We start from the raw sequence: 55,529 nt of genomic DNA, 5'->3' as shown, positions 1-55,529 counted from the left end.
TGAGTTCGACGGGAACCCGACCGATCCCCACAACAACGCTCCTGACGCCGCGTCGGCTCCATAGCGCGCGGCGGCGCCTGAGCCGACCGGTTCGCGCCGGTCTCCCCACGCAGGCATCACGCCGTCGCCGTCGTACGACCGCGAGGAGCGGGGCTGCGCCGGACCGCTCGGGCGCACGGAGCCCGGCGTGCTCGACCCGCTGGGACGCGGGCACGGACCGGCTCCGACGGGAGGCACCGGAGGGCGGATGCCGCGCGCCGCGTCGCCCGTAGCCGTCCGGTAGCGGAGTGTCAGTGCGTGGGCCTAGGCTGTCCGCATGTCCCCCGATTTGGTCACCCCTGGTTCCGTGCGGTCCGCCGACGACGTCAACGAACAGATCCGTGCGCTGTGGCTGCGCGCGGGCGGTTCGCTGTCGGCCACCGAGCGTGCGGAGTACGAGCTGCTCGTGGTGGAGTGGGCTGCCGCGATCCGCGGAGAGATCGTCGAGGCGGCCTGAGGCCCCGCGCCCCGCGCCCCGCGCCCCGCGCCCCGCGCCCCGCGCCCCGCGCCCCGCGCCCCGCGCCCCGCGCCCACAGCGTCCGCCACGAGAGGCGTGCGGGAGGCCCGTGGTCCCCGCCTCCGGGTCGTGACCCGGGCCTCCTCAACTCCCCTGCCGGAGCGCCGACTTCATCGGTCAGCGTCCGCCGGCCACCCGCAGCACCGTCCCCGTCGTGTACGAGGCGTCCGGTGACATCAGCCAGGCCACGGCCGCGGCGATCTCCTCGGCCCGTCCGGCGCGCCGCATCGGGATCGCGGCGGCGGCCTGCCGGGCCCGGTCCGGTGCCCCCATCGCGGCGTGCATCTCCGTGTCGATCACTCCCGGCGCCACCGCGTTGACCCGGATCCCGTCCGGGCCGAGCTCCTTGGCCAGCCCGAGCGTCAGCGCGTCGACGGCCGCCTTGGTCGCCGCGTAGTGGACGTACTCGCCGGGGCTGCCGAGGGTGGCGGCGCCCGACGAGATGTTCACGATCACGCCCTCGCCCCGGGGCGTCATCAGCTGCGCGGCCCGCCGCGCGCACAGCAGCGTGCCCATGAGGTTGACGTCGACGACCCGCCGCAGGCTGTCGGTGCCGACGTCGGCGAAGCGGCCCAGTGGTCCGGTCACCGCCGCGTTGTTCACCAGCCCCGTCACCGGGCCGAGTTCCCGCTCCGCCACCTCGAAGAGCCGCTCGACGTCCGCCTCCACGGAGGTGTCGCCCCGGACGGTGACGGCACGCGCGCCGGCCGACCGCACGCCCTGGGCGACGGTCTCGGCGGCCTCGGCGTCGCGTACGTAGCCCACCACCACGTCGTGTCCCTCGGCCGCGAGCCGCAGACTGGTGGCGGCCCCGATCCCCCGGCTTCCGCCGGTGACCACGGTGACGAGTCGTTTCATGTCCTGCCTCCCGCAGACGCTCGCGTGCAACGGCCCCAGAGTCGCAGACCCGGCGCTGCGGCCCCTGCCGGACCCGGGCCACGGAGCCACCCCGCCACCCCGCCACCGCACCACGGCGGCAGGGCGACGGGGCGAGAGGCGGCAGGGGGACAGGCGCCAGGCGACCGGCGACAAGCGACAAGCGACCGGCGACCGGCGACAGGCCCACGAAAGTCCGGACGCCCCCTTGGCACCTCACGTCCCCTGGTCAACACTGATCCGATGACCCAGCGTGTGGAGCTCGCGACCGTGAGAGACCGACTGGCCGTGGACGAGCTCGTCACCGAGTACGCCGTGGCCGTCGACGAGGGCGACTGGGAAGGATTCCGCGGGCTGTTCGCACCGGGCGGGAGAGCCGACCACCGCGCGGCGGGCGGCATCGAGGGCAGCGCCGGGGAGGTGGCCGGCCGGCTGGCCGAGTCCCTGACGGCGTTCCCGGTGCGGCAACACCTCATCGTCAACCGGTTGGTGCGGTTCGGCGTCCGGGAGCTGGACACCGGCGACACGGCCCACGTGCGGGCCGACTACCTCAGCTCGATGGGCAGCGGCGACCGGGACGGCGGAGGGGCGGCGGCGCCGGACGTGGTGTGCGGGGGCCGGTACGCCTTCGCCGTGGTGCGCACCGAGGACGGCTGGCGGCTGAGCGAGGTCGTCGTGCGCGAGCTGTGGCGGCGCCTGCCCGGCGGTGGACTGCCGATGTGATCAACTGAACGGGCCCGCGCTGCCCGGGATCGCCCGCGGGCGCACACTGGGGCCATCACGGGGTAGGGAGCCGCCCATGAAGACGTTCGGTCGCCGGCTCGCCTCCCCGTGGTACCGCTCCGTCGTGGCGGTGGTCGCGGGCGCCGTGCCGGTCCTGGCCTTCCCCGCTCCGGCCCTGTGGTGGTGCGCCGGTGTCGCGCTGGTGCCGTGGATCCTGCTGGCGCGGAACGCGCCGACGGGGCGCCGGGCGGCGTTCGACGGGTGGTGCGGCGGCTTCGGGTTCATGTTCGCCATGCACCACTGGCTGCTGCCGCACCTGCACGTGTTCACGTTCGTCATCGCGGCGCTGCTGGGGGCGCTGTGGGCGCCCTGGGGGTGGCTGGTGCGCAGGCTTCTGGGCGGTACGCCGTCCCGGGGCCGGGTGGTGGCCGCGCTGGTGGTGCTGCCGTCGGGCTGGCTGGTGATCGAGCTGATCCGTTCCTGGCACGCCCTGGGCGGGCCCTGGGGCGTGCTCGGTGCCAGTCAGTGGCAGGTGGGTGCGGCCCTGCGGCTGGCGTCGGTGGGCGGCGTCTGGCTGGTCAGTCTGCTGCTGGTGGCGGTGAACGTGGCCGTCGCGGTGCTCGTCGTGGTGCGTGCGGCGCGACTGCCGGCCCTGGCCGCCCTGGTGGCGGTGGCCGCGGCGGGGTCGGCGGCGTGGGTGTGGTCGCCGCGGCCGCAGACCGGTGAACGGGTCCGGATCGCGGTCGTCCAGCCGGGGGTGATCGCCGGGCCCGCGAGCGCGGACCGCCGCTTCGACCGCCAGGAACAGTTCACCCGCCGTCTGGCGGGCCGGGACGTCGACCTCGTGGTCTGGGGCGAGAGCAGCGTGGGGTTCGACCTCGGCGATCGCCCCGATCTCGCCGGTCGGCTCGCCGCGCTGTCCCGTGGGACGGGCGCCGATCTGCTGGTCAACGTGGATGCCCGGAGGTCCGACCGGCCCGGCATCTTCAAGAGTTCGGTGCTGGTCGGCCCGGAGGGGCTGACCGGCGACCGGTACGACAAGATGCGGCTGGTGCCGTTCGGGGAGTACATCCCGGCCCGCTCGCTGCTGGGCTGGGCGACCTCGGTCGGCCGGGCGGCCGGCGAGGACCGCAGGCGCGGTGCGGAGCAGGTCGTGATGGAGACGGACGGCGGGCTGCGGGTCGGCCCGATGGTGTGCTTCGAGACCGCGTTCCCGGACATGAGCCGGAGTCTCGCCGAGGACGGCGCGGGTGTGCTGCTGGCGCAGTCCTCGACGTCGACGTTCCAGCGGAGCTGGGCGCCGGAGCAGCACGCCTCGATCGCCGCGCTGCGGGCCGCGGAGACCGGCCGGCCGATGGTGCACGCGACGCTGACGGGCGTGTCCGCCGTGTACGGCCCGGACGGCCGGCGGGTCGGGCCGTGGCTGGGTACGGACGCCTCCGGCACCCATGTCTACGAGGTGACTCCGGCGCACGGCACGACGCCGTACGTCCGCTTCGGCGACTGGGTGCCGCTGACGGCGCCGGTGGTCGTCGCGGGCTGGTGCGTCGTGGAGGCGCTGCGGGTCAGGCGGCGGAGGGACCGGTCACCGCGCGCACCACGCGCTCGCACAGCTCATGGGTCTCCAGCGCGTCCCGGGCGCTGAGCGGCCGTCCGGCGCGCACCGCGTCGAGGAAGGCGAGCACGGCCTGCTCGATGCCACGCTGCCGGGCCACCGGGACCCAGTCGCCGCGCCGCCGCACGGTGGGCTGGCCCTTGTGGTCGACGACCTCGGCCAGGTTGAGGACCTGGCGCTTGGAGTCCTGCCCGGAGACCTCCAGGATCTCCTCGGCGGAACCGCTGAGCCGGTTCATCACCCCGAGCGCGGTGAAGCCGTCGCCGGCGAGCTGGAGCACGACGTGGTGCAGCAGTCCGCCCTCGGTGCGTCCGCGCACGGTCACGTCGTCGACGGTGCCGGGCACGAGGAAGCGGAGGGTGTCGACGACGTGGATGAAGTCGTCGAGGACCATGGTGCGCGGGTCCTCGGGCAGGCCGACCCGGTTCTTCTGCATCAGGATCAGGTCGCGCGGGAGTTCGGCGCACTGGGCGTACCCCGGGGCGAAGCGGCGGTTGAAGCCGACGGCGAGGCTCACCCCGCGGTCCTCCGCCCGTTCCACGAGACGTGCGGAGTCGGCGAGGTGGTAGGCGAGGGGCTTGTCGACGTAGGTCGGGACGCCGGCGTCCAGCAGCCGGGCCACGATCTCGGGGTGGACCGTGGTCGGCGCGTGCACGAAGGCGGCGTCGAGGTCCTGGGAGAGCAGGGAGTCGAGGTCGGCGTGGCGGCGGTCCGGCGGCAGGTGGAGGCCGTCGGCGACGCGGGTGAGCGTGGCGGGCGTCCGGGTCTGCAGGTGGAGCGTCACGTCGGGCAGGGTGCCCAGCACCGGGAGGTAGGCCTTCTGCGCGATGTCGCCGAGTCCGATGCAGCCGACCTTCACGGGGTGTTCTCCTCTAGCCGTCGCCTGGCGTGGTCTGCGGGGAAGCATACGGCGGCCGGGGCGGGCGCCAGTCGGCGATGCCGTCGAAGGTGCGCAGCAGGAGGCCGGGGGCGGCCCGGGACACCGCGGCCAGGGCGTGGTCGCGCAGCGCGATACCGGCCCGGTTGGTCATCATGTCGAGCCGGGCCGCCCGGACCGCCTGGCGGGCGATCGCGGTGGTGCGGGGCAGCCGGGCCGCCGTGTAGGCGGTGAGGTCGTCGCGGTGGTGGGCGAGGACGACGGCGTCCTCGATGGCCTGGTTGCCGCCCTGGCCGAGGTTGGGCGGCATGGCGTGCGCGGCGTCGCCGACGAGCGCGACCCGGCCGCGGTGCAAGGCGGTCAGCGGCCGGGCGAGGTGGTGCACGTCGTGCCGGAGCACGTCCTCGGGGCGGACGGCGGCCAGCACGGCGGGCACCGGGTGGTGCCAGTCGCCGTAGAGCCGCAGCAGTTCGGCCTTCTCGTCGTCGGGGGCCCGTCCGCCCGCGGGTGTCCGGGCGGCGGCGTAGGCGTAGACCCGGCCGTCCTGGAGCGGATGGGTGCCCCAGATGCGGCCCGGGCCCCACGTCTCGTGCGAGGCGAAGACGGCGCCCGGGACGGGAACGAGGACCCGCCAGGTGGTGAAGCCGGCGTAGGCGGGCCCGGGGTGGGACGGGAAGAGGGTGCTCCGTACGGCCGATCGGATGCCGTCGGCGGCCACCACGAGGTCCGCCGTCAGCTCCCCGTCGGGGGTGCCCACGCGGGCCGGACGGCCGGGGTCGGCGGGGTCGCCGGGGTCCAGGACGCGGGCGTCCACGGCCGTGCGGACGGCGTCCGGCGGCAGGGTGGCGGCCAGGTGGTCGACGAGGGTGGTGCGGGCCAGGAGGACGAGCGGGCCGCCGAAGCGTTCGCTCGCGGCGGCGGCGCTGGAGCGCACCAGCCACCGCCCGTCGGGGGCGCGCACCCCGCCGTCGCCCTGGAAGGCGGCCAGGGCCCGGACGGCGTCGCCGACACCGATCAGGTCCAGGGCGCGCAACCCGTTGGGGGCCAGGGAGATGGCGGCGCCGACGGGAGCCAGTGAGGCGGCCCGCTCCAGTACGGTCACCCGGATCCCGCGACGGTGCAGGGCGGAGGCGGCGGTCAGTCCGCCGATCCCCCCGCCGATCACGACGGCCCGCTCGACCCGTGCCATGACTGCTCCTCCCGACGGCGACTACATCTGTAGTGTCCGTGGACACGACTGTACTACAGCAGTAGTGCCGGCGGTAGGTTTGGCCCATGTCCGTGAGCACCGCAGGCGCCGCACGCGCCGACCTCGTGGCCGACGCCGCCCTGGCCCTGCTCGCCGAGCGCGGGATGCGGGGACTGACCCACCGGGCGGTCGACGAGGCCGCCGGGCTGCCGCAGGGCTCCACCTCGAACGTGGCCCGCACCCGGCAGGCGCTGCTGGAACTCGCGGTACGGCGGCTCGCCGAGCGGGAGGCCCGGGTGCTCGCCCTGGACGCCCTGCCGGACCCCGGGCAGGGCACCGGCGCGGTGGTGGACGCGCTCGCCCTGGCCACCCACCGCGCCCTGACCGGCGACCGCGTCCTCACCCTCGCCCGCTACGAACTCGCCCTGGAGGCCACCCGCCGCCCCGAGCTGCGCGCCCACTTCGACGCCACCGGCGCCCGGTTCCGCGACGTGCTCACCGCCCTCGTCACCGGACTCGGTTCCACGGACCCCGGCCGGCACGCCCTGTCCCTGATCGCCTGGGCCGACGGGCTGCTGTTCTCCTGCGTGGCCGGGTCCTTCGGCTCGCGCCCGCCCGGCCCGCAGGAACTGCGGGACAGCCTGCGGGAGTTGCTGCGGGGGATGCTCGACGGCTGAAAACGGGTCGTGGCGCGACGCGGCAACCGTGAGGATGCCCCCATGACGACCGATCGCCGTGACCCCGCCACCGACGCCGACGAACGGGCCATGCTGGAGGGCTGGCTCGACTACCACCGCAGCACCCTGGCATGGAAGTGCGAGGGCCTGACCGACGCCCAGTTGCGCACCGCGTCGGTGTCCCCGTCCTCACTCACCCTGCTCGGACTCGTCCGGCACATGGCCGACGTGGAGCGGGGCTGGTACCGCCGGGTGCTGATGGGCGAGGACGCCGGACCGATCCACTACAGCGAGGCCGACCCCGACGGCGACTTCCGGGTCACGCCGGCGGACAGCTGGGAGGAGGCGTACGCGACCTGGCAGGAGGAGATCGCGGTCGCCCGGCGCAACGCGGCCGGCTTCGCCCTGGACGACCTGTCGCGCGGCACGCACGCCCGTACCGGCGAACGCTTCAACCTGCGCTGGCTGCACACCCACATGATCGAGGAGTACGCGCGGCACAACGGCCACGCCGACCTCATCCGGGAGGCCCTGGACGGCACCACCGGCGACTGACGTCAGCCCGGCGCCCGCACGGCCCCCGGAAGGGGTCGGACATCACCCGTGCGGGGCATCCGAGGGCCCGAAGCGTCCCGGGGCGGAGCCCGCAGCCAGCAGACTGGCCCGGGTGCGACGAACGACGACGACAGCGGCCCTGCTGCTGACCGTGGCGGTGTCGGCCCTCTCGGGCTGTGTCACGGTCCCGCCCCCCGCCTCCGCCCCCCGGCCGCCGACGGCCCCGGCCGGGTCGCCGGTGCCGCCGGCCCCCGGCCCGGACGGGGTGGCGCGGACACCGGCCGTGCAGGCGCCGGCGCGGGAGGCCCTGGAGATGATCGGACCGTCCGGCGCGGAGCGGCCGTCCGCCGCTCCCCCGCGGCACACCGGCCCCCCGCCCGCCGCGTCGGAGCGCCCCGTGCCGCCCCCCGACCGCGACCGGCCCTCCCGCCCGGACCGTCCGGCTCCAGGGGGCGAGGCCGTCGCCCCCGGTCCGGCCGCCGGCGGGCCGGGGCCGGGGAGCGGCGAGGGCGCGGACGTGTGCGCGCTGGGCAGGACGTACGGCCACTGGCCGCAGGACAGCCCGCAGGCAGCGATCTGCCGGGAGGTCTACGGGCGGTGAGGCGGCGGTCGGCCCGCAGCCGCGCGGCGACGGCCGCAGGCCCCCGCGACACGGGCCCGGCGGAGGACCGCCGCCGAGCCCGCGTTCCGGGGTCGGCGCGCCGGTGCGGTGGCCGGCCGTCCCGGGTGCGGCGCGCCGGTGCGGCGGCCGGCGGCCCCGGTGCGGTGCGCCGCCGGATCAGGCGCCTCCGGCGGAGCCGGTTCCCCGGGGTCACCGGCACCGCTGGGACCACCGGGGCTGATGGGGCGGCGGCAGCCCCGACGTCTCCTACCTCCGCTGCCTCGGCGGCCCGCTCCCGCCGCCGGGAGGGCCCTCGGCCTCCCCCAGCCGGATCTCCAGCCGCCGGATAGCCGCCCGGACGCCCTCTCCGTAGGAGTCGTCGGCCAGGGCGACGGCCGCTCCCCTGGCCCGCCGGAGGTGGCTGCGGGCGGCGTCGGGGCGGCCCAGACCGGCGTAGTCGGTGGCGAGGCTCAGATGCAGCGCGGGGTAGAGGGCGCGCACCTCGGCCGACGCCCCGGACACCTCCGGCCCGCTCCGGAGCGCCTCCTCGGCGGCCGTCAACGCCCGGAGGTCCCAGGCCAGTTCGGCTTCGGGGTCGTCCTGGGTGTCGGCCAGGTAGTGGGCCAGGGTGCAGCGGTGCAGCGGGTCCCCGTCACCGATCTCCGCCCACAGGCCCAGCAGCCGGTGGCGCGCCTCCTCGCGGTCGCCCGCGTGGTGCAGCATCACGACCTGCCCGATGCGGGTCAGTACGGCGTCGGCCGCCGCCCGGCCCTGTCGTTCCGCCACCGCGCCCTCCGCACCGCTCGCCGGATGTCGCTCCCGACGCTAGCCGCAGCCGGCCGCGACGGCGGACAGGGCGCCCCGTGACGCACCGGCGGGTCGTCCGGGTGCGGGCACCCCGCTGTCCCGCACCCGGCGCCGGGTCAGCCGAGGTCGGGGATGGTCCAGTCGACCGGGGCGTGGCCCTGGGCGGCGAGGGCCTCATTGATCTGCGTGAACGGGCGGGAGCCGAAGAACTTCTTCGCCGAGAGCGGGGAGGGGTGCGCACCCTTCACGACCGCGTGGCGGGTCGCGTCGATCAGGGGCAGCTTCTTCTGCGCGTAGTTGCCCCAGAGCACGAAGACGGCCGGCTCGGGCCGGTCCGCCACCGCACGGATGACCGCGTCGGTGAACCTCTCCCAGCCGCGGCCCTTGTGCGAGTTGGCCTCGCCGCCGCGCACCGTGAGCACCGCGTTCAGCAGCAGCACGCCCTGCTCGGCCCACGGCATGAGGTAGCCGTTGTCCGGGACGGGCGTGCCCAGCTCCGCGTGCATCTCCTTGTAGATGTTGCGCAGCGACGGCGGGGTGCGCACGCCCGGCCGCACCGAGAAGCACAGACCGTGGCCCTGGCCTTCGCCGTGGTAGGGGTCCTGGCCGAGGACCAGGACCTTGACCTTGTCGTAGGGCGTCGCGTCCAGCGCCGCGAAGACCTCCTCGCGGGGCGGGTACACGGGGCCCTTCGCCCGCTCCTCCTCGACGAACTCCACCAGCTCCTTGAAGTAGGGCTGCTGCAGCTCGTCGCCCAGAACCCCGCGCCAGGACTCGGGCAGCATGGCGATGTCGGTCACGTCAACGTCCTCACGATTGCGGTCACTTGCCGGTCCATGCAACCTACCGGCGACCACTGACAACCGACTCCGCGCGTGCTGCCCGTCCCGTCACCAGCTGGTCTTGCGGGAGAGCTCCCACACCATCATGATCGTCGAGGGGTCCAGGGCCCGCTCGCCGCCCGAGATGTCCCGGCTGGCCGCGATGTACTGCCGGCCCTGCCACAGCGGGAGCAGTCGCGCGTCGTCGACGAGGATCTTCTGGGCCTCCTCGAACTCGCGCACCACGTTGCCGCGGTCACTCTCCCGGCGGGAACGCGGCAGCAGGACGTTGGTGATCTCCGTCGCCTCGTAGGGCGTGCCGAGCGCGTTCTGCTTGCCGACGAAGGGGGCGATGAAGTTGTCCGCGTCCGGGAAGTCGGGGAACCAGCCGCGCCCGAAGACCGGGTACTCGCCCTTCTGGTAGCCGCCGACATACGTCTTCCACGGGCGGCTCTTGAGCGTGATGTCGAACAGCTTGGACGCCTCCAGCTGCCGTTCGAGCTCCTTGAACTCCACCGCCGTCGCGGATCCGTAGCGGTCCGTGGTGTACCAGAACGTCAGCGGGACCTTCTGGGTGATGCCCGCGTCGGTGAGGATCTGCTTGGCCTTGGCCACGCTGGGCTCGCCGTAGTTGTCGAAGAAGCCGGTCGTGTGGCCGGTCAGGCCCTTGGGGACCATGGAGTACAGGGGGTCGACGGTGTCCTTGTAGACCTTGTGCGCGATGGCCCCGCGGTCGATGACCTGCGCGATGGCCTGGCGCACCTCCTTCTTGCCCGCCCAGGGGTCCTTCGGGTTGAACACCAGGTAGCTGATGTCGGTCCCGGTGCCCTCGACGAGCTGGATCTCCTCCTCGGAGCTGGTCTTGCTCTGGAGGTCGATGATGTCGTCGGCGGCGAGACCGCGGTAGGTGATGTCGACCTCCTTGCCGCGCAGCGCCTCGACCATCGTCTGGGATTCCTGGAAGTAGCGCATGGTCACCGCCTGGTTCCGCGGCTTGGCGAATCCCTTGTACGTGCCGTTGCGGACCAGCTCGGCCGTCTTGCCCTCGTCGTAGGACTTCAGGGCGTACGGGCCCGAGCCGACGATGCCGCCCTCCTTGCGCAGGGCGTCTGCGGGGTAGTCGTCCGGGGCGACGATCGACATGGCGGGCGTGGCCAGGACGAACGGGAAGGTCGCGTCGGGCTTGTTGAGGTGGAAGACCACCTCGCGGTCGCTCGGCGCCTCCACCCGCTCCAGGCTGCCGAGCAGACCCGCCGGTCCGCCGTTCACGTTGATCTTGCGGATGCGGTCGATGGAGTACTTGACCGCCTTGGCGTCGAGGGTGGCGCCGTCGGAGAACTTCAGCCCCTCGCGCAGTTCGCAGCGGAAGACCTGGTTGGAGTCGTCCGAGAAGGCACAGCTCTCGGCGGCGTCCGGCTGGGGCGTCGTCGCACCGACCGGATAACTCAGCAGGGTCTGGTAGATGTTGCGGAACAGCTCCCAGGAGCTGTCCCAGGAAGCGGCAGGATCCAGCGTGCTGGGCGCACTGGTCGTCCCCACGACGATTGGCTCCTCGTCATCCGGGGTATCGGACGACAAGACGCCACATCCGGCGACCAACGACGATATGGACGCGATGGCCGCCATCCGCCGCAGGCCTCGGTTCCGGTTGAACACGCGCACGCTCCTCGATCTGCCGTACCAAGGGTCGGCAGACGATACCGCAGTGTTCCGCCTGCTGACCCTCCCCTGAACGACAGTTGAGATCGAGCCGCAACCGACGGCGCCGCCATATCCCCCCACAAGCCCCGGAACGCCGACACGGGCCTCCCTTTCGTCAAGGAAAGCCCGTGCCGGGACCGTCGGGTCCGCTCCGTGGAAGCAGCTGCTCCGCCGTCCGGAACAGGGCGCCCGCGCAAGCGGTTGCGCCGCCGTCCGGAGCGGGGCGTGGTCAGGCCACTCCGGCCTTGAGGAAGACGCCGCCGTCGACCACGAGGGTCTGGCCGGTCACCCAGTCCGACTGCCGGGAGGTGAGGAAGGCGGCGGCGCCGCCGATGTCGGAGGGCACACCGAGCCGGCCCAGCGGGTAACCGGCGGCGGCCTCCTCCTCCCGGCCCTCGTACAGGGCCTGCGCGAACTTCGTCTTCACCACGGCCGGGGCGATGGCGTTGACCCGGACCTTCGGCGCGAACTCGTGGGCGAGCTGCACGGTCAGGTTGATCAGGGCGGCCTTGCTGACGCCGTACGCGCCGATGAACGGCGAGGGCGCCAGGCCCGCGACGGACGCGATGTTGACGATCGCGCCGCCGTTGTCCTTCTGCCAGGCGTGCCACGTGCGCTGGGCGAAGCCGAGCGCGGAGACCACGTTGGTCTCGAAGACCTTGCGGGCCACGTTCAGGTCGAGGTCCGCGATCGGCCCGAACACCGGGTTGGTCCCGGCGTTGTTGACCAGGTAGTCGACCCGGCCGAAGGTCTCCATGGTGCGCTCGACGGCGACGGCCTGGTGGGCCTCGTCGTGCGCCTTGCCGGCCACGTACATGGCACGGTCGGCACCGAGGGTCTCGACGGCCTCCTTCAGGGCGTCCTCGTTGCGGCCGGTGATGCACACCCGGTCGCCACGCGCGACGAGCGCCTCGGCGACGCCCAGGCCGATGCCCCGGCTGGCGCCGGTGATCAGGGCGACCTTGCCCGAGAGTTCCACTTCGGTCATGTCCAGTGCTCCAGTCGTCCCGGTCGTCCTAGTCGAGCGGCCCGCCGGCCACGTACAGCACCTGGCCGGAGACGAAGCCGGCCGCCTCGCCGGTGAAGAAGGCGATGGCGTTGGCGATGTCGTCGGGCTCGCCGACCCGGGCGACGGGGATCTGGGTGGCCGCGGCGGCCTTGAAGTCCTCGAAGCCCATGCCGACGCGGTCGGCGGTGGCCTTGGTCATCTCGGTGGCGATGAAGCCCGGGGCGACGGCGTTGGCGGTGACGCCGAACTTGCCGAGCTCCTTGGCGAGGGTCTTGGTGAAGCCCTGGAGGCCGGCCTTGGCGGCGGAGTAGTTGACCTGGCCGCGGTTGCCGAGCGCGGAGGAGGACGACAGGTTGACGATGCGGCCGAAGCCCGCGTCGACCATGTGCTTCTGGCAGGCCTTCGACATCAGGAAGGCGCCGCGCAGGTGCACGTTCATGACCGTGTCCCAGTCGGAGACACTCATCTTGAACAGCAGGTTGTCGCGCAGCACGCCCGCGTTGTTGACCAGGATGGTGGGGGCACCGAGCTCCTCGGCGATCCGCGCGACGGCGGCCTCGACCTGCGCCTCGTCGGAGACGTCGCAGCCGACGGCGATCGCCTTGCCTCCCTCGGCGGTGATCTTCTCGACGGTGTCCTTGCAGGCGGCCTCGTCGAGGTCGATCACGGCGACGGCACGGCCCTCGGCGGCCAGTCGTACGGCGGTGGCGGCGCCGATGCCGCGCGCGGCACCGGTGACGACCGCGACCCGCTGCTCAGTGGTGGACATTGCTGCTTCTCCTCGCCCTTGGGGTGCGGCTCCAGCGGTCCGGCCCATCGGTGAGCGACCGCTTAGTACCTTCAGCAGACGTGACGCTAGAAGCCCTGGCACGCGGTGTCAACGGCACGTCCGGCCCGTGTGATCCATTACCCGCCTCCCGGACGCGCCATCCGCCGCCCCACGCGCGGCCCCGGCGACGGTGCCGCGCCGGGCCCGCGTCCCCGGCCGCACGCCCGGCCCGGCACCCGATCGGCCCACGGCCGCGCGCCCACGGCGACCCCCGGACCTAGCGTCGAAGGCCGAGCCATCCGTGGCCGGAAAGGAGGCGCTCCATGCGCCGTCGTACCGGTGCCATAGGCACACTGATCGCGCTCACCGCGGTCCTGCCGGCCGCCCCCGCCCACGCCCAGGACCTGGACTGCCGCGACTTCACGTACCAGGAGGACGCGCAGGCGCTGTTCGACTCCGACCCCCGGGACCCGCACCGCCTCGACGAGGACCAGGGCCCGGACGACGGCATCGCCTGCGAGGCACTCCCCCGGCGCGCCGCCGGCACCGCCTCCTCGACCAGTTCGCCGCGTCCGACGACGGCCGCCCCGTCCACGTCGCCCGCCGGACCCACCACCGTCCCGTCCACCGCCCCCACCACCGGGCCCACCGCGGTGCCCACGACGACGCCCGCGACTGAGCCGCCGTCCGGCGTCGCCGGCACGTCGACGGCCCCCGCCGCGGTCGCCTCGCGCGGGGTGCGGGGCGGGCTGGGCGGCTCCTCCGACAGCGGCCCGAGCGGCCTGGAGCTGGGCGTCGGGGCGACTTTCGTGGCCGGTGCCCTCGCTGTCGGCGGCTACCTCCTCAAACGCCGGCGCTCGTGAGCCGGGTCACCGCACCAGCAGGCCGAGCAGCCGTTCCGTCTCGGTGCCCGGGTCGGCGGTGAGACCGGTGTGCACGGGCCCGGGCTGCACGATGGTGGACCGGGGCGCGATCAGCCAGCGGAAACGGCGGCCCGCGTCGTCCTGCGCGGCCTGACCCGCCCCGTCCCCGCCCGCGCAGACCCGCTCGACGGCCCGCAGCGCCGCCCGTACGCCCGCGAGGTCGACGTCCGGGTCGAGGGCCAGCAGGCGGGCCTCGTCCAGGTGGATGCGCGCCGCGACGAAGGACAGCGGCCGGCAGTACAGCAGGACCCCGGCGTTGACGCACTCACCGCGTTCGACGCGCGGCACCACCCGCAGCAGCGCGTACTCGTAGACGTGCCGGCCGCTCACCGGTCCTCCTCGATGCCGTCGACGTGCCGGTGGACGGTGGCCGCGCGGGCGAGCAGCGGCCGCGCGTAGGCCCGCCGCAGGTCGTCCGGGGTGTCGAAGCCCGGCTCGTCGTGCAGCCAGGCGTCCGGCACGGCGGCGGTGACCTCGGCGAGCAGGTCCTCGGTGACCAGCGGCGCCAGACGCGCGGCGGCGGCCCCGACGTCCGGCGCGAACGTGCGCAGCACGTGGTCGGAGGCGTCGTAGGGGCGGGCGGCGGAGGCGTCGGCGCCGGGCCAGTTGTGGTGCCAGATCATGGTCGCGCCGTGGTCGATGAGCCACAGGTCCCCGCGCCGGAGCAGCAGGTTGGGGTTGCGCCAGGAGCGGTCGACGTTGTTCACCAGCGCGTCGAACCAGACGATCCGCCCGGCTTCCTCCGGGTCCACGTCGAAGGCCACCGGGTCGAACCCGAGGGCACCGGAGAGGAACTCCATGCCGAGATTGGTGCCTCCGCTGCCGCGGAGCAGCGCCTGCACCTCCTGGTCGGGCTCCCCCAGGCCGAGCACCGGATCGACGTCGACGGTCACCAGGCGCGGCACCCGGAACCCCAGCCGGCGGGCGAGTTCCCCGCACACGACCTCGGCGACCAGCGTCTTGCGGCCCTGGCCCGCACCGGTGAACTTCAGCACGTAGGCACCCAGGTCGTCGGCCTCGATCAGCCCGGGCAGCGAACCTCCCTCGCGCAGCGGCGTGATGTAACGGGTGGCGGTGACTTCGGTCAGCACTGCGTCAGGCTACGCGATCTCCGTGCCCGGCCGTCCGCGGGAGGACGGCCGCCGGGGCGTCGACGGCCCACGTCCACGACCGCCGGGGACCTGCCCGGGCACCCCGCCCCCGGGAGAAGCCGGCCGGTCCCGACAGCCAACCGACAGCTGTGGCTTACGTCCCCCCGACCCCCTCGGTGGCCATGCTGGGGACCGCTGAACGGCGTGGGCCCGCCGGCCGTACCTGTCCACGGATCAACTTCCCCGGAAGGGACGCACCGCATGACCAGGGCATCGCTCAAACCCTCTCCCGAGACCCCGGCCGCATCCGAGCAGGACGACGCCGCCACCGGACCCGGGCGCCGGGCCGTGATGGCGACGGTCACCGCCGCGGGTCTCACGGTGGCACTGACCGCGTGCGGAGGTTCCGACGACTCGCCTTCCGCCGGTGCGTCCGGCGACGCCTCGTCCGCCGCCGGCTCCGACGACTCCGCGGCCGGCTCGGACGACGACGGCGGCGGCGGCGACGCCGGTGCCGCGCTCGCGACCACCGCCGAGATCCCCGAGGGCGGCGGCAAGGTCTTCGCCGACCAGAAGGTCGTGGTCACCCAGCCGTCGGCCGGGGAGTTCAAGGCCTTCTCGGCGAACTGCACCCACCGGGGCTGCGCGGTGCAGAGCGTCGCCGACGGAGTCATCAACTGCCCCTGCCACAACAGCAACTTCTCCATCACCGACGGCAGTGTGCAGGGCGGTCCCGCGCCCAAGCCGCTGCCGTCCGTGCCGATCACGGTCGAGGGGGACTCGATCTCGCTGGCCTGAGCCGCCGGGGCCGGACCGCGCGGTCCCGTCCGCCCGGCGGGGGCCGACGCCGCCTACCCGGCCGCCGGGGCGGTGAGCCGCCGGCACCCGCCGGGCCACCGCCCCCACGGGGACCGTTCGGGCGCCCGCGACAGCACCGGGCGGCGGCACCACCGGTGCGATCGCGGGCCACGGGTGCCCCGAGGCCGCCAGGCCGGCCGACGCGCGGCACGCGACCAGCGGGCGGGGCCGGGCCCCGGCGGGCCCCGGCGCGCGGCGGCGCCTGACGCACCGGGCACACGGCCGGGCGGCGTGCGCCCCTGCGACCCTGCGCCCCAGCGCCCCAGCGACCCAGCGACCCTGCGCCCCTTCGCTATCCCCCTGGGCCCCGCCGCCGGATGGTGAGCGGACATACGTTGCGCGGAGCGGGAGAACGACCCATCCTTTTCTGACGTGATGTCAGAGGATCTCCTCTGGCACGACGTGAGAGAAAGAGGGGCCGTATGAGCGCCACGCAACGCCGGGGCCGGAAGATCATGATGACGCCCGGCGAGCTGGACGATTTCCTCACCACCCAGCGCACCTGCCGGGTGGCCACGGTGTCGGCCGACGGCGCACCGCACGTGAGTGCGCTCTGGTTCGCCTGGGACGGCGTCTCGCTCTGGCTGTACTCGGTGGTGCGCAGCAAGCGCTGGACGCAGCTGCGCCGCGACCCGCGGATCGCGATCGTGGTGGACACCGGCGAGGAGTACGACGAGCTGCGCGGGGCTGAGCTGTCGGGACGGGCCGAGTTCGTGGGCGAGGTGCCCCGCGTAGGGGACCTGCACGCCGAACTGGACGTCCCGGAGACACTGTTCGCCCGGAAGTACTTCGGCCTGGAGGAACTGCCGCACGACGGCCGGCACGCCTGGGTACGGCTGACCCCGGAGAAGGTGGTGTCCTGGGACTTCAGGAAGCTGGGGGTCACCGGTTAGGGGTCACCGCGCGCCGGCCGGTCAGCCGACGCGCTCCCCCGCCGCCCGTAGTTCCCGCACCGCCGCGCGGATCGAGGGGCGGCGGTCGGCGTCCGCGCGCCAGACGACGTACACGTGGCGCCGGACCCGCTGCCGGAGCGGGACGGTGACCACGCCGTCGGGCAGCGGGTCGCGGCCCAGCAGCGGGACGACGCACACGCCGAGGCCCGCCGCGACGAGGGCGAGCTGGGTGTGACTCTCGGCGGCGCGGTGGCCGACGATGGGCTCCACGCCCCGCGAGCGCAGCGTGAACATCAGCCACTCGTGGCAGAACTCGCCCTCGCCCCAGGTGATCCACTCGTCGTCGGCGAGTTCGGCGAGGTCCACCTCCTCCCGGCCGGCGAGCCGGTGTCCGGCGGGCACCGCCACGTCGGCGGGGTCGTCCAGGAGGGGCGCCTTCACCAGTCCGTCCGGCAGCGGCATCGGCTTGTTGTACCAGTCGAGCACCACCGCCAGGTCGAGGTCGCCGCGCACCACCCCGGCGATGCCCCGCTCGGGTTCCAGCTCGCGGGAGCGCACGCGCAGGGCGGGATGCTGCTCGCGCAGGGCCGCCAGGGCGAGGGGGAACAGGCCCCGCGCGGCGGTGGGGAACGCCGAGACCCGCAGCTCGCCGACGACCTGCCCGCGCTGCGCCTCCAGGTCGGCCTGGGCCAGCTCGACCTGGGACAGGATGCGGCCGGCGTGTTCGGCGAGCAGCCGGCCCGCGTCGGTGAGCCGCACGCCGCGGCCGTTCTTCGCCAGCAGGCGCTGCCCGACCTCACGCTCCAGCTTGGCCATCTGCTGCGACACGGCGGAGGTGGTGATGTGCAGTCCAGCGGCTGCGCCGCTGACCGAGCCGTGCCGGGCGAGGGCGTCGAGGGTCCGCAGGCGCTCCAGGTTCAACATGTAAGCGATGCTACGAGATATCGGGTGCGAATTCTCGATTGTGCTACGAGATGACGGTCCTTCATCGTGGCACCCATGAGCAGCACGACCACGACCACGAGCACCTCCCAGGGTCCCGCCCATCGGACACCCGGCCGCACCCGCCGCCGGCCGGACTGGCGGCTCCGCTTCGGCGCGCTGTCCCTGATCTGGGGCTTCAGCTTCCTCCTGATCAAGGTCGGCACCGAGGGCTACGCCCCCTTCCAGGTCACGCTCGGCCGGCTGGCCTTCGGGACGGCCGTGCTCGCCACGGCGATGGCCGTGCGGCGCGAGCGGCTGCCGCGCGGACTGCGCACCTGGGGGCACCTCGCGGTGGCCGGGTTCCTGCTCAACGCCCTGCCGTTCTCGCTGTTCGCGTTCGCGGAGCTGACCATCCCGTCCACCCTGGCGGGCATCTGCAACGCCACCTCACCGCTGTGGGGCATGGCCCTGTCGCTGGTGGCCCTCTCCGAGGACCGGCCGACGCGCGTGCGGCTGGCGGGGCTCGGCGTGGGATTCGTGGGGGTGCTGACCGTGCTGGGGGCCTGGCAGGGCTTCGAGGGCCTGGACGCGAGGGGCACGACCCTGGCACTGCTGGCCTCGCTGAGTTACCCGGTCGGCTGGATCTACGTCCGTCGCACCCTGGCCGGCAGTACCCATTCCCACCTGTCGCTGACGGGCGGGCAACTGCTCCTGGCGACCCTGCAACTCGCCGTCGTCACCGCGCTGTTCACGTCCGCGCCGAGCGGGTTCGCGGTCGTCCCGCTGCTGGCGGTCGCCGCGCTGGGCACGCTCGGCACGGGCCTGGCGATGCTCCTCCAGTACGGCCTGGTCGCCGAGGTCGGCCCGACGACCGGCCAGATGGTGACGTACTTCGTCCCGGTGATCGCGGCGGCCGCCGGCGTCACGATCCTGGGCGAGCGGCTGACCTGGTCGATCCCGGTCGGCGCGGTGATCGTCCTGGCGGGCGCCGCGCTCACCCAGGTCAAGCCGCGCTCCTCCGGGTGAGGCGCCGGGGGCACGGGCGCCGCCGTGGCTGTGGGTCGACGGACCGTCAGACGTACGTCCTGACCGCGCCGTCCGGAGGTTCGAGCGCCGACGCGATCGCCGACGCGACCGGTTCGGTCTCGTCGGCGGTGAGGGTGGAGACGGTGACGCGGATGCCCTGCGGTGCGTGGGAGCGGAAGCGTGCTCCGGGCGCGACCGCCCAGCCCGCGTGCAGCAGCCGGGCGACGGCGCCGGTCTCGTCCGGCACGGGCACCCACACGTTCAGGCCGCTGCGCCCGTGGGCGGCGATCCCGCGCCGGGCCAGGGCCCCGATCAGCGCCTCGCGGCGCCGTCCGTAGGCCGCGGCAACCGCGTCGGGGTCCACCGCGCTGCCCGCCCACAGCCGGCCGACCGCGCGCTGGAGCAGCAGGGGCACCCAGCCGGGGCCGAGTCGCTGCCGGCCCCGGACCCGGTCGAGGGTGACGGGGTCTCCGGTGAGCACGGCGAGCCGCAGGTCGGGGCCGTAGGCCTTGGCCGCCGACCGGACGAACGCCCAGGAGGGGGTGGCTCCGGCGAGGGGGTGCGGGGGGAGGTCGACGATGTGATGCCCGTGGTCGTCCTCGATCAGCAGGGTGCCCGGATGACCGGCGAGCACCGAGCGCAGGGCCCGCGCGCGGCCGGCGCTCACCGCGGCGCCGGTGGGGTTCTGCGCGCGGGCCGTGACCACGAGGGCCCGCGCGCCGCCCGCGAGGGCGCGCCGCACGTCGTCCGGGAGCGGGCCCTCGTCGTCCACGCCGACCGGCACGGTGCGCAGCCCGAGTGCCGGGACCAGGTCCAGGAGGCTGCCCCAGCCGGGGTCCTCCACGGCGACCGCGTCCCCGGGCCTGAGGTGGGCCGCGAGCACCCGTTCGATGGCGTCGAGCGCGCCGGAGGTGACGGCGAGGGGCCCGTCCGGGACACCGTCGGCGTCGAGCCCGGCCCGGGCGGGCGCGGCCAGTTCGGCGGCGACCGGGTCGCTGCCGTAGAGCACCGGGTCCCGGTCGCCCTGTGCCGCGGCGGCCGCGATCACGTCGGTGAGCTGCGGGAGGAGGGCGGGGTCGGGGTTGCCGTCGGACAGGTTCCGCACGCCGTCCGGCACCTCGACGCGGATCAGGTCGCGCGCGGTGGTGGCCGGTTTGGCCCGCACCCGGGTCCCGCGCCGGCCCGCGGTCTCGATGACCCCGCGCTCGCGCAGGGTCCGATAGGCCGCCGCGACCGTGTTGGGGTTCACGCCGAGCTGCTCCGCCAGGGCCCGGAGCGGAGGCAGCGCCCGGCCGGGGGGCAGGGCACCCTCCCCGACTCCCCGCTCGATGCTCGCGGCGATCTCGGCGGCGCCGCTTCCGGTGATCCGATATTCTCCTAGCACAAACGCAATTATGCACTAGAACAAAGGAGAACGCCAGTGAACACCATGCCGGGAACGCCTCAGCACCAGCCCCCGCCGTCGTCGTCGCCGCCGTCGTCGCCGTCGTCGTCGTACGCACCCACCGGACGGACCGTCCCGACCCGTTCCGCCCACCGCGCGGCGTACGACAGGGAGTCGGTGCACGCGATACTCGACGCGGGCTGCGTCTGCCACCTCGGCTTCGTCCGCGACGGCGCGCCGGTGGTGCTGCCCACCCTCTACAGCCGCGTCGGGGAACGCCTCTACGTACACGGCTCGACCGGCTCACGGCCGCTGCGCGCCGCGCGCGACGACGACGCCGGTCTGCCCGTGTGCCTGACGGTCACCCACGTCGACGGCCTGGTGCTGGCCCGCTCGGCCTTCCACCACTCGGTCAACTACCGCTCCGTGGTGGTGCACGGACGCGCCCACGACGTGACCGACCCGGAGGAGAAGCGCCGGGCCCTGGACTCCCTCGTCGAGCAGGCCGTGCCGGGACGGGCCGCCGACTGCCGCCCCGCCGACAAGAAGGAGCTCGCCGCCACCGCCCTGGTCCGGCTCGACCTGCGCGAGGTCTCCGCCAAGGTCCGCACCGGCGGCGCCAACGACGAGCCCGAGGACCTCGCCCTCCCCCACTGGGCCGGTGTCCTCCCGCTGCGCACGGGCTACGACACCCCCCTCCCCGATCCCGGTCTCGCCCCCGGCACCGCCCTGCCCGCGTACCTGGCGGCCCTGGGAAGCTGATCACCCCCGGGACACGCCCGAGGAAGACACCTGGCAGCGGTGGCCGGCCGTGCACGACCTCGGACAGCTCGCGGTCGACGGTCCGCCCGGGGAACCGCCGTGGGGCCTCGGCCCCCCGGCCGCACCCGTCCGTCACCCTCGGACCCGCCCCGCCGGACCGCCCCGCCGGACCGCCCCGTCAGGCCGGCACGGCCTCCGGCTGTGCCCTGCGGGCGCGGGCGCTGCGGGCCTCGCTCGCGGCGAGCCCGGCGACCGAGCCCAGCATCAGCAGGGTGCCGACCAGGGTGGCCGCCGTCAGTCGTTCGCCGAGCACGGCGACGGCCAGCACGGCGGCGCTCACCGGTTCCAGCAGCATGATCACGGACACGGTGGCCGAGCGGACGACGGCGGCCCCTGCGAAGTAGAGGCCGTAGGCGAGCGCCGTCGGCACCGTCGCCACGTACACGACCAGGAGCAGCAGCGTGCCGGGCCGGTCGGTGTGCGGCACCAGGCCCTCGAGCGCGGCGAGGGGCAGCAGCACCAGGCTGGTGACGGCGAAGGCGCCCATGGTGGTGCCGGTGGCGTCCGTGGCTCCGTCGCGGCCCCACCAGCGGGTGAGCAGGGTCATCGTCGAGTACCCGGCCGCGGAGAGCAGGGCGAGCAGGACGCCCCACGCGTCCACGGTCGTCTCCCCGCCGCCGAGGACGAGCACCACCAGCCCGGCGAGCGCGCCCGCGACGGCGGCCAGACCGCCGCGCCCGAGTCGCTCGCCCAGGGTCAGCCGGGCACCGAGGGCGATGAGCACGGGTCCGGCGCCGAGGGTGACGACGGTGGCCACGGCCAGGCCGGTGGCGGAGACGGCCGCGAAGTAGGCGGTCTGGAAGACCGCGAGGCCGATGCCGGTGGCCCCGGCCCGCAGCACCCGGCGGCGCAGCGGCTCGGTGACGGCGGCGCGGGGGCGCCGGGCGAGCCGCTGCGCCACGAACAGCAACAACAGCCCCAAGGCACAGCGCCAGAAGGACAGGGCGACGGGTCCCATGTCACCGGTCCGGTAGACCAGTGACGCGGCGGCGCCCGCGGTGCCCCAGGCGGCACCGGCGACGACGAGATAGAGCAGGCCTCGCCCGACGGGCAGACCGGAGACGGTGTTCGACACGTGTTCTCTCCGCAGATGCGCGCACCCCGCCCGACGGCGTGGGTGCGGAAGTTCGGGAAGGGGTCCGGCGGTCCCGGCCGGGGCCGGGGCGGCGGGATCCACGGACTTCATCTGCGGGCAGCCCCGTTGCGCCCGGCGACCGGCCGGGCGGCGTGACGGAGGCCCGCCTCAGGCGGCCGGAGGCGGAAGAACGAGTGCGCGCGCATGCATGATCGGCACCCTAGGCCGCTCTCCCCGGCGAGGACAACTCCCGGTCCGGTCCGCCCCGGGCGACCGGCCCGTCGGAGGCCCTGGCCGGCGCCGAGGACTGCGCGATGAAGGCGCCGGCCAGCACCACCGCGCCGCCCACGAGCTGCGGCGCCGAGAGGTGCTCGCCGAGGAGGAACCAGGCCAGGACGGTGGCGATGACCGCCTCCAGGCAGGCGACCACCCCCGCCACCTGGGGCGACAGCCGGCGCACGGCCAGCACGCCGGTGCCGTAGGCGAGCACCGTCGCGAGCAGCACGACCCAGGCCACCAGCAGGCCGGCGGCGACCGGCGTGCCGCCCATCTCCGCGGTGCCGGCGAGCACGGACCAGTCCATGGACCAGGGCCTGGCGACCACGGTCAGGACGGCGGCGCCGATGAGCAGGCCGAAGGCGATCACGCCGAGCGGGTCGGGTGCCCGGTCGCCGGCGTCACTGCCCTGGTCGGACAGGACGAAGTAGCCGACCTGGCAGCAGGCGGCACCGAGTGCGAGCAGCAGGCCGAGCGCGTCGAAACCGAGACCGGCCCACACCTCGACGACGCAGGCCAGGCCGCCCACGGCGAGGACCACCCCGACCGCGGCGGCCCGGGTGACCGGCCGCCGCTGCACGAACCGGACCCAGCCGAGGACCAGCGCGGGCGCCAGGTACTCCACCAGCAGCGCGACTCCGACCGGGATGCGCGAGATGGCGGCGAAGTAGAAGGCCTGGACCCCGGCGACGGCGAGCAGACCGAATCCCGCGAGCAGGGCCGGGTGGCGGCGCAGCAGGTCCCGGTGGCGGACGGCCAGGGGGGCCATGACGAGGGCGGCGCCGGCCACCCGGAGCCACACCACGTGCAGCGGATCGAGGCCCGCCTCGATCAACGGCTTGGCCGCGACACCGGATCCGCCGAAGGCCACCGCGGACAGCAGCGCCAGACCCAGTCCGACACCCCTGCCGCGACCGCCCGGCGCGCTGACAGTCGTATGCACCGACTCATGATGGCAGGCTCCGACAGGAGCGTCACCCCTGTTGGCACCTGTCTCACCGAGTGGACGGCCCCGCCGGGCTTCCTGGCCGGGCGGCCGGGGGCCACGGAGAGAACGGGACCGGGCGATGGAGAGACCGGGACCGGGCGGACGGCCGGGCCTGTCGGCGGAGCGACCTCGCGCGGCGGCCCGGACGGGTCGGAGTGCGGGGCAGGGGGCGGCCGGACCCCTGCTTCAGAACTGCTTCAGCGCGGACCGTCCCCGAACGTGCGGTCGGCGCGGCCCGCCGGACACTCCCGGGGCCGCCCAGGCCCTGCCGCCCACGCCTCGCTCCGGACGGTCAACCCGGGCACGTCGATGCCCGCCCGTTCGAGCACCTCGACGGCGCGCGCCCCCGGGGCGGTGACGATCGCCGCGAGGAGGTCCACCCCCCGGGCCGGCCCGCCGCGCCGTGCGGCATGCGCCCGGGCGCTTTCCATGCACGCCGCGGCCACCGGTGACAGTCCCGCGGCGGTGCCGCTCACCACCGGGACGGTGCCGGAGTCCTCCACGGCGCTCTGCCAGCGCAGGCCGTACCCGATGCTGCGCTGGACCAGGTAGCCGAGCAGCCGGGCGCTCCCGAGCCCTTCACCGAACACCTCGCTCACCTCCGCGTCGGACTCCAGGAGGGAGTGCAGCAGGTGGGCCGTGTCGATCTGCCGGTCCCCGTCCCGCAGGGCGCGGCGGCGGGCACCGGCGACCACGGCCGCGAGGGCTTCGCTCAGCCCGGCAGCGCGGTCCGCTCGGCGGGTGCCCGGCTCCGCGGGCTCTCGGGCCGCCGGCCGGGGGGTACGGGGGTGCACGTCCCCACCCCATCAGCCGCGCCCGGCCCCGGACATCCCCGCCGGGGAGCATCTTCGCGTCCCACGGGAAGCTGACGGGAGCGGCCGGCCGTCCTCCTTGCGAAGGAGATCCACCCGTCCCGGCCCGTGGGGGCGCGCGCCGCCTTGACCCGCGCCCGCCCGGCAACCGGAAGGGTCCCGCCGCTCGTCCCCCACAGGCATGGAGAGCAGGTGCTGGCTGGTCGCCCTGCCGGCGGTGGACGGCAGGCAGTACGTCTACCGGGTCTACGCCCCGGACGACGCCCTGCCCGCCGACCTGTTCTGGGAAGCCTGGCACCACCACGACGAGGGCCCCTTCCCCCGGGCCTGCGACCTGTTCGACGCGGCGGTCATACGCCGGGTCGGCACCCACGGCGGCCCGGCGCGCCCCTGACACCCCGCCGTACCGCGCCGACCCTCACCGCGCTTCGCCTCCCGCCCCGGCGCACCCCGCCCCGGCCCCACGGCCCGGCCCCCGGCCAGGCACACGGAGCGGCGCCCCACATGCCCGACGTGGGGCGCCGCCGGCGCTTCGGCGGGGTCCGGGACCCGGGCCCTGGGGCCGGACCGCTCCCACCCCGGGCCGGGGGAGACTCAGTCCTCGTCGGCCAGGATCAGGTACAGCTTCTTGCGGGCCTCGTTGATGACGGCCAGCGCCTTCTCCCGCTGCTCCTCGCTGCCCGTCTTCCAGACCTGTCCGAACGCTTCCATCAGCCCGAAGCCGGCCTGCCGGATCTCGTTCAGAGCCTCCCAGTCCACTCCGCGCGAGACGTCCTCCCACGGCGCCTCGGGCCCGTCGTCGGCGGCCGCGCGGCCGTCGTCGGTGAGCGCGAACAGCTTCTTGCCGCCGTCCGCCTCGCTGACGATCAGCCCCTCGTCCTCCAGCAACTGGAGGGTGGGGTACACGGAGCCGGGGCTGGGCTTCCACGCCCCGCCGCTGCGTTCGGCGATCTCCCGGATCATCTCGTAGCCGTGCATCGGCCGCTCCCGCAGCAGGGCGAGGATCGAGGCGCGCACGTCACCGCGCCGCGCCCGCCCGCCCCTCGGCCCTCCGCGCCCCCGTCCACCCCAGGGCCCGCCGTGACCGAAGCCGAAGCCGGGCCCGCCCCCGCCCGGGCCACCGGGGCCGAACGGGCCGAAGGCGGCACGCAGACGCTGGAAGTCACCTCGACCGCCGCCCCACGGGCCGGCGTGACCGCGCTCGCCGCAGTGGTGTCCGCGCGTACGCATGGCAACCACTCCCTTCGTCTCGTCATTGACCTGTCGCGATAACTCAACGATATATCGCTGAACGCTCGGACGTCGACACCCGTGCAGTGCCCTTCCTGTTCCTGGCGGTCAGGGGCTCTCCGCCGCGCACGTGCCGCCACCGGTCGCGCCATTGGGGGCAGGAGCGGCTGCCGCACCGCCGCCCGTGCTCCCACCTCGGTCGTGGCCGACGGGGCTCTCCGGCGACGGCCGGAAGCGTCGGTCTAGTTCTTCTGCAGCGCGCGGGTCACGCCCGCGACGACGGCGGTCGTCAGCACCCAGCCGAAGGCGATCAGCAGGTAGGCCAGCCACTGCAGAGCGCCCTCCTCCCAGTACCACGCCGTGCGCTGCCCCAGGCCGCCGATGGGCATCAACAGGTCGAGCGTGTAGACGAAGGGCTGGAAAGGGACGCCTTCGCCCGGCTGGACCGGAGTGGGGGTGTGCGTGCTGAACGACAGGGTGCCCAGCAAGGTCAGCGCGAGCAGCCAGACGCCGGCCAGCCAGGGGCGGTAGCCGTAGCCGACCGTCAGGTCGAGCAGGTGCCCCCAGGCGCGAGCGGCCGGGGAGAGGGTCCGGCGCCGATGGCGCTGCTTGGCCAGCAGCACACGGCGGGCCTCGTCGTCATGGCCGGCCTTGCGGTACCAGCTCGCCAACTGCTCGTAGGGCTGGGGGTTGTAGCCGGGGCAGCGGCGGATCCACGCCACACGGCCGGCCACCGAGTCACGCCACCCCACGGCCTCCCCCCGCGCGCCCGTCCCGGCCGTCTTGAGGGAGCCGTAGACGAAGCCGTCCAGTTCCACCACGTCCGGCCAGCTGTGTTCGTTGTCGTGGAGGTAGGACACCTGGGCGCCCCTGAGGTCCACGGCGGCGGCCGGTGGCCGGGCGAGGGTCAGGTCGAAGTCGACGGCCTGCATCAGCGTGCCGAGCAGGGCCGGGCCGGCTCCGCCGGGAGGTCCGTTCAGCACGGCTCCGGCGAAGGTCAGGGTCCCCGAGATCCGGGCACCGCGCAGCCGTACGGTCCCGTTCGCGACGAACCCGTCGGAGAGGTCGAGGGTCGAAGCGGCGGCGTTGTCCAGGGCGAGAACCGTCCCTCGTGGTCCGGGGTCCGCGAGCCGCGCGCCCCGCAGGAACAGGCCGCCCGGCAACTGAGCCCCCGGCAGCCGTACTTCACCGTGCGCGACGAACCCGTCCTGACAGAACATGCCCCCTTCCAGGACCAGGCCGCCGGCGGCCACAGCACATCCTCCGGGTGCGTGCAGCTCCGCTCCGTCGAGCAGCAGGCCGTTGGTCACCCGGGCGTCGCTGAGCGACAGGGCGGTGCTCACCCGGTGGAAGGGGGAGTGGCCGAAACTCTCCACGCTGGACCGCCGCAGGTCGAGGACTCCCTCGACACAGACCGAATCCGCTTCGACACCCGGGACCCGGCTGCCCGTGATCACGAGGGTCTGCGACGACGCTCCGAGAAGGTTCACCGGTTCCTCGAACCAGCAGTCCTCGAGCCACAGGGCGTGCTCGATCCGGGCACCGGCCAGGTCGAGCTGCCCGGACACGCGTGCCCCGACGAGCCGCAGAGCAGCGACAGCGCCCGGCCGCGTGCCGTTCCCGCCCAGCAGGAGTGCCGCCAGGACGGCGGCCCGGACCGTCCGTTCCGCACCCCACCGGCCACCCTCGGCGACCCGGTCGTCGTCCGGGTCGCCCGTGCGCAGGTCCACGCGGCGTCCCTCGGGGAACGCGTCCCACAGCGCACGTTCCGGTGGGGTCAACTCCTCGTAAGAAAGCACCCGTTCAGGGTAACGATCTTCCCCCCCGCACCCGTCCGCCCCCGGCGCCCGGATCTCACCGGGCCGCTGCTACCCGCTCCGCCGGCGAACACCTCAGGCGGACGGTTCGTCAAGGGGAGGCTGCTGGTCGCGCGCAACCGGAGGCTGAGCGGTGTCATGCGGCGAGCGCGTTGTCCGGCAGGGCCGAGATCGCGACGGGCCTGTCCCGCAGCCGGGTGTGAGCTTGTGACAAGATCGCGGGATGCTGCGACTCACCGATGTCGTTATCGACTGGACACGATGAAGCTGGCTGCTTTCTACTCCGAGGTGACGGGCCGTCCGATCAAGGAAGGCAGCTCCGAGGACTGGGCCGGCATCCCGTTCGGCGAGATCGAGCTGGCATTCATCCGGGTGGACGACTATCGAGCTCCGCAGTGGCCCGACAGCGAGCACCCCAAGCAGTTCCACCTCGACTTCGAAGTGGACGAGATCAAGTCCGAGCAGCGCCGCGTCCTCGACCTCGGCGCGACGCTGAGGCAGGACTTCATCGGCCCCGACGGCTACGGGTGGCAGGTCTACACCGACCCGGTCGGCCACCCCTTCTGCCTGTGCCGCAACAAGGGCGTCATCTGGACCGACCAGGGCCCGATCTGGCCCGAACGCAACTAACACGAACGCAACTGACTGGACTCCGGTCATGGAGATGAGCGACATCACGATCGAGCTCACCCCCGACGAGGCCCTGGTCCTCTCGGACTGGCTGGAGCGAGTACAGATGACAGATCTCAGCCGCCTGGTCGACGATCCGGCCGCCTGGGCCCCGATCCACAAGATCGCGGGAACACTGGACAAAGCGCTCCCTGGAATCTTCGCCGCGGACTACGCCGAACGTCTGGAAGCGGCCCGGCACCGTCTCCGGACGGCCACGGGCAGCCTTGCCGAAGAGCAAGACGGCTGAGCTGCCCTTACCCACCTCTAGCGCGCTTCCGTGAAAGCCATGCCGTTGAGGAATCCCGGCCCGTGGCGTTCTCAGACGGCATGGCAACCCGCAACCCAGCAGGTCGACTCGGCTGACACCGGACGGCCTCCACCGGCGCCGGGCGATCATTCGGCGCATCGAGGCCGGCGCTCCACGATCGGCTTTGGCGCGGGCGTTCCCGCAGGCCCTACGGTCGCGTCATGCGGATTCACATCGTCGACGCCTTCACCGACCGCCCCTTCGCCGGCAACCCCGCCGGTGTGCTGCTCCTGGACGGCGGCTTCCCCGACGACGCCTGGATGCAGGACGTCGCACGCGAGGTCAACCACGCCGAGACCGCCTTCGCGCACCCCATGAGCCGGGGCGGGGAGGCCGACTGGGCGCTGCGCTGGTTCACCCCGGTCACCGAGGTGGCGATGTGCGGGCACGCCACCCTGGCCACCGCGCACGTGCTGTACACCACCGGGGCGCACCGGGGCCCCGTGCGGTTCGCCACCCGCAGCGGGGTGCTGCGCGCGGACAGCGCGGAGGACGGCTCCCTCACCCTGGACTTCCCCACGGCTCCGCTCACCCCGGCAGCCGTCCCGCCCGGACTCGACGACGCGCTGGGCACCGCCGTGCTGTCGGCCTTCGACACCGGGCCCGACGTCGGGGACCTGCTCGTCGAGGTCGCCGACGAGGAGACGGTGCACGCGCTGCGCCCGGATCTGCCGTCCCTGGCCGCCCACTCCACGCGCGGCATCATCGCCACCGCCCGCGCGGCGGACCCGGCGCGGGGTTATGACTTCGTCTCGCGCTGCTTCTTCCCGAACGTGGGCGTCGACGAGGACCCGGTGACCGGCAGCGCCCACACCGCGCTCGCGCCCTTCTGGTCCGGGCGGCTCGGCCGGACGGTCCTCACCGGGCTCCAGGCCTCGCACCGTTCCGGGACGATCCGCACCCAGGTGCGGGGCGCGCGCACCCTGCTGCACGGGCACGCGGTCACGGTGATCGCGGGCGACCTGGTGGCGGAGCCGGGCGCCTGACGGAGCGGGCCGGGCGCGGCGGGGAGCGTCGCGCCCGCCCGCTCAGGCGGTCGGGAGCCAGTCCACCTTGCCGGCCAGCAGGGCGTATCCGACGAACGCCCCGATGTCGAGCAGCGTGTGGGCGACGACCAGCGGCCCCACCCTGCCCCAGCGGCGGTACAGCAGGACGAACACCACACCCATCACCATGTTGCCGATGAAGCCGCCGATGCCCTGGTAGAGGTGGTACGAGCCGCGCAGCACCGCGCTGGTCGCCAGCACGGCCCCGGGTCTCCAGCCCAACTGGTCGAGCCGTCGCACCAGATAGGCGAGGACGATGACCTCCTCGACGACGGAGTTCTCCATCGCCGCGAGGATGAGCACCGGGAACTTCCACCACACCTCGGGCAGTGCCTCGGGCACCACGGTGAGGTTGAAGCCGAGGCCGCGCGCGGCCAGGTAGAAGGCGATGCCGCTGCTGCCGATGACCGCGGCGACGGCGGCCCCGCGGCCCAGGTCGGACCAGGGCCGGGTGCGGTCGAAGCCCAGGGTGCGCAGACTGGCGCCCTCGCGCAGCAGGAAGTGCGCGACGAGGGCCACCGGCACGAGCGCCGTGGTGATCCCGAACAGCTGCCAGGCCAGGTCCAGCCACGGGCGGCCGGGCGCGGCCGAGGCGTTGAGCGTGGCGGCCTGGTCCTTCAGGCCCCCGGGCCGGGTGACCGAGCCGACGAAGCTGATGAGCGCGGAGACCGCGCTCGCGCCGAGGGACAGCGCCAGTACCAGCAGCGTCTCGTCCCGCAGGGTCCTGCGGGAGAGCTCCCGCCGAGGAGGGGACACGTCCCCCGGGCCCGCCTCCGCCTGCACGCCTGCCTCCCCATCACCGACCGGTCCGGATCAGTATGCCGGTCAGTATGCGGGGCGACGGCCCGGAGGTTGCCGGCGGCCCCGGCGCACGACGGGCCCGATGCGCTCCTCCCGGGCCCGTCGGCCGTCCCGGGCGGTGACGCGCGGGTGCCGTCCGGGGGCTGTCAGGTCGCCGGGACCGGTTCGGGCAGTCCGACGGGCCAGCTGTGCACCGGATCGCCCTGCACCATCAGCTCGCGGTAGCGGCGTGTGGTGGCCGCCAGGGCGGCCTCCCGGTCCAGACCGGCGTCCAGCGCCCGGTGGAAGGTCGCGGCCTGCCAGTCGGCGCCGTTCGTGCGGCGGCGGCAGCGCTCCTCGATCACCCCGAGGTACAGGTCGCGGTCGGCCGGTTCGATGCCCCACGCGTCCAGCCCCGCCTCGGCCAGCGGCAGCAGTTCGTCGCGTACCAGGGTGACCGCGTCGACCTCGGTCGTCCCGCCGTAGCGTCCGCGGCGGGGCCAGGTCAGGCGTGCGTCGATCCCGTACCGGCACGCGGCGTCGAAGTTGGCGGCGGCGGCCTCGAAGGGCAGCCGGGTCCACACCGGGCGGCTCTCCTCGGCGAGGGCGCGCACGACGCCGTAGTAGAAGGCGGCGTTGGCCACCACGTCGACGACGGTGGGTCCGGCCGGCAGCACCCGGTTCTCCACGCGCAGGTGCGGGACGCCGTCGGCGATGCCGTAGACCGGACGGTTCCATCGGTAGACCGTGCCGTTGTGCAGGACGAGTTCGGCCAGCGACGGCACTCCGCCCTTGTCGAGCACCTCCAAGGGGTCCTCGTCGTCACAGATCGGCAGCAGGGCCGGGTAGTACCGCAGGTTCTCCTCGAAGAGGTCGTACGCCGAGGTCACCCAGCGCTCTCCGAACCAGGTGCGCGGGCGCACTCCCTGGGCCTGCAGCTCGGGCGGCCGGGTGTCGGTGGACTGCTGGAACAGCGGGGGGCGCGACTCCCGCCACAGCTCCCGGCCGAACAGGAACGGCGAGTTGGCCCCGAGCGCGATCTGCGCGGCGGCCACGGCCTGGGCCGCGTTCCACACGTCGGCGAAGCGGGAGGGGGTCACCTGGAGGTGGAGCTGCACGGAGGTGCAGGCGGCCTCGGGGGCGATGGACTTGGACGTGCAGGTGAGGTGTTCGACCCCTTCGATGTCGAGGGTGAAGTCCTCGCCGCGGGCGGCCACGATCTGGTCGTTGAGGAGGGTGTAGCGGTCGACGGCGGACAGGTTCGAGGAAACCAGGTCGTCCCGGTCCAACGTCGGCAGAATGCCGATCATCACAATGCCGGCGTCCACCTCCGCGGCTTTTCGGTCCGCGTACGCGAGCGAGGTGCGCAGTTCCTCCGCGAGCCGGTCGAAAACCCGGCCGTCCACCCGGTGCGGGGCGATGTTGACTTCCAGATTGAACATCGCGAGTTCGGTCTGGAAGTCACGGCTCGCGATGCGTTCGAGAACTTGCGCGTTGAGCATTCTCGGCATGCCGTCGGCGCCCGCGAGGTTCAATTCGATCTCGACGCCCATGAGGTTCTTGGGGCGGTCGAACCGCTTCTCCGCCAGCAGTCGCTCCAAGCCCGTCAGACACCTGCGCAGCTTGTCGCGGTAGAGCTGGCGATCGGACAGGTCGAACTGACCCGCCACGACCTTTTCCCCCATCGAAGTCCCTCCTCGGATGGGCGGGCCGAAGACCGGCCGCCGGGGTCCTGGTGCACAGAGGAGGATGCCCAGCCGATGCGATCGATAACGTCCCCGACCGGCCCGGCACCCGCTACCCTGTGGGTTGTGACCAGTGGCACATTCACGGGGCATGAAGCGCCACAGGCGTCACGCACCCATTGGGGAATCGTGAAAAACGCCGATCGAAATGGGCCGACCGCTCCCCGCACATTCCTCCAGGTCACCGCTCCGCAGTCGCCACGGAACCGGGATGGTTCACGCATTTCATCGACCGGAAGTACCCTTGTTTTCCCTGCTCGAAACGGCTAGCCGAAACATAGCCCTAACACGTTTCGTATAAACTCCGTGAACAAGGCAGAGAGCTGGCGCCGCGGTCGAGCGATCCAGCCGACGAGGTGACGTCCGGCAGTCCTCACCCCCACCTCTCGGGCTCCGGCCCGGCCCCCGCCTCTCTGACTTCCGCGAGCAGACAGCGCCGTCCGCCACGCCCCGCCACCCCCCGCCCTCGTGCCACCGTGCCTTCGAATGAGAGGCGACCCACCATGCCCCTGCATGTCCCTCCGGCTCCCGCGCCCGCCCTGCGGTCCGTCCTGACCGCGCTCTCCTCCCCCACCGCGGTCCGCGACGCCCGCACGCCCTCGCTCCTGGGCGCCCCACGCCCCCTCACGCCCGAGCAGCCGCTGCCCGTGCACGTCCTGGACGGGATCACCACCGGCGGCTCGGCGACGCGACTGGCCGGCTGGCGGTTCCTGGTCCGCTCCGGCGAACACGCGGTGGCCGCGGCGGACACCGTGCTCACCGCCGACGGCTGGACGTTCTCCCGCTTCTTCGAGGGGCCCTACGTCACCTCCACCGAACTGGCGCTGCGCCAGGCCGAGGCGATGACAGAGGCGTACCAGCCCCGGTTGCTGTCGGTGCCGGAGCTGTACATGCTGACGCTCTGGCTGCACGGCGACCGCACCGCGGACGGCGCCGCGGGCCGTCCGGCCGCCACCGACCTGCTCGTCCCACTGGCCCCGGCCCCGCCCGGGATCGCCGCGCACCGTCCGCACCGGGTGGCCGACCTGCTCCCGGTGCTGACCCATCGGGTGACCCGGCCCCGCCTGCTCGGCTCCCCGGCGTGACCCACGGCCGGTGCCCTGCGCGCCGCCGCGCGTGACGCGCACCGTCCCCTCCGCACGACGCACCCGCACCCCGCACCCGCACCCCGCCGCCCCGGGCGTTCCGGGCACGGCGGGGTGCGTGCCGTGAGGCATGCCGGCGCCCATGGCCGGTGCCGCGGCAGGCAGCGTTCGCCCGTCGAGGAGCGGCGTTCCGGTGCGCGGCCTCGGCGTGCCGGATGGAAGTGCTCGTACTGGAAGTGCTCGTACTGGACGTGCTCTTACTGGACGTACCCGGACTTTCGGCCGGTGCGGCGGGAGTGCGTGCCGGGCGTCGTGACGGGGCGGACCTTACCCGTCGGGGTGGGGGGACTAGCCCGATCCGGCCCCCTCGAACCACCCGAAGTGACAGTGCAGTTGGGATGAACCGTCCGCGCGGGTGACGCGTCCTCCCGGCAGGAGGGGCGGTACCGCGAAATCCCTGCGGATCGACGCCCTTGCGGCAACACTGTTCCCGACCGACTTGTCACCACGGGGGGCGGCCATGAACGACGCTTCGAGCCGCGCGACTGCACGATCCGCCATGCCACAGGACACCACAGAGCGAGAGAACCCACCCATGTGCCAGCACCAGCCACCGTGCCCCTCAGCCGACTCCGCCGACCGTGAGTCCGCCCGTCTCGCGGCGCACCACCCGGAACAGGGCTGGAGCCTGCTGTGCAACGGTGTCGTGCTCTTCGAGGACCTCGGTGAGCTGCTGCCCGACGGCAGCGTCATCGCGCCGCAGCGCCCCCGGGACACCGGCCCGGTCATGACCACGGCCTGACCGGACCGTCCCGACCGGCGGCGACGCACGCGCTCGCGGCCGGTGAAGAAGCACGCGCTCGCGGCCGGCGGGGAGGCGGGGACACGAAGGCCGGGTGACGGGCCGTCCCCCGCCGCCCGGTTTTGCCACACGTCCCGCACATCCCGCCCGTCCGTCGCGTCCGGCGCGTCGGTCTCGCCTCGCGTGCCGGACCGTCGGCGCAGCGACGGCACGCACCCAGCGCACGGCACGCGCCCATAGGGTGACCGGCATGCAGTCCTACACCATCGGCCAGGCAGCACGACTGCTCGGCGTGAGCCCCGACACCGCCCGCCGCTGGGCCGACGCCGGGCGGATCACCACCCACCGCGACCGGGGCGGACGCCGCCTCATCGACGGCCGGGATCTGGCCGCCTTCTCGGTCGAGCTCGCCAGGGCGGCCACGGACGAGGAGGACGCCCCGTACACCTCGGCCCGCAACGCCTTCCCTGGCATCGTCACCGCGATCAAGCTGGGTGACGTCGCCGCCCAGGTGGAGATCCAGGCCGGGCCGCACCGCCTCGTCTCGCTGCTCACCCGGGAGGCCGTCGAGGACCTGGGGCTGGAGGTCGGCATGGAGGCCACCGCCCGCGTGAAGTCGACGAACGTCCACATCGACCGGGTCTGACGCCGGCTCCTGTCCCGCGGGCCGGATCGGCCGACGGCCCGGCACCGGGCCAGCGGGCCTCCCCCGTCCCCTCCCTGCCCCCGTAACCGCCTCTGTCCCCCGTCCCCGGTGGCCGGTGCGCCCCGGCATCCCGCTCGTCGGTCGGACGAACGCACACACCCACCCGATCATCCGGGGACCTCGCTTGTGCGATGCCATGGATGACTTCTGCCTCGCATCTGCGCCATGATGGTCGGACAGGTGGAAGGCCGCGCAGCACGGTGCCTTCCCTCCGTCTCGCACCCCGAGGGAGCGGCCGAGGAATGTCCCGTCGTCGTACCGCGCGCCCGTCGGACCGGCCGTGGCGGCTCTCCACGGCCGTCCGGACGCGTACCGTCCGGACGCGCCCCGTCCGGACCGCGGCCGGCGCCGGGGCCGCCGCCCTCCTGTTGTTGACCGGTGCGTGCGCCGCCGACGGGGAGGGCGCGCCCGGGGCCCGCGAGGGCAGCCCCACCGGGTCGGTCACCGTCTTCGCCGCCGCCTCGCTCGAGGAGAGCTTCACGGTCCTGGGCGAACGGTTCGAGAAGGCCCACCCGGGCACGAAGGTCACGTTCAACTTCGGCGGCAGCGACAGCCTCGCCGCCGGCATCACCAACGGCGCCCCGGCCGACGTCTTCGCCGCCGCCAGCACGAGGACCATGGGGATCGTCACCCGCCACGGCGACGCCGACGGCACACCCGCCCCCTTCGCCCGCAACCGCCTGGCCGTCGCCACCCTCGCGGGCAACCCGCGCGACATCGGTTCCCTCAGCGACCTGACCCGGCCCGGTCTGAAGGTCGTCCTGTGCGACCGCTCCGTCCCCTGTGGTGCCGCCGCCCGGACCGCGCTGACCGCCGCCGGCGTCGATCTCACCCCGGTCTCGTACGAGCAGGACGTCAAGAGCGCCCTGACGAAGGTCGAACTGAAGGAGGCGGACGCCGCCGTCGTGTACCGGACGGATGTGAGGGCGGCGGGTGACAGGGTGGACGGCGTGGACTTCCCCGAGTCGGCCGAGGCCGTCAACGACTACCCGGCCACCGTGCTGAAGAACGCGCCCAACCCGACGGCCGCGCGGGCGTTCCTCGCGCTGGTCCGGTCGGCCGAGGGACAGCGGGTCCTGAACGGTGCCGGGTTCCTCGCGCCATGACCGGCGCCGGTGAGTCCCCCCGCCCCGTGGACCGGGCGTCCGCACGGCCCGGGCCCGGCCGTGCCCGGGGGGCCGGGAAGACCGGGCGGCACCCGCCCGGCCGGGGCGTCCCGCTGCCGCTCCTCGTGCCTGCCGTGCTGGGGCTCGCATTCCTCCTCGTGCCCCTCCTCGCGCTGCTCCTGCGCGCCCCCTGGGGCAGTCTGCCGGAACAGCTGCGCAGCCCCGAGGTGTGGGAGGCGCTGCGGCTCTCGCTGCTCTGCGCCACGGCGGCGACCGCGCTCAGCCTGCTGTTCGGCGTGCCCCTCGCCTGGCTGCTGGCGCGCACGGACTTCCCCGGGCGGGGACTGGTCCGGGCCCTGGTCACGCTGCCCCTGGTCCTCCCGCCGGTGGTGGGCGGTGTGGCGCTGCTGCTCGCCCTCGGCCGCAACGGTGTCGTCGGCCAGTGGCTGGACGCCTGGTTCGGCATCACGCTGCCCTTCTCCACCGCCGGTGTCGTGGTCGCCGAGACCTTCGTGGCGATGCCGTTCCTCGTCATCAGCGTCGAGGGCACCCTGCGGGCCGCGGACCCGCGGTTCGAGGAGGCCGCAGCCACCCTGGGCGCCTCCAGGTTCACCGCCTTCCGCCGGGTCACCCTGCCGCTGATCCTCCCCGGCATCGCGGCCGGGGCCGTGCTGGCCTGGGCGAGGGCCCTCGGCGAGTTCGGCGCCACGATCACCTTCGCGGGCAACTTCCCCGGCCGCACCCAGACGATGCCGCTCGCCGTGTACCTGGCCCTGCAGAACGACCCGGCGGCGGCCATCGCCCTGAGCCTGGTCCTGCTGGCGGTGTCCATCGCCGTGCTGGCCGGACTGCGCGACCGCTGGACGAGGGCGGTGTGAACGGGATGACGGACGGCCCGCCGGAGTGTCCCCGCGGCACCGGCGATCCCTGTGCCGGAGCCGGCGGGACGGCCGGCGGAGCGACGGACCGGGGGCACCCGGACGGCGGGCCGGGCGCCCGCGGCACCGCCGGCAGCGGCCCCGCACGGCCCGTCCCGTCGCCCGGGCGTTCCTGCCCCGGCGCAGAGGGACTCGACGCCCGGCTCGTGGTGGACCGGGGCTCCTTCCGGCTGGACGTCGCGCTGCGCGCGGCGCCGGGGGACGTGGTCGCGCTGCTCGGCCCGAACGGCGCGGGCAAGTCCACCGCGCTGCGCGCCCTGGCGGGCCTCTCCCCGCTCACCGAGGGGCATCTGCGGCTGGACGGGCGGGACCTGGGGGACACGGCACCCGAGTCCCGCCCGGTCGGCGTCGTCTTCCAGGACTACCTGCTCTTCCCGCACCTGACCGCGCTCGACAACGTGGCCTTCGGGCCGCGCTGCCGGGGTGCCGGGAAGAGGGAGGCCCGTGCGCTGGCCGCCGAGTGGCTGGACCGCATGGGACTGTCGGGACAGGCCGGTGCCAAGCCCCGCCGGCTCTCCGGCGGCCAGGCCCAGCGGGTGGCGCTCGCCCGGGCCCTCGCCACCCGTCCGCGGCTGCTGCTCCTGGACGAACCGCTGGCAGCTCTGGACGCCCGCACCCGGCTGGAGGTGCGGGCGGAACTCCGCCGCCACCTCGCTGCCTTCGAGGCCGTCGCCGTCCTGGTGACGCACGATCCGCTGGACGCGATGGTGCTCGCCGACCGTCTCGTGGTGGTCGAGGAGGGCCGGACCGTGCAGGACGGCACGCCCTCCGACATCGCCCGTCACCCCCGCAGCGAGTACATCGCCCGGTTGGTCGGGCTGAACCTGTACCGCGGGGACGCCGACGGCCACACTGTCCGCCTCGCCGGGGGCCCCGCCGTCGCCACCGGCGAGCACCTGACCGGGGACGCCTTCGTGGCGTTCCCGCCGAGTGCGGTGACCCTGCACGCGGAGCGTCCCGGCGGGTCCAGCGCCCGCAACCTGTGGCGCTGCGAGGTCGCCGGCCTGGAGGTGCACGGCGACCGGGTCCGGGCCGACCTGACCGGTGAGCTGCCGCTGGCCGCCGACCTGACCACGGTGGCCGCCGCCGAACTCGGCCTGCGGCCGGGTGCCCCGGTGTGGGCGGCGGTCAAGGCGACCCAGACCCACGCCTACCCGGCGTAGTCCGTCCCGCCCCCGCGCCCTGCCCGCGACCGCACGGGGCCGGAGGGACGGGGCGAGGGCCCGGACCGGTGCCCGGCGTCGGACGCGCGCGCCGCGGGCGGCCCCGGCTCCGGACCGCACGGCGGCGCCGCGCCGACGGCTCCGGTCGGGTCAGACGGTTCGGCCCGTGGCGGAGGCGAACCCCAGCCAGGTGTGGCGGTTGCCCCACCAGCACCAGCCGATCTTCGGGGCGTCGCGCCTCTCCTTGCCGTCACGGCCGGTGCCGTTGCTGATCCAGATCGCCGGCGTGCGGGCGTCGTACGTCCCCTTCGGCTTGCGCAGCCGGGAGCCGATGGTCATGAAGCAGCGGTTGCGCTCCAGGATCCCGGGCTGCTGGAGCACCCAGTGGATGCCCTCGCTGAGCAGCAACGGGGTCCGGCCCTCACCTTCGAGGGCGGGCAGCGCCTCCTCCGGGCTCCAGTTGGCCAGGTGGTCTCCCCGGTCGATCCCGGTGACGGCGTAGAGAGCGGCGTCGGGCAGGTCCACCCGGTAAGGGCTGAAGCGGTCGACGTCGGCCATGTCGGTCACCACGAAGCCGGGCTTGCCGGCGTGCCGGACGAGCGGCGCGAGGACCGAGGCGGGGAGGCGGTCGGGGTGGACGGCCAGCAGGGTGTCGCCGCCGTCGGGCAGCTGGGCGGCGAAGGCACGGATCTCCTCGGCGGGTGTCCCGGCGGGCGTGTGCAGCCCGAGCTCGATGAGGCGTTCCGCCTGCGCCGTCGGCGGCGGCAGTGTCCTCGCCACGGTGGCCGGGGTGGACGGGGTGTCGGTCACGTCGTGCTCCTTGCTCTGCGGGCCGCGGGGGCGTGGGGCGTGGGGCGTGGGCCGGTCGCGCGGGGGCGGTCAGGTCGTCGGTGCGGTGCCGTGGCGGCCGTGCTCGCGCTCGGCGATCGCGGCGATCTCGGCGGGAGTGCCGGCCATGATCGTGCGCACGTGCCGGGTGATCGTCTCGATCGGCCAGTCCCACCAGGCGGCCTTCAGCAGCAGCTCGACGTCCGTGTCGGGGTAGCGCCGGCGGATCTCTCGGGCGGGGTTGCCGCCGACCACGGTGTACGGCGCCACGTCGGCCGTGACGACGGCTCCGGCGGCGACGATGGCACCGTCGCCGATGCGCACGCCCGGCATGACGGTGGCCCCGTAGCCGAACCAGACGTCGTTGCCGATCACCGTGTCCCCGCGGCTGGGCATACCGGTGACCAGGTCGAGGGTCCGGTCGGCCCACTCTCCGCCGAACATCGTGAACGGGTAGGTCGACACCCCCATCGTCGGATGCTCCGCCCCGGCCATCAGGAAGCGGGTGCCGGCCGCGATGGCGCAGAACCGTCCGATGACCAGCTTCTCCGGTCCGTAGGCGTAGAGGACGTTGCGCCGCTCGAATTCCGTGGCGCCGTCGGGGTCGTCGTAGTACGTGTACTCGCCCACGTCCACCGTCGGCGAGGTCACCAGCGGCCTGAGGAACACCACGCGGTGGTGCTCCGGAAGCGGGTGCAGGACGTCAGGATCGATCATGTACTCCCCCGGGTCGATTTTTACGTCGGAAGTAAACTTACGCATGGACCCTAGTTACTGTCAACATATTTTTACCATGGGGGTAAGATTCTGCGCATGAACAGCCAAGGCGAAAGCAGGGCGCCGGCGCCCGCGGTCGGCCTCCGCGAGGTCAAGAAGCAGGAGACCCGGCGTCACATCTCCGACCAGGCCACCCGTCTGTTCCTCCGGCAGGGCTTCGACGCGACGACGATCGCCGAGATCGCCGACGCCGCGCGGGTGTCGAAGAAGACGGTCACCAACTACTTCCCCCGCAAGGAGGACCTGGCCCTGGACCACCAGGACGTCTTCGTCGCGGCCCTGGCCTCGGCGGTGGCCGCGCGGCACCCGGGCGAGTCGGCCCTGGGCGCGCTGCGCCGCTCGTTCGCCGCGTCCGTCGCCGCGCACGATCCGGTGAGCGGCTTCACCGGCCCGGACTTCGCCAGGATGGTCGCCGACAGCGCCACCCTGACCGCCTGTGTGCGCGGCCTGCACGACCGCAGGGAGGAGGCGCTGGGCGAAGCCCTGGCGCGGGCGGAGGGCGTGGCGGCCGACGACGTCGTGGTCCGCGTGGCGGCGGCGCTCCTCGGTTCCGTCCACCGGCTGCTGTTCCAGCGCATCCAGCACCTCACCCTCGCCGGACTGCCGGCGCGGGAGATCGAGGCGACGGTGGCCGCGGAGGCGACCCAGGCCTTCGACCTGCTGGAACCGTCCATCGGGGACCTGGCCGTCCGCTGACCGGCGGATGCGGTGGGGCGCGGTCACCACGGACGGACGGACGGACGGGCCGGCCGCCTCCAGCCGACTCCCCCGGCTGGACGGCCACCCCCAGCCGACTCCCCCGGCTGAACGGCCACCCCCAGCCGACTCCCCCGGCCCGCGCCCCGGACAAGCCAGGGCTCCGCCTGGGACGCCGGAGAGGGATCCCGGCGCGGCCCCCGCCGTGGTGGCACCCCGGGCGGGGGCCACCCGCGAGGCGGCCCGGCGGTCACCGGCCGACGCCACGGCCCTCCGAAACGCCGGGTGCCCGGCCGGGAGACTCCCGGCCGGGCACCCGCACACACGGCCCGTGCGTGCCACGACGCGTGCCCCGTGCCACGCGCCGGCGTCACCGGGGGCGTGGCCGCACGCCGCGCCTCAGTCCTCGTACGCGTCCAGCGGCGGGCAGGAGCACACCAGGTTGCGGTCGCCGAAGGCCTGGTCGATGCGCCGCACCGGCGGCCAGTACTTGTCGGCGGCGTTCACGCCGGCCGGGAACACCGCTTCCTCGCGGCTGTAGGCGTGGTCCCACTCCCCGCCGAGCGCGGCCGCGGTGTGCGGGGCGTTGCGCAGCGGGTTGTCCTCGGCGGGCCACTCGCCCGACCCGACCTTCTCGATCTCCGCGCGGATGGCGATCATCGTCTCGCAGAACCGGTCCAGCTCGGCCAGGTCCTCCGACTCGGTCGGCTCGATCATCAGCGTGCCCGCCACCGGGAAGGACATGGTCGGCGCGTGGAAGCCGTAGTCGATCAGCCGCTTGGCCACGTCGTCGACGCTGACGCCGGTCGCCTTGGTCAGCGGGCGCAGGTCGATGATGCACTCGTGCGCGACCAGCCCGCCGGGGCCGGTGTAGAGCACCGGGTAGTGCGGCTCCAGACGCTTGGCGATGTAGTTGGCGCTGAGCACCGCCACCTGCGTGGCCCGCTTGAGGCCCTCGCCGCCCATGAGCCGGACGTAGGCCCAGGAGATGGGCAGGATGCCCGCCGAGCCCCAGGGGGCCGCCGAGATCGGGCCGACCCCGGTCTCCGGACCGGCCTCGGGCTGCATGGGGTGGTTCGGCAGGTAGGGCGCCAGGTGGGCGCGGACGCCGACCGGGCCGACGCCGGGTCCGCCGCCGCCGTGCGGGATGCAGAAGGTCTTGTGCAGGTTCAGGTGCGAGACGTCGCCGCCGAAGTGGCCCGGCTTGGCCAGACCGACCAGGGCGTTGAGGTTGGCACCGTCCACGTAGACCTGGCCGCCCGCCTCGTGCACCGCCGCGCAGATGTCGGCGACGTGCTCCTCGAACACCCCGTGCGTCGACGGGTAGGTGATCATCAGCACGGCGAGCTGGTCACGGTACTGCTCGATCTTGGCGCGCAGGTCCTCGACGTCGACCTCGCCGTCGTCGGCGGTCCTGACGACGACGACCTTCATGCCGGCCATGACCGCGCTGGCCGCGTTGGTGCCGTGCGCGGAGGACGGGATGAGGCAGACGGTGCGCTGCTCGTCGCCGTTGGCGCGGTGGTAGCCGCGGACGGCGAGCAGACCGGCCAGCTCGCCCTGGGAGCCGGCGTTGGGCTGCAGGGAGACCTTGTCGTAGCCGGTGACCTCGGCGAGCCGCTCCTCCAGTTCACGGATGAGCGTGAGGTACCCGGCGGCCTGCTCCGCGGGCGCGAAGGGGTGCAGCTGACCGAACTCGGGCCAGGTGATCGGCTCCATCTCGGTCGTCGCGTTGAGCTTCATGGTGCACGAGCCCAGCGGGATCATGCCGCGGTCCAGCGCGTAGTCGCGGTCGGCGAGCCGGCGCAGGTAGCGCAGCATCGCCGTCTCGGAACGGTACTGGTGGAAGACCGGGTGGGTCAGGAACTCGTCGGAGCGCAGCAGCGCCTCCGGCAGGGTGTCCCGCGCGGTGCCGTCCAGGGACTCGACGTCGCCGTCGACCCCGAAGGCCCGCCAGACGGCCGTCAGCCGGTCGCGGGTGGTGGTCTCGTCGCAGGCGGCCGAGACGTGGTCGGCGTCGACGAGCCGCAGGTTGACGCCGTTGTCCCGTGCGGCGGCGACGACCTCCGCGGCCCGGCCGGGAACCCGCGCGGTCACGGTGTCGAAGTAGGAGTCGTGCACGATCTCGACCCCGCCGGCCCGCAGGCCCTCGGCGAGGATCGTGGCGTAACGGTGGGTGCGGCGGGCGATGGCGCGCAGGCCCTCCGGGCCGTGGTAGACGGCGTACATGCCGGCCATGACGGCGAGCAGCACCTGGGCGGTGCAGATGTTGCTGGTGGCCTTCTCCCGGCGGATGTGCTGCTCGCGGGTCTGCAGCGCCAGCCGGTAGGCCTGGTTGCCGTCCACGTCGACGGAGACGCCGACGAGGCGGCCGGGCAGGCTGCGGGCCATCTTCTCCCGTACGGCCATGTAGCCGGCGTGCGGCCCGCCGAAGCCCATCGGCACGCCGAAGCGCTGGGTGGTGCCGACGGCGATGTCCGCGCCGAGCTCACCGGGCGACGTCAGCAGCGTGAGCGCCAGCAGGTCGGCGGCCACGGTGACCAGGGCGCCGAGGTCGTGCGCCTGGTCGATGACCGGCTTGAGGTCGCGGACGGCACCGGAGGCGCCGGGGTACTGCAGCAGCACGCCGTTGATCTCGCGCTCGGCGATCTCGGCGGGGATGCCGTCGCTGAGGTCGGCGACGACGACCTCGACACCCGTCGGCACCGCGCGGGTGCGGATCACGGCGATGGTCTGCGGCAGGGCGTCCGCGTCGACCAGGAACAGGCCCTTCTTGTTCTTGCCCATGCGCCGCGACAGCGCCATCGCCTCGGCGGCGGCGGTGCCCTCGTCGAGCAGCGAGGCGCCGGAGGTCGGCAGCCCGGTCAGCTCCGCGACGGTGGTCTGGAAGTTCAGCAGGGCCTCCAGGCGGCCCTGGGAGATCTCCGGCTGGTAGGGCGTGTACGCCGTGTACCAGGCGGGATTCTCCATGACGTTGCGCAGGATGACGGGCGGAGTGAACGTCCCGTAGTAGCCGAGGCCGATCATCGAACCGAGCACCTGGTTGCGTCCGGCCAGGGAGCGCAGTTCGGCGAGCACCTCGGCCTCGCTGCGGGCGCCGGGCAGGTCCAGGGCGTCGGCGTTCTTGATGACGTCCGGCACCGCGGCGGCCGTCAGCTCGTCGAGCGAGCCGTAGCCGACCTGGGCGAGCATCTTGGCCCGGGCTTCGTGGTCGGGTCCGATGTGGCGCTGCTCGAAGGGGATCCCCTGCTCGAGCTCGGAGAGCGGAGTGCGATGGGCGGTCATTGCGGAGGCCTCCTGGTCTGACGACCTTCGTGGGGCACCACGGCACGGGTACCCGGACGGCCTCCCCCTCTGTCATCTCGACCTGAGAGCTTCACCGGACCGCCCCAGGGACGCCCGGCTTTCACCGTCGGTGAGAGCGGAAGCCGTCGACACCCGCCCTGCTTTCCAGAGTGACCTCGTCCGTGCGGTACGTGGGCCTGAGAGATTCCGGGGAGGATTTGCTCCTTCGGCGCCTCCGATGGTGCCTGGAGGACTCTCCCGCACGGGGTCAGCGGCCGAAAGCCAGCGTACCAGCGAGGGCCCCGCACGGACCTTCGAGTGGCCGCCGGACCGAATGTGCCGTTCTGTAGTGCTTACGGATGAGTGCGACCTGTGGAGGGCCCGTGCGTACCGACATCGACCCGCGCCACCTGATCGGCCGCAAGGCGTTCGACCGCAACGGACACCGCATCGGAACGATCGACGAGGTCTACCTCGACGACGCCACGGGAGTCCCCGAGTGGGCGGCGATACGCACCGGTCTGTTCGGCCGCGACGCCTTCGTGCCGCTGGAACCGAGCGAACTGGTGGAGGGCGCCCTCCACGTCCCCTTCGACCGCGCCCTGATCAAGGACGCGCCCGACTTCGGCGTCGGGCGGCACCTCTCCCCCGAGCAGGAGCTGCAGCTCTACCACCACTACGGCCTGGACGTCGCCGCCCCGCCGCCGCTGCCGGACCGCGACTTCGGCAGGCTCGCGGGCCAGGACGAGCCGGCCTGACCGTCCCGCCGCCCGGCCCCGCCCTCCCGGAAACCGCGCGCACGGTCCCCCACCGTGCGCTCCGGGTCACGCTTACCCCCACGCCGTCGGCGCCGTCCGGGGTGGCCCCGCGCCGTCGGCGCCGAGGTCACCCGCTGCCGTCCGCCGCGGCCGGTGCGGCCGGTGCGGCCGGTGCGGCCTCCGGTGGGGCCGGTGCGGCGTCCGGTGCGGTCGGTGCGGCGTCCGGTGCGCCGGGGCCGCGGGAGACCAGCGGGAGCGGGTCCGCGGGCCGCAGGTCGGGGTCGTCGGTGCGGAAGGTCCTCACCCGGCCCGGTGCCGAGCCGGGCGTCTCGAAACGCACCGTGACCCGGCCCAGCCCGCTGCCCTGCACCCAGCCGTGTCCGAACACCGCGTGCCGCACGTCGTGTCCGGCGGGCCAGCTCCGCTCCGCCGCCGGCCGGTCCTCGGGAGCGGGCGCGGTGGCGGTCTCCTCCGGCACGGCCTCCTCCCGCTCCCCTGCCGCCTGGGCGAACAGGTCCTCCTGCGTGTAGTCGGCCAGGCCGGTGACGCCGACGCCGAGGAGCCGCACGCCGCCCGTGGTGTCGACCCCGTCGAGCAGGCGGGCCGCGGCCTCCCGCACCACCGCCGGGTCGTCCGTGGGCCCGCGCAGGGTCTCGGAGCGGGTCAGTGTCGAGAAGTCGTAGCGGCGCACCTTCAGCACGATGGTGCGGCCCGACAGTCCCGCGCCGCGCAGCCGGCGCACACACCGGTCGGCGAGCCGCCGCACCTCCGTGCCGACCCGGACCCGGTCGTGGATGTCGACGTCGTAGGTGTCCTCCACCGACACCGACTTCGCCTCCCGCTCGGCCACCACGGGCCGTTCGTCGTGCGCCAGCGCCATGGCGTACAGCCCGTGTCCGTGTGCCTTGCCCAGCAGCCGCACCAGTTCGTCCTCGCCCGCCTCGGCGAGGTCCCGCACCGTGTGCAGGCCCGCACGCCGCAGGTGGTCGCCGGTGGCCGGCCCGACGCCCGGCAGGGTCCGCACCGACAGGGGCGCGAGCAGGTCCCGCTCGGTGCCCGGTTCGATGACCACCAGGCCGTCCGGCTTGGCCCGCTCGGAGGCGATCTTGGCGAGCATCTTGGAGGCGGCCAGCCCCACCGATCCGGTGAGCCCGGTGACCCGGCGGATGTCCGCGCGCAGGCCGGCCCCGACGCGGCGCGCCGACGTCTCGTCCCAGGCGGCACCGGCGGCCTCCAGGTCCACGAACGCCTCGTCCAGGCTCAGCGGCTCCACCAGCGGGGACAGATCCCTGAGGAGGGTCATGACCTGCTCGCTGAGGGAGCGGTAGAAGGCGAAGCGCGGCACGAGGTACGCGGCGTGCGGGGCCAGCCGGCGCGCCTGTGCCATGGGCATCGCGGAGTGCACGCCGAACACCCGGGCCTCGTAGGAGGCCGTGGCCACCACGCCGCGCGGCCCGAGGCCGCCCACCACGACGGCCTTCCCGCGCAGACTCGGCTTGGACGCCTGCTCCACCGAGGCGAAGAAGGCATCCATGTCGAGATGCAGGATCGTGGGCGCGGACCTCACGTCTTCGATGCTGCCTCATGCCACTGACAACGCCCTGCCGGGGCTCCGAGACCGGGGCGCGTGTCCGGGCCGGGCCCGGGCGAGTCCGGCGGGGCCTGGGCGGGTCCGGCCGGGGCCCGGTCGCGTCCGGGCGGGGCCGGCCCGGATCCACCCGGGTTCCGGGTTCGGGTCCTGGGCGTGTCCGGCCCGGGCGGGGGTGGCTTCCGGTGGTCCGGGCCCGGCCCGGTTCCGGCCGGGATCGTCGTCCCGGGCCGGTGGGAGCCCGTCCGGTGCGGGAACGAGCCCGGTCTCAGACGGGGCCCGTCAGGTGCGGCGGCGGGCCCGGTCTCAGACGGCCCGGTTGCGCCGTCGGGCCAGCTCGTCGGCGGGGTTGTGGCCGACCAGCGTCTCGCCGGTGTCGACCCGTTCGCCGTGCAGCTGGGACAGCGCCCCCTCGACGTCCCGCCACACCACGCCCACGGCGATGCCGAAGATGCCCTGACCACCCTGGAGCAGGGCGTGCACCTCGTCGGGCGAGGTGCACTCGTAGACGGTGGCCCCGTCGCTCATCAGGGTCATGCGCTCCAGATCGCTGAAGCCGCGCTCACGCAGGTGCTGGACTGCCGTCCGGATGTTCTGGAGCGACACACCGGTGTCGAGGAAGCGTTTGACGATCTTGAGGACGACGACGTCGCGGAAGCTGTACAGCCGCTGGGTGCCGGAGCCGTGGGCGGGGCGCACGCTCGGCTCCACCAGGCCGGTACGGGCCCAGTAGTCGAGCTGGCGGTAGGTGATCCCCGCGGCGGCGCAGGCGGTGGGACCCCGGTAGCCGATCTCGTCGGACGCCATGGACGTTGCCCCTTTGGTGTCCGCCGAGGCGGCCGTCAGATGTCGCGCGTGATCGGCCGTGCTGCTGTGCGGGGGGTACACCCCGCCCACGCGGAGCCGAGAGCCCATGGGAGGGTACGGGCTGCTCGCCCCCAGTCCGGGGGCTCCCCCAGCCGTACCGTCGCCGCTGCTTCTCACGCCGACCTCCGTCCTTGACCTGCCTCCCCGACGGTAGGCAGTCACCAAGGGTGCGTCAACGATCGCCACACTCGGCACGCCGAGTGATAATCACCCTAAGAGTGGTTTCCCGTGCCCCGTCGCGGGGAAAGGCTAGCCGAATGCGCTCCGCACGGGCGGAATCGCGCCCGTGGACGGCCGCCGTGCGGCGCCCCGGAGCGCGTCCTCACTGACTGCTCGTACCGAAGTCCTCCGGCGAGATCTGGTCGAGGAACTCGCGGAACTTCTCCACCTCGTCCTCCTGCTCGTCCGGAATGGCGATGCCGGCGTCGTCGAGCACCGTGTCACTGCCGTAGATGGGCGTCCCGGTGCGCAGCGCCAGCGCTATCGCGTCGGACGGACGCGCGCTGACCTCCACGCCACTGGCGAAGACCAGCTCCGCGTAGAAGACGCCCTCACGCAGATCGGTGATGCGCACTTCCGTGAGCTCCTGTCCGACGGCTTCCAGCACGTCCTTGAACAGGTCGTGGGTCAGCGGCCGAGCAGGGGCCATGCCCTGCTGGGCGAAGGCGATGGCCGTCGCCTCCCCCGGTCCGATCCAGATGGGGAGGTAGCGGTCCCCTCCCACTTCACGCAGCAGCACGATCGGTTGGTTGGAGGGCATTTCGACCCGGACACCTACGACATCGAGCTCGTTCACACAGCAACCCTAGGCCGTGCCCGGGATGTTTGGGTAGTCGGGCCGGGAACGGGTGAGCGATCCGGCCCCCGACGGGCGCAGCCCGGAACCGCCCCGGACGCCCGGCGCGGGGCGGGTACCCAGGCGCGCCACCAACCTGTCCGGACGGCACACCTAGGGGGCGCGCACACCGAGGGCCAGGTGGACCAGCGCGGTGTGCAGCCGGACGGTCAGCCCCGCCAGTTCCTTCGTGCGGGCCTCCGCATGGGCCCTGGTCTGCGGGTTGCGGTGCCGCCGCAGGGGGGCGACGACCTGGTCCACCAGCCCGGCCTCCCGGTCGGCCGCGGCCTTCATCGCCCTCAGGTGCCGCGGCTCGATCCCGTGCCGGCCCAGCTCGCGGACCAGTCCGGCCACGGTCACCGCCTCGGCGTCGTAGACGCCGTCCTCCACCGGGGTGAGGAGGCCGTACGACTCCCACTCCGCCAGCTCACGTTCGTCGACTCCGACGGCGGCCAGCAGCTGCGCCCGGCCGATCCGGGCGGCCGTCGGCGCGTCCGCCACCACGGGCTCGACGCCCTCGCCGTCCCGCTGGCGGCCCACGACCGGCAGTGACACCGCCTCACCCCGCTCCACGGCGTCCAGGTGCTCCCGGATGACCTTGAGGGGCAGGTAGTGGTCCCGCTGCATGCGCAGCACGTGCCCCAGGCGCTCCACGTCCTGGGCGCTGAACTTGCGGTACCCCGACGGGGTGCGCCGCGGCTCGATGAGCCCCTCCGCCTCCAGGAAGCGGATCTTCGAGATGGTGACCTCGGGGAACTCCTCGCGCAGCACGTTCAGCACCGTGCCGATGCTCATCAGTCCGGTGTCCGCGGCGGCGGCACCGTGCCCGGTGCCGCCGCTCGGTGTGTGAGGCATGGACCTTCCCTCGGGTCCCCGGGCGCGGCCCGGGGACCTCAGTAGCCCCGCTGGCTCGCGTAGAAGACCAGCCGGTACTTGCCGATCTGCACTTCGTCCCCGTTGGACAGGGCGACCTGGTCGATCCGCTCCCGGTTGACGTAGGTGCCGTTGAGGCTGCCGACGTCGGCCACCGTGAACGAACCGTCCTGGCTCCGGCGGAACTCCACGTGCCGCCGGGAGACCGTCACGTCGTCGAGGAAGATGTCGCTCTGCGGATGACGGCCGGCCGTCGTCAGGTCGCCGTCGAGCAGGAAGCGGCTGCCGGAGTTGGGCCCCCGGCGCACCACCAGCAGCGCCGAGCCGAACGGCAGCGCGTCGACCGCGGCCTGCGCCTCCGGCGACAGCATCGGCATCTGCGTCTGTCCGGTCGTCTCGGAGTCGTACGCCTCGAGACCGGAGATCGAGATGGTCGACGTCGTCTCCGACGGACGCTCCGGGGTGACCCCGGGCCTCAGCGGCGCGCCGCAGTTGGAGCAGAAGCGGCTGTTCTCCGCGTTGCGGTTACCGCACCTCGTACACACCAGGGCCGACATGGACGGATCCTCCTGCCGCGGCTGCCCACCGGGGGCTTGGGACGCGTACGGACCGGAGAAGTCTCCACCCGTACCTGAGGTTGACGGTTGCCCGAAACCTATGCCTCCCTGCTGCGCAGGGTCAACCGACGGCGCGCCCGGAGCACCGACCTGATCCCGGAACAGCGGACGTCCGCCGTCCTCCTCGGGCTGCGCGCGATGGCGAGCGGTCGCGTTGGCGTTGTCCTCTCGCGCGCTCTTGCCGAACAACTTCGCAAACAACTTCACGGGCGATTCCCCTTGACCGAAACAGACCCGCCCGTGGGGCAGGACGAACCCTGACTGAACACACTGGCCGACGACCCGGACATCCTCACAACGTCCGTATCCACCAGACAGTTTCCACCACGCACCGCCCAATCGGTGCGCCGACCCCCCGCAACCTCATGCCCTCGCCGGACGGGCCGCATGCGCCCCCGGTTCACCGGGAGGACGACCGAGCGTAGTCAGGCCGCTTCGCCGCTCGCAAGGCATCCACGACGATCTTGGTCGACCTCTCCACGGTCACGGTGGCCTGTTCCTTCTCGAGAGTCTGCACCACGCCTCCAGGGATGTTGAGCGCCGGCTCGAGGTCCTGCGGCTTGCCGATGACCTTGAAACGATAGGGGGCGGTGATCTTGTTCCCGTCCACCCCCACGCCGTTGCCGGAATCCGTCAGATAGGTGTCGGCCACCACCCGTACGCCGTTCACCTGGATCGCCTCCGCACCCGCCGCGCGCAGCTCCTGGACGGCGTCCAGCAGCATGTCCGCCTCGACCGCCCCCTTCGGGTCCTCGACGGTCATCGTGATGCCGGGCCCCTGGGCCGCCACGGTGCCCGCCAGGATGCCGAGTTGCCGTTCCCGCTCGGCTGTCTGCCGCCGAGCCTCCTCGGCCTGGTCGGAGCTGTTCTCCAGTTCGTCGCGCTGTTCCTCCAGGCCCGCCTTCTCGTCCTCAAGACGCTGCGTGCGGTCGTCGAGTTCATCGAGGATGCGGACGAGATCCTCCTGACGTGCCCCGCGCAGCGCGTTGTCGCCGTCGCTGTTGGAGGCCACCTGGACGGCCAGGCCGAAACCCAGGCCGAACAGCAGCACGGCGACGATCAGTTGGGCCCGCGTCAGCCTCGGCGGCCACAGCCCCTTCACCAGCCGCTGCCGCCCGGTCAGCTCCGGCACGGGCCGCGCCTCGGCAGCGTCCTCCGCGGCTCCCGGCGCGCTCGCGGGCACCTCCTGGGGCAACTCCTTGCGCAGGCTGCTCCCGCGCTCCGGCCCGTCCTGCGCGGACGGCCCGGCCTGCGGGGCCCGCTGTCCGGGGTGCGGGGTGTGCGGGGGCCGCTGCCCGGCACGGGCTGCCTGCGGCGCTCGCTGCCCGGGGTGCGGCGCCGCCCGGCGGGGACCGGGACGCCCGTCGGGCCCCGGCTGGTACCCGGGGCGGTTCCCGCCGGAGGCGGGCGCCGGCCCGGGACGGTTTCCGGGCGCAGGGGCAGGGGCGGGCCCGGGGCGGCCGTCGGGTCCGCGCAGCGGCCCAGGACGGTTCCCCGGGCCGGGCGTCGGTCCGGGTCGGCCGTCACCGGCACGCGGCGGCCCGGGAGGGCCCTCCGCCCCGGGGACGGGCCCCGGCGGTCGTCCGCCGGCACCGCGCACCGGCGCCGGGCGACCCCCGGGCCCGGGAGCCTGCTCCGGTCGGCCGTCGATTCCGCCCCGCACCGGACCGGAGCGTCCGTCGGGTCCGGGGCGTCCCTCCGGCCCGGGGCGCCCCTCCGGCCCGGGGCGCGGACCCGGTCGGCCCTCACGTCCGTGCGGCGGCTCGGGGCGGGCCTCCCCTCCGGGTGCCCTCCCCGGTCCGTCACCGGCGCCGGGCGGCGGTGCCGGACGGTTCCCCCGCTCCGATGCGGGCCCGGGGCGTCCGCCTGCGCCGTCGGTGCGCTCGGTGCCGCCGCGCACCGGGCCGGGACGATGCTCCGGCCCGGGCGTCCGTCCCGCACGGGCATCGGTGCCACGCGCCGGCGCAGGGCGGTGCTGCGGGCCGGCGGTCCGTCCCGGACGGCCCTCGCCGTCACGCGCCGGGCCGGGATTGTGTTCCGGATCAGGACGCCGGCCCGGTCCAGGGGCCTGTCCCGGTCCGTCCTCGTTCCCCTGTGCCGGCCCGGAGCGGTGCCCCGCGCCGGATGCGGCACCGGGTGCGGGGCGCCCGTCGGTCCCGCGCACGGGCCCGGGACGCTCTCCCTGGCGAGGGAGCGGTCCGGACCGTCCGTCCTCGCCCACCGGCGGCTCGGGACGGCCCTCGGACTCGGGTCCCGCTCCGGTGCGTGCCTCCGCCGCCTCGTCCGCCCCGCTCCCGGGCTCGTCGCGGCGGCCCGTTCCGTGTTCCTGCTCGCGCTCGTTCATCGGCCTCACGCCCGGAAGACGTGGCGGCGGATCGCCGCGGCGTTGGAGAAGATGCGGATGCCGAGGACGACCACCACACCGGTGGACAACTGGGCGCCGACGCCCAGCTTGTCGCCGAGGAAGACGATCAGCGCGGCCACGACCACGTTGGACAGGAACGACACCACGAAGACCTTGTCGTCGAAGATGCCGTCGAGCATGGCCCGCAGTCCGCCGAAGACGGCGTCCAGCGCCGCCACGACGGCGATCGGCAGATACGGCTCGACGACCGCCGGAACCTCGGGCCGGACCAACAGGCCGGCCACGACTCCCACGACGAGGCCCAGTACGGCGATCACGATGTGCCCTTTCCGGATATCGGCTGCGCGGTTCGTACGATCACACTCGGTGCGGCGGGCAGCCGGAGGTCGTCCGCCGTGGAGAGGGCGGTGCGGATCCCGTAGTTCTCCTGCAGGGCGTGCAGGTAGAGCCCGTCGGCGCTGTTCTGGAACCGGTCGCTCAGCGACGGTCCGTCCCCCACCGCGAGCACCGTGTACGGCGGCACCAGCGGTTTGTTGTCGACCAGTATCGCGTCCCCTGCGGCCCGGATGGCCGACAGGGCGGTCAGCCGCTGACCGTTGATGGAGATCGCCTCGGCCCCCGACTCCCACAGCCCGTTGACCACGCGCTGCATGTCGCGGTCCCGGACCCGGCCGGTGTCGGAGAAGCCGGACGCCGAGCGCGGGTCACCGTTCCCGCCCGTGCCGGCGTCCTTGGCGTCGTCCACGACGAGCCGCACGCCCGGTCCGTGCACGGCGACCGAGCCGGCGAGGACGCCCACCAGTCGGGAGCGGTCACCACCGCTGTCCCTGAGGGCCTCCTGCCGACGGGCGTCCACGTCCGCGCGCAACGCGTCGACCCGGCTCTCCAGGTTGTCGGCCGCCTCGGTCTCCTGGTCGATGCGGTCGATCAGTTCCTCGCGTTCCTTCGCCACGACCGGAGCGCTGACCCGGGCCTGCGCCGCCCCGACGGTGACGACCAGGGCCGCCAGCACCAGCCCCACGGCAAGTCCCAGCTTGGCCCGCAGGGTCTTCGGCAGGCCGCCTTCACCTGCGGCCTTCCTGCGCTCCGCGGCCTCGGCGTATCCGTCGTCGAGGCTGTGGTCCATGACGTTGGTGAGCAACGACATGGACGCGTCCGGGCGCGGGGGCCGCGTCGGTGTGCTCCGAACGGGGGGTTGCTGCGGCATGCCGGACATCGTCGCACGTCGCGGCCGGTACCTCCGAACGGCCCTGGCCGGGTGCCGGACAGGCCCCCTTGGGGAGGCTTGTCCGGCACGCACGCATACCGCGCCTTGTCCCGGCCGGGCGGCGCCCGGTGGCGCGGGACCGGGCGCCGGCCGGGATTCGTCCGCCTACCGTCCGGCGCTGTCCACGACGGCGGACCACTCGTCGAGCAGAGCCTGCGCGGAGGCGTCGTCGGGGCCCTCCGCCCACAGGTGGGTGACCGCCTCGGCCGGGTCCGGCAGCACCATGACCCAACGGCCGTCGGCTTCGACGACGCGCACCCCGTCGGTGGTGTCGACGAAGCGGTCTCCCGCCTCCTCGACGACGCGCCGCATGACGAGGCCCTTGACGGCCCACGGCGTGGCGAGGTCGCGACGGATCACGTGGGCCCGCGGGATGCGGGCGTCGATCTGACTGAGCGTGAGCTGCGTCCTGGCCACCAGGCCGATCAGCCGTACGAAGGCCGCGGTGCCGTCGTAGACGCTGCTGAACTCGGGGACGATGAAGCCGCCCTTGCCGTCGCCGCCGAAGATCGTCCCTTCCTCGCGGCCCACGCGGGTGAGGTCGTCGGGGGACGTCGTCGTCCACTCGACCTGGGTGCCGTGGTAGGCGGCGACCTGCTCGGCGATCCGGGTGGTCGTCACGGGGAGAGCGACCCGGCCGCTGCGGCGCTCGGCCGCGATGAGGTCGAGCATGACCAGCAGGGCCCGGTCGTCCTCGATGATCCGGCCCTTCTCGTCCACCAGGGACAGCCGCTCACCCACCGGGTCGAACCGCACCCCGAACGCGGCCCGGGACGACGCCACGATCTCCCCGAGGCGGACCAGCCCCGAGCGCCGCACGTCGGCCGTCTCGGTCGGCCGGGACTCGTCGAGACCGGGATTGATCGTCAACGAGTCCACGCCCAGCTTCCCGAGCAGGCTCGGCAGGACGAGGCCGGCGCTTCCGTTGGAGGCGTCGACGACGACCTTCAGCCCCGACTCGGCGATACCGGTGATGTCGACGTTGCGCAGCAGCGATCCGGTGTACGAGTCGAAGACGCTGGCGGGGAAGCGCAGGTCACCGATCTCGCCCGGGAAGGCACGCCGGTACTCCTGGCGCGCGAACACCCGGTCCAGCTTGCGCTGGCTGCCCTGCGACAGGTCGGCGCCCTGCCCGTCGAAGAACATGATGTCGACCGAGTCCGGAACCCCGGGCGTGGTCCGGATCATGATGCCGCCGGCGCTGCCCCGTGCGGTCTGCTGCCGGGCCACCGGCAGCGGAACGTTCTCCAGGTCCCGGACGTCGATGGCGCTCGCCTGCAGCGCGGAGATCACCGCGCGCTTCAGCGCGCGGGCACCGCGGGAGTGGTCGCGGGCCGTGGTGACCGTCGAGCCCTTCTTCAGGGTCGTCGCATAGGCGCCGGCGAGGCGGACCGCCAGCTCGGGCGTGATCTCGACGTTGAGGATGCCGGAGACCCCGCGGGCCCCGAAGAGGTGTGCTTGGCCGCGGGATTCCCAGATGACGGACGTGTTGACGAACGCGCCCGCCTCGATGGTCTTGAACGGGTAGACCCGCACGTTGCCCTGGACGATCGATTCCTCACCGACCAGGCACTCGTCACCGATGACCGCGCCGTCCTCGATCCGTGCCGCGCGCATGATGTCGGTGTTCTTGCCGACGACACAGCCGCGCAGGTTGCTGTGGGGCCCCACGTACACGTTGTCGTGGACGACGGCCTTGTGCAGGAAGGCGCCGCTCTTGACGACGACGTTGGAGCCCACGACCGTGTGCTCGCGGATCTCCGCGCCCGCTTCGACCTTGGCGTAGTCGCCGATGTACAGCGGTCCGCGCAGATCGGCGTCCGGGTGCACCTCCGCCCCCTCGGCGACCCACACACCGGGCGAGATCTCGAACCCGTCGAGGTCGACGTCGACCTTGCCCTCGAGGACGTCGGCCTGCGCCTTCACGTAGCTCTCGTGGGTACCGACGTCCTCCCAGTAGCCTTCGGCGATGTACCCGTAGACGGGCTTGCCCTCCTTCATCAGCTGCGGGAAGACGTCGCCGGACCAGTCGACGGGCACGTCGGCCTCGACGTAGTCGAAGACCTCCGGCTCCATCACGTAGATGCCGGTGTTCACCGTGTCCGAGAAGACCTGGCCCCAGGTCGGCTTCTCGAGGAAGCGCTCGACCTTGCCCTCCTCGTCCACGATGGTGATGCCGAATTCGAGAGGATTGGGAACACGGGTCAGGCAGACCGTGACCAGCGCACCCTTTTCCTTGTGGAAATTGATGAGCTCGGTGAGGTCGAAGTCGGTCAGTGCATCACCGGAAATGACGAGAAAGGCGTCGTCCTTCAGCGCCTCCTCGGCGTTCTTGACGCTTCCGGCGGTCCCGAGGGGCTTCTCCTCATTGGCATACGTGAGCTCCATGCCGAGCTCTTCACCGTCACCGAAGTAGTTCTTGACGAGGGACGCCAGGAACTGGACGGTCACCACGGTTTCATTGAGCCCGTGCTTTTTGAGCAGCCGCAGCACGTGCTCCATGATCGGCCTGTTGGCGACCGGCAGGAGCGGCTTGGGCATGCTTGAGGTCATGGGGCGAAGGCGCGTGCCCTCTCCCCCGGCCATCACGACGGCCTTCATGTCGGAAGCGTCCTCCTCGAAGAGACGACGGTCTGACCGACGTCACTCGCAGAGATGGTCCGCAGGATCACCCTGCGGGACGAGGCGCAACGCTGCGCTTGCGAATCAGCGAGTTCAATCGGCCATGGCGTCCGCACGAACCAGACGGCGGACTTGTATCACGTAGAGAACTCCTGCCCACCAATACAGGGTTGTACCCCATCCGGCGAACGCCCATCCGAAGATTGCGGCGAGTGACGCGATCCAGCCGGATCCGTCACTGAGCAGGAGCAACGGGAAGGCATACATCAGGTTGAAGGTGGCGGCCTTGCCCAGGAAGTTCACCTGCGGCGGCGGATAGCCGTGGCGCCGGAGGACGCCCACCATCACCAGCAGGACCAGTTCCCGGGCGAGAAGTACGGCCGTGAGCCACAGCGGCAGAATCTCGCGCCACGTCAGGCCGACCAATGTCGACAGAATGTAGAGCCGGTCGGCCGCGGGGTCGAGGAGCCGGCCCAGATTGCTGATCTGGTTCCAGCGACGCGCCAGCTTGCCGTCGAGGTAGTCACTGACGCCGCTCAGTGCGAGGACGAGCAGCGCCCAGCCGTCGCTGTTGGGTCCGCCGAACTCCGGCCTGAGGATGAGCCACAGGAAGAGCGGCACGCCGAGGAGCCGCGCCATGCTGAGGATGTTGGGGATGGTGAGGACACGGTCCGTCTGGACGCGCGTCTCCTGGACCTCCACCCGGGAGCCTCCTGTGGGAAAACGTGTCAACGATGCTCCATGACTTTACCGCAACGCAAAAAAGCTCCGGCTCTCGGGTTGTATGCCCGAGAGCCGGAGCTCAAGAGGAGTTCGGCGGCGTCCTACTCTCCCACAGGGTCCCCCCTGCAGTACCATCGGCGCTGTAAGGCTTAGCTTCCGGGTTCGGAATGTAACCGGGCGTTT

At 73.6% G+C, this 55,529-nt stretch carries 55 protein-coding genes, 1 rRNA gene, 1 pseudogene and 1 riboswitch; of the genes and pseudogenes, 24 read left to right on the top strand and 33 right to left on the bottom strand.

Going from position 1 to position 55,529, the window contains the following annotated elements; all coding sequences use genetic code 11:
• The first annotated feature begins 316 nt into the window (after window positions 1–316).
• Complete coding sequence (locus AB0F01_RS27340; protein ID WP_362101047.1) at window positions 317–496, top strand: hypothetical protein; 180 nt, start codon at window positions 317–319, stop codon at window positions 494–496.
• 177 nt (window positions 497–673) lie between these two features.
• Here the strand turns inward: AB0F01_RS27340 and AB0F01_RS27335 are convergent, their stop codons facing one another.
• A complete protein-coding gene (locus tag AB0F01_RS27335) occupies window positions 674–1,414 on the bottom strand; it encodes an SDR family oxidoreductase (protein WP_362101045.1) in 741 nt (246 codons plus the stop codon).
• A gap of 261 nt (window positions 1,415–1,675) precedes the next feature.
• Between AB0F01_RS27335 and AB0F01_RS27330 the strand changes: the two genes are divergently transcribed.
• Both AB0F01_RS27330 and lnt read left to right on the top strand, forming a co-directional pair.
• Window positions 1,676–2,155, top strand: a complete 480-nt coding sequence (locus AB0F01_RS27330) for a nuclear transport factor 2 family protein (RefSeq protein ID WP_362101042.1) — start codon at window positions 1,676–1,678, stop codon at window positions 2,153–2,155.
• 76 nt (window positions 2,156–2,231) lie between these two features.
• On the top strand, window positions 2,232–3,800 hold the full coding sequence (gene lnt, locus AB0F01_RS27325; protein WP_362101040.1) for an apolipoprotein N-acyltransferase: 1,569 nt from the start codon (window positions 2,232–2,234) through the stop codon (window positions 3,798–3,800).
• Here lnt and AB0F01_RS27320 read toward each other — a convergent pair.
• Both AB0F01_RS27320 and AB0F01_RS27315 read right to left on the bottom strand, forming a co-directional pair.
• Window positions 3,721–4,629, bottom strand: coding sequence for a Gfo/Idh/MocA family oxidoreductase (locus AB0F01_RS27320; protein ID WP_362101038.1), 909 nt, complete (start codon window positions 4,627–4,629; stop codon window positions 3,721–3,723). The genes lnt and AB0F01_RS27320 overlap by 80 nt on opposite strands.
• A 13-nt stretch (window positions 4,630–4,642) precedes the next feature.
• A complete protein-coding gene (locus tag AB0F01_RS27315; RefSeq protein ID WP_362101036.1) occupies window positions 4,643–5,836 on the bottom strand; it encodes an FAD-dependent monooxygenase in 1,194 nt (397 codons plus the stop codon).
• Between the two features lie 86 nt (window positions 5,837–5,922).
• Here AB0F01_RS27315 and AB0F01_RS27310 point away from each other — a divergent pair, with 86 nt between their 5' ends.
• The 3 genes from AB0F01_RS27310 (at window position 5,923) to AB0F01_RS27300 (ending at window position 7,669) form a co-directional block, all read left to right on the top strand.
• Window positions 5,923–6,513, top strand: coding sequence for a TetR/AcrR family transcriptional regulator (locus AB0F01_RS27310; protein ID WP_362101034.1), 591 nt, complete (start codon window positions 5,923–5,925; stop codon window positions 6,511–6,513).
• Between the two features lie 42 nt (window positions 6,514–6,555).
• Window positions 6,556–7,068, top strand: a complete 513-nt coding sequence (locus AB0F01_RS27305) for a DinB family protein (RefSeq protein ID WP_362101031.1) — start codon at window positions 6,556–6,558, stop codon at window positions 7,066–7,068.
• A 112-nt stretch (window positions 7,069–7,180) separates the two neighbouring features.
• Window positions 7,181–7,669, top strand: a complete 489-nt coding sequence (locus tag AB0F01_RS27300) for a hypothetical protein (RefSeq protein WP_362101028.1) — start codon at window positions 7,181–7,183, stop codon at window positions 7,667–7,669.
• A gap of 267 nt (window positions 7,670–7,936) precedes the next feature.
• On the opposite strand, the gene AB0F01_RS27295 is transcribed toward AB0F01_RS27300, so the two are convergent.
• The 3 genes from AB0F01_RS27295 to AB0F01_RS27285 all read right to left on the bottom strand — a co-directional run bounded on the left by AB0F01_RS27295 (window position 7,937) and on the right by AB0F01_RS27285 (window position 10,836).
• Complete coding sequence (locus tag AB0F01_RS27295; RefSeq protein ID WP_362101026.1) at window positions 7,937–8,455, bottom strand: hypothetical protein; 519 nt, start codon at window positions 8,453–8,455, stop codon at window positions 7,937–7,939.
• A 137-nt stretch (window positions 8,456–8,592) separates the two neighbouring features.
• The gene (gene ung / locus AB0F01_RS27290) at window positions 8,593–9,276 is read right to left on the bottom strand and encodes a uracil-DNA glycosylase (protein ID WP_362101023.1); all 684 of its coding nucleotides are present in this window, start codon (window positions 9,274–9,276) and stop codon (window positions 8,593–8,595) included.
• 90 nt (window positions 9,277–9,366) lie between these two features.
• On the bottom strand, window positions 9,367–10,836 hold the full coding sequence (locus tag AB0F01_RS27285; protein ID WP_362101020.1) for an ABC transporter substrate-binding protein: 1,470 nt from the start codon (window positions 10,834–10,836) through the stop codon (window positions 9,367–9,369).
• Here AB0F01_RS27285 and AB0F01_RS27280 point away from each other — a divergent pair.
• Window positions 10,811–11,029 (top strand): hypothetical protein, encoded by a 219-nt coding sequence (locus tag AB0F01_RS27280; protein WP_362101017.1) that lies wholly within the window; start codon window positions 10,811–10,813, stop codon window positions 11,027–11,029. The two genes, AB0F01_RS27285 and AB0F01_RS27280, sit on opposite strands and share 26 nt — an antisense overlap.
• Window positions 11,030–11,227: 198 nt before the next feature.
• Here the strand turns inward: AB0F01_RS27280 and AB0F01_RS27275 are convergent, their stop codons facing one another.
• Both AB0F01_RS27275 and fabG read right to left on the bottom strand, forming a co-directional pair.
• Window positions 11,228–11,986, bottom strand: coding sequence for an SDR family oxidoreductase (locus AB0F01_RS27275; RefSeq protein ID WP_362101015.1), 759 nt, complete (start codon window positions 11,984–11,986; stop codon window positions 11,228–11,230).
• A 28-nt stretch (window positions 11,987–12,014) separates the two neighbouring features.
• Complete coding sequence (fabG, locus tag AB0F01_RS27270; protein ID WP_362101013.1) at window positions 12,015–12,776, bottom strand: 3-oxoacyl-ACP reductase FabG; 762 nt, start codon at window positions 12,774–12,776, stop codon at window positions 12,015–12,017.
• A 323-nt stretch (window positions 12,777–13,099) separates the two neighbouring features.
• Between fabG and AB0F01_RS27265 the strand changes: the two genes are divergently transcribed.
• Complete coding sequence (locus AB0F01_RS27265; RefSeq protein ID WP_362101010.1) at window positions 13,100–13,639, top strand: excalibur calcium-binding protein; 540 nt, start codon at window positions 13,100–13,102, stop codon at window positions 13,637–13,639.
• 6 nt (window positions 13,640–13,645) lie between these two features.
• Here AB0F01_RS27265 and AB0F01_RS27260 read toward each other — a convergent pair whose 3' ends face one another.
• Together AB0F01_RS27260 and AB0F01_RS27255 are read right to left on the bottom strand one after the other, a co-directional pair.
• Entirely contained in the window at window positions 13,646–14,029 is a 384-nt protein-coding gene (locus AB0F01_RS27260; protein ID WP_362101008.1) for a DUF3037 domain-containing protein, read from the bottom strand.
• The gene (locus AB0F01_RS27255; RefSeq protein ID WP_362101006.1) at window positions 14,026–14,790 is read right to left on the bottom strand and encodes a HipA family kinase; all 765 of its coding nucleotides are present in this window, start codon (window positions 14,788–14,790) and stop codon (window positions 14,026–14,028) included. Before AB0F01_RS27255 ends, AB0F01_RS27260 begins: the two co-directional genes overlap by 4 nt.
• A gap of 351 nt (window positions 14,791–15,141) precedes the next feature.
• Here AB0F01_RS27255 and AB0F01_RS27250 point away from each other — a divergent pair, with 351 nt between their 5' ends.
• Window positions 15,142–15,588 (top strand): Rieske (2Fe-2S) protein, encoded by a 447-nt coding sequence (locus AB0F01_RS27250; RefSeq protein WP_362101133.1) that lies wholly within the window; start codon window positions 15,142–15,144, stop codon window positions 15,586–15,588.
• A 482-nt stretch (window positions 15,589–16,070) separates the two neighbouring features.
• Window positions 16,071–16,541 (top strand): pyridoxamine 5'-phosphate oxidase family protein, encoded by a 471-nt coding sequence (locus AB0F01_RS27245; protein ID WP_362101003.1) that lies wholly within the window; start codon window positions 16,071–16,073, stop codon window positions 16,539–16,541.
• Window positions 16,542–16,562: 21 nt separating this feature from the next.
• On the opposite strand, the gene AB0F01_RS27240 is transcribed toward AB0F01_RS27245, so the two are convergent.
• A complete protein-coding gene (locus tag AB0F01_RS27240; RefSeq protein WP_362101000.1) occupies window positions 16,563–17,465 on the bottom strand; it encodes a LysR family transcriptional regulator in 903 nt (300 codons plus the stop codon).
• Between the two features lie 75 nt (window positions 17,466–17,540).
• Here AB0F01_RS27240 and AB0F01_RS27235 point away from each other — a divergent pair, with 75 nt between their 5' ends.
• Window positions 17,541–18,491 (top strand): DMT family transporter, encoded by a 951-nt coding sequence (locus AB0F01_RS27235; RefSeq protein ID WP_362100998.1) that lies wholly within the window; start codon window positions 17,541–17,543, stop codon window positions 18,489–18,491.
• Between the two features lie 46 nt (window positions 18,492–18,537).
• Here AB0F01_RS27235 and AB0F01_RS27230 read toward each other — a convergent pair whose 3' ends face one another.
• On the bottom strand, window positions 18,538–19,875 hold the full coding sequence (locus AB0F01_RS27230; protein WP_362100996.1) for an aminotransferase class I/II-fold pyridoxal phosphate-dependent enzyme: 1,338 nt from the start codon (window positions 19,873–19,875) through the stop codon (window positions 18,538–18,540).
• 45 nt (window positions 19,876–19,920) lie between these two features.
• Between AB0F01_RS27230 and AB0F01_RS27225 the strand changes: the two genes are divergently transcribed.
• On the top strand, window positions 19,921–20,637 hold the full coding sequence (locus tag AB0F01_RS27225) for a pyridoxamine 5'-phosphate oxidase family protein (RefSeq protein WP_362101130.1): 717 nt from the start codon (window positions 19,921–19,923) through the stop codon (window positions 20,635–20,637).
• Window positions 20,638–20,815: 178 nt separating this feature from the next.
• On the opposite strand, the gene AB0F01_RS27220 is transcribed toward AB0F01_RS27225, so the two are convergent.
• From AB0F01_RS27220 to AB0F01_RS27210, 3 genes are all read right to left on the bottom strand, one after another.
• Window positions 20,816–21,772, bottom strand: coding sequence for an EamA family transporter (locus tag AB0F01_RS27220; protein ID WP_362100993.1), 957 nt, complete (start codon window positions 21,770–21,772; stop codon window positions 20,816–20,818).
• A gap of 220 nt (window positions 21,773–21,992) precedes the next feature.
• A complete protein-coding gene (locus tag AB0F01_RS27215; protein ID WP_362100991.1) occupies window positions 21,993–22,991 on the bottom strand; it encodes an EamA family transporter in 999 nt (332 codons plus the stop codon).
• A 242-nt stretch (window positions 22,992–23,233) separates the two neighbouring features.
• A complete protein-coding gene (locus tag AB0F01_RS27210; protein WP_362100988.1) occupies window positions 23,234–23,830 on the bottom strand; it encodes a Clp protease N-terminal domain-containing protein in 597 nt (198 codons plus the stop codon).
• A 199-nt stretch (window positions 23,831–24,029) separates the two neighbouring features.
• Here AB0F01_RS27210 and AB0F01_RS27205 point away from each other — a divergent pair, with 199 nt between their 5' ends.
• The gene (locus tag AB0F01_RS27205; RefSeq protein ID WP_362100985.1) at window positions 24,030–24,242 is read left to right on the top strand and encodes a hypothetical protein; all 213 of its coding nucleotides are present in this window, start codon (window positions 24,030–24,032) and stop codon (window positions 24,240–24,242) included.
• A gap of 200 nt (window positions 24,243–24,442) precedes the next feature.
• On the opposite strand, the gene AB0F01_RS27200 is transcribed toward AB0F01_RS27205, so the two are convergent.
• Window positions 24,443–25,078, bottom strand: a complete 636-nt coding sequence (locus AB0F01_RS27200; RefSeq protein WP_362100982.1) for a PadR family transcriptional regulator — start codon at window positions 25,076–25,078, stop codon at window positions 24,443–24,445.
• Between the two features lie 242 nt (window positions 25,079–25,320).
• Window positions 25,321–26,877, bottom strand: coding sequence for an oxidoreductase (locus tag AB0F01_RS27195; RefSeq protein WP_362100979.1), 1,557 nt, complete (start codon window positions 26,875–26,877; stop codon window positions 25,321–25,323).
• 241 nt (window positions 26,878–27,118) lie between these two features.
• Between AB0F01_RS27195 and AB0F01_RS27190 the strand changes: the two are divergent.
• The 3 genes and pseudogenes from AB0F01_RS27190 (at window position 27,119) to AB0F01_RS27180 (ending at window position 28,860) form a co-directional block, all read left to right on the top strand.
• A pseudogene (locus AB0F01_RS27190) lies at window positions 27,119–27,525 on the top strand (VOC family protein).
• 28 nt (window positions 27,526–27,553) lie between these two features.
• Window positions 27,554–27,814 (top strand): hypothetical protein, encoded by a 261-nt coding sequence (locus tag AB0F01_RS27185; protein ID WP_362100976.1) that lies wholly within the window; start codon window positions 27,554–27,556, stop codon window positions 27,812–27,814.
• A gap of 221 nt (window positions 27,815–28,035) precedes the next feature.
• The gene (locus tag AB0F01_RS27180) at window positions 28,036–28,860 is read left to right on the top strand and encodes a PhzF family phenazine biosynthesis protein (RefSeq protein WP_362100974.1); all 825 of its coding nucleotides are present in this window, start codon (window positions 28,036–28,038) and stop codon (window positions 28,858–28,860) included.
• 42 nt (window positions 28,861–28,902) lie between these two features.
• On the opposite strand, the gene AB0F01_RS27175 is transcribed toward AB0F01_RS27180, so the two are convergent.
• On the bottom strand, window positions 28,903–29,703 hold the full coding sequence (locus AB0F01_RS27175) for a type II CAAX endopeptidase family protein (RefSeq protein WP_362100971.1): 801 nt from the start codon (window positions 29,701–29,703) through the stop codon (window positions 28,903–28,905).
• A 164-nt stretch (window positions 29,704–29,867) separates the two neighbouring features.
• Window positions 29,868–31,385, bottom strand: a complete 1,518-nt coding sequence (locus tag AB0F01_RS27170; RefSeq protein WP_362100968.1) for a glutamate-cysteine ligase family protein — start codon at window positions 31,383–31,385, stop codon at window positions 29,868–29,870.
• 563 nt (window positions 31,386–31,948) lie between these two features.
• On the opposite strand from AB0F01_RS27170, the gene AB0F01_RS27165 reads away from it, so the two are divergent.
• The 6 genes from AB0F01_RS27165 to AB0F01_RS27140 all read left to right on the top strand — a co-directional run bounded on the left by AB0F01_RS27165 (window position 31,949) and on the right by AB0F01_RS27140 (window position 37,245).
• Window positions 31,949–32,530 (top strand): hypothetical protein, encoded by a 582-nt coding sequence (locus tag AB0F01_RS27165; protein WP_362100966.1) that lies wholly within the window; start codon window positions 31,949–31,951, stop codon window positions 32,528–32,530.
• 595 nt (window positions 32,531–33,125) lie between these two features.
• Window positions 33,126–33,332 carry a DUF5999 family protein gene (locus AB0F01_RS27160; protein WP_362100964.1) on the top strand — a complete coding sequence of 69 codons (207 nt, stop codon included), beginning with the start codon at window positions 33,126–33,128 and terminating at the stop codon, window positions 33,330–33,332.
• A gap of 250 nt (window positions 33,333–33,582) precedes the next feature.
• Window positions 33,583–33,978: a helix-turn-helix transcriptional regulator gene (locus tag AB0F01_RS27155; protein ID WP_362100961.1), complete on the top strand. Its 396-nt coding sequence runs from the start codon at window positions 33,583–33,585 to the stop codon at window positions 33,976–33,978.
• Between the two features lie 302 nt (window positions 33,979–34,280).
• Window positions 34,281–35,144 carry a molybdate ABC transporter substrate-binding protein gene (gene modA, locus AB0F01_RS27150; protein ID WP_362100959.1) on the top strand — a complete coding sequence of 288 codons (864 nt, stop codon included), beginning with the start codon at window positions 34,281–34,283 and terminating at the stop codon, window positions 35,142–35,144.
• 113 nt (window positions 35,145–35,257) lie between these two features.
• Window positions 35,258–36,022, top strand: coding sequence for an ABC transporter permease (locus tag AB0F01_RS27145; protein WP_362101127.1), 765 nt, complete (start codon window positions 35,258–35,260; stop codon window positions 36,020–36,022).
• A gap of 206 nt (window positions 36,023–36,228) precedes the next feature.
• Window positions 36,229–37,245: an ABC transporter ATP-binding protein gene (locus tag AB0F01_RS27140; protein WP_362100956.1), complete on the top strand. Its 1,017-nt coding sequence runs from the start codon at window positions 36,229–36,231 to the stop codon at window positions 37,243–37,245.
• A gap of 150 nt (window positions 37,246–37,395) precedes the next feature.
• Here AB0F01_RS27140 and AB0F01_RS27135 read toward each other — a convergent pair whose 3' ends face one another.
• The gene (locus AB0F01_RS27135) at window positions 37,396–38,055 is read right to left on the bottom strand and encodes a DUF5701 family protein (protein ID WP_362100953.1); all 660 of its coding nucleotides are present in this window, start codon (window positions 38,053–38,055) and stop codon (window positions 37,396–37,398) included.
• A gap of 69 nt (window positions 38,056–38,124) precedes the next feature.
• A complete protein-coding gene (locus AB0F01_RS27130; protein ID WP_362100950.1) occupies window positions 38,125–38,835 on the bottom strand; it encodes a CatB-related O-acetyltransferase in 711 nt (236 codons plus the stop codon).
• Between the two features lie 51 nt (window positions 38,836–38,886).
• Between AB0F01_RS27130 and AB0F01_RS27125 the strand changes: the two genes are divergently transcribed.
• On the top strand, window positions 38,887–39,546 hold the full coding sequence (locus tag AB0F01_RS27125) for a helix-turn-helix domain-containing protein (RefSeq protein ID WP_362100947.1): 660 nt from the start codon (window positions 38,887–38,889) through the stop codon (window positions 39,544–39,546).
• Window positions 39,547–39,945: 399 nt separating this feature from the next.
• Here AB0F01_RS27125 and gcvP read toward each other — a convergent pair whose 3' ends face one another.
• Entirely contained in the window at window positions 39,946–42,831 is a 2,886-nt protein-coding gene (gene gcvP, locus AB0F01_RS27120; protein WP_362100944.1) for an aminomethyl-transferring glycine dehydrogenase, read from the bottom strand.
• A gap of 175 nt (window positions 42,832–43,006) precedes the next feature.
• Window positions 43,007–43,102: riboswitch (glycine riboswitch) on the bottom strand.
• Window positions 43,103–43,214: 112 nt separating this feature from the next.
• On the opposite strand from gcvP, the gene AB0F01_RS27115 reads away from it, so the two are divergent.
• A complete protein-coding gene (locus AB0F01_RS27115; protein WP_362100941.1) occupies window positions 43,215–43,589 on the top strand; it encodes a PRC-barrel domain-containing protein in 375 nt (124 codons plus the stop codon).
• 127 nt (window positions 43,590–43,716) lie between these two features.
• Here the strand turns inward: AB0F01_RS27115 and AB0F01_RS27110 are convergent, their stop codons facing one another.
• The 11 genes from AB0F01_RS27110 to rrf form a co-directional block, all read right to left on the bottom strand.
• Window positions 43,717–45,156 (bottom strand): DNA polymerase IV, encoded by a 1,440-nt coding sequence (locus AB0F01_RS27110; protein WP_362100938.1) that lies wholly within the window; start codon window positions 45,154–45,156, stop codon window positions 43,717–43,719.
• 327 nt (window positions 45,157–45,483) lie between these two features.
• Complete coding sequence (locus tag AB0F01_RS27105; RefSeq protein WP_362100936.1) at window positions 45,484–46,161, bottom strand: MerR family transcriptional regulator; 678 nt, start codon at window positions 46,159–46,161, stop codon at window positions 45,484–45,486.
• 205 nt (window positions 46,162–46,366) lie between these two features.
• Window positions 46,367–46,840, bottom strand: coding sequence for a bifunctional nuclease family protein (locus tag AB0F01_RS27100; protein WP_026253112.1), 474 nt, complete (start codon window positions 46,838–46,840; stop codon window positions 46,367–46,369).
• Between the two features lie 153 nt (window positions 46,841–46,993).
• Complete coding sequence (locus AB0F01_RS27095; protein ID WP_362100933.1) at window positions 46,994–47,734, bottom strand: MerR family transcriptional regulator; 741 nt, start codon at window positions 47,732–47,734, stop codon at window positions 46,994–46,996.
• Between the two features lie 38 nt (window positions 47,735–47,772).
• Window positions 47,773–48,708 carry an FHA domain-containing protein gene (locus AB0F01_RS27090; RefSeq protein WP_362100930.1) on the bottom strand — a complete coding sequence of 312 codons (936 nt, stop codon included), beginning with the start codon at window positions 48,706–48,708 and terminating at the stop codon, window positions 47,773–47,775.
• A gap of 61 nt (window positions 48,709–48,769) precedes the next feature.
• On the bottom strand, window positions 48,770–49,552 hold the full coding sequence (locus tag AB0F01_RS27085; RefSeq protein ID WP_362100927.1) for a DUF881 domain-containing protein: 783 nt from the start codon (window positions 49,550–49,552) through the stop codon (window positions 48,770–48,772).
• 1,166 nt (window positions 49,553–50,718) lie between these two features.
• On the bottom strand, window positions 50,719–51,051 hold the full coding sequence (locus AB0F01_RS27080) for a small basic family protein (RefSeq protein WP_003988855.1): 333 nt from the start codon (window positions 51,049–51,051) through the stop codon (window positions 50,719–50,721).
• Window positions 51,048–51,881 (bottom strand): DUF881 domain-containing protein, encoded by an 834-nt coding sequence (locus tag AB0F01_RS27075; RefSeq protein ID WP_362100925.1) that lies wholly within the window; start codon window positions 51,879–51,881, stop codon window positions 51,048–51,050. The genes AB0F01_RS27080 and AB0F01_RS27075 overlap by 4 nt, the downstream gene beginning before the upstream one ends.
• Window positions 51,882–52,106: 225 nt before the next feature.
• On the bottom strand, window positions 52,107–54,602 hold the full coding sequence (locus tag AB0F01_RS27070; RefSeq protein ID WP_362100922.1) for a mannose-1-phosphate guanyltransferase: 2,496 nt from the start codon (window positions 54,600–54,602) through the stop codon (window positions 52,107–52,109).
• Window positions 54,603–54,716: 114 nt separating this feature from the next.
• Window positions 54,717–55,325, bottom strand: a complete 609-nt coding sequence (locus tag AB0F01_RS27065) for a CDP-alcohol phosphatidyltransferase family protein (protein ID WP_362100919.1) — start codon at window positions 55,323–55,325, stop codon at window positions 54,717–54,719.
• A gap of 109 nt (window positions 55,326–55,434) precedes the next feature.
• Window positions 55,435–55,529, bottom strand: a 5S ribosomal RNA gene (gene rrf, locus AB0F01_RS27060); the annotation flags it as partial.

The sequence above is a fragment of the Streptomyces sp. NPDC029526 genome (assembly GCF_040637405.1).
Lineage (GTDB): Bacteria > Actinomycetota > Actinomycetes > Streptomycetales > Streptomycetaceae > Streptomyces.
The sequence above is the reverse complement of the archived record's forward strand: the minus strand, read 5'-3'. Positions and strand labels throughout refer to the sequence as shown.

Coding starts and splice junctions, on each gene's coding strand:
- AB0F01_RS27340 (WP_362101047.1), top strand. CDS start 317: ATGTCCCCCGATTTGGTCACCCCTGGTTCCGTGCGGTCCGCCGACGAC.
- AB0F01_RS27335 (WP_362101045.1), bottom strand. CDS start 1,414: ATGAAACGACTCGTCACCGTGGTCACCGGCGGAAGCCGGGGGATCGGG.
- AB0F01_RS27330 (WP_362101042.1), top strand. CDS start 1,676: ATGACCCAGCGTGTGGAGCTCGCGACCGTGAGAGACCGACTGGCCGTG.
- lnt (WP_362101040.1), top strand. CDS start 2,232: ATGAAGACGTTCGGTCGCCGGCTCGCCTCCCCGTGGTACCGCTCCGTC.
- AB0F01_RS27315 (WP_362101036.1), bottom strand. CDS start 5,836: ATGGCACGGGTCGAGCGGGCCGTCGTGATCGGCGGGGGGATCGGCGGA.
- AB0F01_RS27310 (WP_362101034.1), top strand. CDS start 5,923: ATGTCCGTGAGCACCGCAGGCGCCGCACGCGCCGACCTCGTGGCCGAC.
- AB0F01_RS27305 (WP_362101031.1), top strand. CDS start 6,556: ATGACGACCGATCGCCGTGACCCCGCCACCGACGCCGACGAACGGGCC.
- AB0F01_RS27275 (WP_362101015.1), bottom strand. CDS start 11,986: ATGACCGAAGTGGAACTCTCGGGCAAGGTCGCCCTGATCACCGGCGCC.
- fabG (WP_362101013.1), bottom strand. CDS start 12,776: ATGTCCACCACTGAGCAGCGGGTCGCGGTCGTCACCGGTGCCGCGCGC.
- AB0F01_RS27265 (WP_362101010.1), top strand. CDS start 13,100: ATGCGCCGTCGTACCGGTGCCATAGGCACACTGATCGCGCTCACCGCG.
- AB0F01_RS27250 (WP_362101133.1), top strand. CDS start 15,142: ATGGCGACGGTCACCGCCGCGGGTCTCACGGTGGCACTGACCGCGTGC.
- AB0F01_RS27245 (WP_362101003.1), top strand. CDS start 16,071: ATGAGCGCCACGCAACGCCGGGGCCGGAAGATCATGATGACGCCCGGC.
- AB0F01_RS27240 (WP_362101000.1), bottom strand. CDS start 17,465: ATGTTGAACCTGGAGCGCCTGCGGACCCTCGACGCCCTCGCCCGGCAC.
- AB0F01_RS27235 (WP_362100998.1), top strand. CDS start 17,541: ATGAGCAGCACGACCACGACCACGAGCACCTCCCAGGGTCCCGCCCAT.
- AB0F01_RS27225 (WP_362101130.1), top strand. CDS start 19,921: ATGCCGGGAACGCCTCAGCACCAGCCCCCGCCGTCGTCGTCGCCGCCG.
- AB0F01_RS27205 (WP_362100985.1), top strand. CDS start 24,030: ATGGAGAGCAGGTGCTGGCTGGTCGCCCTGCCGGCGGTGGACGGCAGG.
- AB0F01_RS27200 (WP_362100982.1), bottom strand. CDS start 25,078: ATGCGTACGCGCGGACACCACTGCGGCGAGCGCGGTCACGCCGGCCCG.
- AB0F01_RS27185 (WP_362100976.1), top strand. CDS start 27,554: ATGGAGATGAGCGACATCACGATCGAGCTCACCCCCGACGAGGCCCTG.
- AB0F01_RS27180 (WP_362100974.1), top strand. CDS start 28,036: ATGCGGATTCACATCGTCGACGCCTTCACCGACCGCCCCTTCGCCGGC.
- AB0F01_RS27170 (WP_362100968.1), bottom strand. CDS start 31,385: ATGGGGGAAAAGGTCGTGGCGGGTCAGTTCGACCTGTCCGATCGCCAG.
- AB0F01_RS27165 (WP_362100966.1), top strand. CDS start 31,949: ATGCCCCTGCATGTCCCTCCGGCTCCCGCGCCCGCCCTGCGGTCCGTC.
- AB0F01_RS27160 (WP_362100964.1), top strand. CDS start 33,126: ATGTGCCAGCACCAGCCACCGTGCCCCTCAGCCGACTCCGCCGACCGT.
- AB0F01_RS27155 (WP_362100961.1), top strand. CDS start 33,583: ATGCAGTCCTACACCATCGGCCAGGCAGCACGACTGCTCGGCGTGAGC.
- modA (WP_362100959.1), top strand. CDS start 34,281: ATGTCCCGTCGTCGTACCGCGCGCCCGTCGGACCGGCCGTGGCGGCTC.
- AB0F01_RS27130 (WP_362100950.1), bottom strand. CDS start 38,835: ATGCGTAAGTTTACTTCCGACGTAAAAATCGACCCGGGGGAGTACATG.
- AB0F01_RS27125 (WP_362100947.1), top strand. CDS start 38,887: ATGAACAGCCAAGGCGAAAGCAGGGCGCCGGCGCCCGCGGTCGGCCTC.
- gcvP (WP_362100944.1), bottom strand. CDS start 42,831: ATGACCGCCCATCGCACTCCGCTCTCCGAGCTCGAGCAGGGGATCCCC.
- AB0F01_RS27095 (WP_362100933.1), bottom strand. CDS start 47,734: ATGCCTCACACACCGAGCGGCGGCACCGGGCACGGTGCCGCCGCCGCG.
- AB0F01_RS27075 (WP_362100925.1), bottom strand. CDS start 51,881: ATGTCGTTGCTCACCAACGTCATGGACCACAGCCTCGACGACGGATAC.
- AB0F01_RS27070 (WP_362100922.1), bottom strand. CDS start 54,602: ATGAAGGCCGTCGTGATGGCCGGGGGAGAGGGCACGCGCCTTCGCCCC.